The sequence below is a fragment of the Streptomyces inhibens genome (assembly GCF_003389455.1).
In the GTDB taxonomy this organism is placed as follows: Bacteria; Actinomycetota; Actinomycetes; order Streptomycetales; family Streptomycetaceae; genus Streptomyces; species Streptomyces inhibens.
Genome location: NZ_QUAC01000074.1, coordinates 1 through 56143 on the forward strand (window position 1 = coordinate 1; position 56143 = coordinate 56143).

Below are 56143 nucleotides of genomic sequence, written 5' to 3' on the forward strand. Positions count from 1 at the left end.
ACCACCGCAAGGTACCCACAACACCCGCCCACCCCCCGAAGGGGGGTGGGCGGCGGGGAAAAAACAAAAACGGGGGTGGGCGGCGGGGCAGAACAAAACCGCGGTTGGGCGGCGCGACAGAACAGCCGCCTCAACCACGGCAACCACCACACCCCACGGCAACCACCACACCCCACGGCAACCACCACAGCCACCCCGCCCGCCCCGACTGCCACAACCACCCAAACCAACCCCTACAACCCCTACAAGCGCTACAAGCGCTACAACCGCTACAACCGCTACAACCGCTGAATAATCGTCCCCGTAGCCAACGCTCCGCCCGCGCACATCGTGATCAGGGCGAATTCCTTGTCCCTGCGTTCGAGTTCATGCAGGGCCGTGGTGATGAGTCGGGCGCCGGTGGCTCCGACGGGGTGGCCCAGGGCGATGGCGCCGCCGTTGACGTTCACCTTCTCCAGGTCCTGTTCGAAGACCTGCGCCCAGGAGAGGACCACGGAGGCGAAGGCCTCGTTGATCTCGACGAGGTCGATGTCCTTGAGGGACATCCCGGCCTTGCCGAGCACGGCGCGGGTGGCGTCGATCGGCCCGTCCAGGTGGAAGTGCGGATCGGAGCCGACCAGCGCCTGGGCCACGATGCGGGCCCGTGGCTTGAGCTTGAGGGCGCGCGCCATCCGCTTGGAGGCCCACATGACCGCGGCGGCTCCGTCGGAGATCTGGGAGGAGTTGCCTGCCGTGTGGACGGCGGTCGGCATCACGGGTTTGAGGCCGCCCAGCGCCTCCATACTGGTGTCGCGCAGCCCCTCGTCCCGGTCGACCAGCCGCCACATGCCCTGGCCCGCGGCCTGTTCGTCCTCCGTGGTGGGGACCTGGACGGCGAACGTCTCCCGTTTGAAGCGTTCCTCGCCCCAGGCGATGGCCGCCCGCTCCTGCGAGATCAGGCCGAGCGAGTCGACGTTCTCGCGGGTCAGCCCCCGGTTGCGGGCGATGCGTTCGGCCGCTTCGAACTGGTTGGGCAGGTCGACGTTCCACTCGTCGGGCCAGGGCTTGCCGGGGCCGTGCTTGGAGCCGCTGCCGAGCGGCACCCGGGACATCGCCTCGACGCCGCAGCCGATGCCGATGTCGATGACGCCGCCGGCGATCATGTTGGCGACCATGTGGTTGGCCTGCTGGGAGGAGCCGCACTGGCAGTCCACAGTGGTCGCCGCGGTTTCGTACGGGAGGCCCATCGCGAGCCAAGCGTTGCGTACCGGGTTCATGGACTGTTCGCCGGCGTGGGTGACGGTGCCGCCGACGATCTGTTCGATGCAGTCGGGCTGGATGCCCGTACGGGCGAGGAGTTCGCGGTAGGTCTCCCCCAGGAGGTAGGCGGGGTGGAGGTTGGCGAGCGCGCCTCCGCGCTTGCCGATGGGGGTGCGTACGGCTTCGACGATGACGGGTTCCGCGGCCATGACTGACTCGTCCTCTCCTCGCGTCCGCGGGCGTCCCGGCACCCACGGAAGAAGAACTAGTACGCGTTCTAGTTCTACAAACAGTCTTATGAGCCGCTCCCCGGGGCGCAAGGGGCGTGCAACACCCTTGTCCGCAACAGGAGTCGCCGCGACCCTTGCCACTTGTAGAACTCGTTACTACCTTCACCGCGACCCATACCTGATGAACCGTCAGAAGTTCGATGGACCAGGAGTCGCCGATGCCATGCCCAGCGTTGCCCGAAGGGTTCGACTTCACCGACCCCGACGTCTACCAGACCCGCGTTCCGCTCCCCGAGTTCGCGCAGCTGCGGCAGACCGCGCCCGTGTGGTGGAACGCCCAGCCACACGGCATTGCCGGCTTCGACGACGACGGCTACTGGGTCGTCACCCGCCACCAGGACGTCAAGGAGGTGTCCACCAAACCGGACATCTTCTCCGCGAACCTCAACACCTCGATCATCCGCTTCAACGAGTCGATGACCCGCGACCAGATCGACGTACAGAAGCTGATCATGCTGAACATGGACCCGCCGGAGCACACCAGGGTCCGCCAGATAGTGCAGCGGGGATTCACCCCGCGCTCCATCCGCGCCCTGGAGGAGGCGCTGCGCCACCGGGCGGCGCGCATCGTCGCCGAGGCGCGGGAGAAGGGCTCCGGGGACTTCGTCACCGACATCGCCTGTGAGCTCCCCCTCCAGGCGATCGCCGAACTCATCGGCATCCCCCAGGACGACCGGACCCGCATCTTCGACTGGTCGAACAAGATGGTCGCCTACGACGATCCCGAACTGGCCATCACCGAAGAGGTCGGCGCCAACGCGGCCATGGAGCTGATCTCGTACGCGATGAACCTCGCCGCGGCGCGCAAGGAGTGCCCGGCCAAGGACATCGTCAGCCAGCTGGTCGCAGCGGAGCACGAGGGGAATCTCGGCTCCGACGAATTCGGTTTCTTCGTGCTGCTGTTGGCGGTGGCCGGCAACGAGACGACGCGTAATGCCATCACGCACGGTATGCACGCCTTTCTCACCCACCCCGACCAGTGGGAGCTCTACAAGCGCGAGCGCCCGGCGACGGCGGCCGAGGAGATCGTGCGGTGGGCCACACCGGTGGTCTCGTTCCAGCGCACCGCCACCCAGGACACCGAACTGGGCGGCGCGAAGATCAAGAAGGGCCAGCGGGTGGGGATCTTCTACTCCTCCGCCAACAACGACCCGGACGTCTTCGACCGCCCCGAGCTGTTCGACATCACCCGCGACCCCAACCCCCACCTGGGCTTCGGCGGTGGCGGCCCCCACTTCTGCCTCGGCAAGTCCCTGGCGGTCCTGGAGATCAACCTGATCTTCCATGCCATCGCGGACGCCATGCCGGACGTCTCCCTGGCGGGTGACCCGCGCCGGCTCCGCTCGGCCTGGCTCAACGGCGTCAAGGAACTGCGGGTCCACTACGGCTGACCGGCGGTCGAGCCGCCGGGCGGCACGGCGGGCGGACACAAGGGCCCCGGTGGTCGGCAACGGCCACCGGGGCCGCGTTATGTCCGAAAACGGTTCCTCGCTCAACCTTGCCAGCAGGCATTGGCAGACTTACATTCAACTCGCCAGTAACAATTGGCAGTTCGCCACGTTTGCGCACGGCTCAGCCGCGCGCGTGGACCAGAGCCGCACATCCCCCCATCTGCGCCGTGTGTATATGTACGCACGCGCCCCGGGCTCCCCACGCGCATCTTCAGCACCATGCACCCGCCCTCCCCCACATGTTTCGACAGTGCGCTCCACCGCTCTTCGAAGGGGACTCACACCATGAAGGACGCACACGGCAGACCTGTCACGGGACGCATCAGCTGGCGTAAGTTCGCCGTGCTGTCCGTCCCGGCCCTCGCCGGCACCGCGGCCCTGGGCATCGCCCTGGCCAACGGGGCGCTGGCGGCCTCATTCGCCGTCTCGGGACAGCAGTTCAAGGTGTCCGCGGACAGCCTCACGGGCGATGGATTCGCCCAGTACGGCAGCGTCGACACCAACGCCAGGGGCGACTTCCTGCCGGTCGCCGTCACCGCCATCAAGACCGCCCAACTGCACCATCTGTGCCAGTCGGTCGTCACCCACCTGCCGGTCATCGGCGATATCTCGCTCAACCTCAGCGCCGGTACGGGCGGCAGGCCCGTCGAGGCGAGCAATCTCTTCGTGGACGCCACCCAGCTCTCCGGCAATGCGTCCTTCAACAACATCGAGATCGGCCGGGACGCCTCCACCCTCGACAAGGGACCGGCCAGCGCCCAGGGCATGCAGGACCTCTTCGCCCAACAGGCCGACGACGTCAGCATCAGCAAGCTGCGGCAGACCGCCTGGGCCACCAACGCGGGGACGTTCAAGCTCACCGGTCTGAGCATGAAGATCTCCAAGGGCAAGAAGGAATGCTTCTGACCTGGCGGCGCTGGCGGACGGGGCGGCCCTTCTGGGGCGGTCTGGCGGCCGTCGTCGCCGGCGCCGAGATCTGCGCCATCCCACTGGCGCCGCTGAAAATCATGCTGCAACAGGGCATCGCCGGTATCCCGTCGGTACTGATGGGGCTGGTGATGATCGTGATGGGTCTCGCGGCGTGGTTCGCACCCCACTACCGGGGCCTCGCGGGTGTCCTGACCGTCCTGTGTGCGGCCGCCGCGCTGGTGATGTCCAACCTCGGCGGCTTTCTGATCGGCACGGTCATCGGGATCCTCGGCGGCTCGATGATCTTTGCCTGGCAGCCGGTCACCGAACCCTAGCCACCTGCCGACCGGCGCCCGCCCGTACGCCCGTACGCGTACCCCCACGCTTGTGTACGTGTACGGGCCGAGCCTGCCGCCCGCGCCACTCGCCGCACCGCACTGCACTGCACTGCACTGCACACCGCACTGCACCGCACCTCCGGTACCCCCTCGCGAAGGAGAAGCACGATGACGATGACGCACGCCGCCCGGCGGACATCCCGCACGCCCCATAAGCGCGCATTACTCACCACCGGCACGGGAATCGCCGCGGCCCTGGGGCTGTCGCTCGCCGTACCGGGTCACGCGGCGGCGCAGCCCGGCACGGCACCGGCCACCGGAGCACCGTCCGCCGCTGCCTCCACAACCGTGAGCCCCGCAGGTCACAGCTTCACTGCCGCGCTCAGCGGCAAGGCGACCTTCACCGCGGGATCGGTGACCGTCACCTGTACGACCTCGACATCCAGCGGGCAGGTCCCTGCCGCGCCCGACAACCAGAACCCGGCCGGCCCGGTGAGCAGTTCCATCACCCCGGCCACCTACGGCTCGTGTATGACGAGCATGCCCGGCGTCAGCGCGACCGTGACCACGAGCGGCAGCTGGGGTGTGGCCATGCAGAACGGGGACCCGGCGTCCGCCGGACTGACCATCCCCTCGGGCGGGTTCGTCCTCAAGACCAGCGGGCTGGCGTCCTGCACGGTGACCGCGGCCCCGACCTCCGCGGCGACCGTGAACGGCACCTGGACCAATGGCGCACCGTCCACCCTCACCTTCACCAATGCCTCGGTACCGGTGAAGGTGGTGGGCGGTTTCGGCTGCCCGACCAGCGCGACCAGCTCGACGTTCAACGCCCTGTACAAGGTCAGCGACACCACCGACCCCGCCTCCCAGATCACCGTCACCGGCTGAGCGAAGGATGAGCGAAGGACGAACAAGGATGAGCGGAGGTCGAACGGCGACTGAGCGCCGGTGAGCGACGGGTGACGGTCGTTCGGCGAGCGGGCGTCACTCCCTCGGCAGGGAAATTCCCCTCAGTGTGCGGTCAGGACGATCGCCGCCACGGTCACCAGTGCCGCCACCGCTACCGTGCCGCTCAGGAACGCGGTGATCAGCCGGCGGCGAAGGGCCCGGTAGACGCTCTCGTACTCGGTCCGCAGAGTGGCGCTGCGGACCGCGATGCGCTCCAGATAGGCGCGCGAGGCGTCGCACTGGTCCTGGCAGTAGCGCAGTTCCACCTCCCGCCGCTGGGTGTCGGTGAGCCAGGGCAGACCGGCGCAGAAGGCGTTGGCGCGGGTGCGGGCCCGGTCCTTCTCCGCCTCCCAGAGGAGATATCCCTCGATCTCGTTGATGGCCTGGTCCATCGACATCCCTGCGCCCCTCTGCATTCCGCTGTCGGCCCCTGTTACCTCGCCGCTGCGCATTCCTCCACCCCTTCGCGTTCCCTCGCTCACGTACGTGCCCCGATTTCGTGGGTACGGGCGTCCTCGGCGTCCGTCGTGGCTGCGATCTCTCGTGCGATCTCCGGGTGGTGCAGGTCGAACGCCGGGGATTCGGAGCGAATACGCGGCAGGGTGAGGAAGTTGTGCCGCGGCGGCGGGCAGGACGTCGCCCACTCCAGCGAACGGCCGTAGCCCCAGGGGTCGTCGACCTCGACCTTCTCGCCGTACTTCGCCGTCTTCCACACGTTGTAGAGGAACGGCAGTATCGAGAGGCCGAGGAGGAAGGAGAAGATGCTGGAGACGGTGTTCAGGGTGGTGAAGCCGTCGGCGGCCAGATAGTCGGGGATACGACGCAGCATGCCTTGCGCACCGAGCCAGTGCTGGACGAGGAAGGTGCCGTGGAAGCCGATGAACAGCGTCCAGAAGGTAATCTTTCCGAGCCGCTCGTCCAGCATCTTGCCGGTGAACTTCGGCCACCAGAAATGGAAACCGGAGAACATCGCGAAGACGACCGTGCCGAAGACGACGTAGTGGAAGTGCGCCACCACGAAGTACGAGTCGGAGATATGGAAGTCCATCGGCGGCGAGGCCAGGATGACACCGGTCAGACCACCGAAGATGAAGGTGAGCAGGAAGCCGATCGCCCACAGCATCGGCGTCTCGAAGGACAGTGAGCCCTTCCACATCGTGCCGATCCAGTTGAAGAACTTCACACCGGTCGGCACCGCGATCAGGAACGTCATGAAGGAGAAGAACGGCAACAGCACGCCGCCCGTCACATACATGTGGTGCGCCCACACCGTGACCGAGAGACCGGCAATTGAAATCGTCGCCGCAATGAGGCCGATGTAACCGAACATCGGCTTCCGGGAGAAGACCGGAATGACCTCGGAAATGATGCCGAAGAACGGCAGGGCGATGATGTACACCTCGGGATGGCCGAAGAACCAGAAGAGGTGCTGCCAGAGCAACGCACCGCCATTGGCCGCGTCAAATACATGCGCACCGAATTTACGGTCCGCCTCCAGCGCGAACAGCGCCGCCGCCAGCACCGGGAAGGCCAGCAGAACCAGCACACCGGTCAGCAGTACATTCCAGGTGAAGATCGGCATCCGGAACATCGTCATGCCAGGCGCACGCATACAGATGATCGTGGTGATGAAGTTGACCGAACCGAGGATCGTGCCGAAACCGGAGAAGGCCAGACCCATGATCCACATATCGGCACCGATACCGGGGGAATGTGTGGCATCGGAGAGCGGTGCATACGCGAACCAGCCGAAGTCCGCGGCCCCTTGAGGCGTCAGAAAACCACCCACCGCGATCAGTGAGCCGAAGAGATAGAGCCAGTACGCGAGCATGTTCAGCCGGGGAAAGGCGACATCGGGCGCGCCGATCTGCAGCGGCATGATCCAGTTCGCGAATCCGGCGAACAGCGGCGTCGCGAACATCAGCAGCATGATCGTGCCATGCATCGTGAACGCCTGGTTGAACTGCTCGTTCGACAGGATCTGGTGGCCGGGGCGGGCCAGTTCGGCGCGCATCACCAAGGCCATCAGCCCGCCGACGCAGAAGAAGGCGAACGCGGTGACGAGGTAGAGCGTGCCGATGGTCTTGTGGTCGGTGGTCGTCAACCACTTCACGGGAAGCTTCATGCCCCGTAGGTGTCCGGGGCCGTCGTGAACGTCACCGCTCACGGGCGCCGAGGGCCTTCGCGACCGGGTGTGAAGTCTCACCCGGTGGAGGTGTGAAGATCGGGGCCATGCCGGACACCAAGGGTTCATGAGCACGGACGACGCCTTCGCCGAGGCCTATCGCGCGCACTACTGGGCGGTCAGCCGCTTTGTGGCGCGACGGCTGGACGGCCAGGCACACGAGGTCGAGGAAGTGGTGTCGGAGGTCTTCTCCATAGCCTGGAGACGCCGCGCCGAACTCCCCGACGCTCCGCTGCCCTGGCTGTACGCGGTGGCCCGGAACTGTCTGGCCAATACGGTGCGGGGACTCGGCCGCTACCGGCGGCTGCTGCACCGGCTCGGCAACCACGAGGCGGCGCACCAGCAGCAGACCGTGGACAGTCCGGACGCGGAGCGGCCCGGCTCCTGGGTGCACGAGGTGCTGGCCCGCCTCTCCCCCGCCGACCAGGAGGTGCTGCGGCTGACGTCCTGGGAGGAACTGACCATCGAGGAGCTGGCGGTGACCCTCGGGTGTGGTCAGAGCGCCGCGGCCATGCGGCTGCACCGGGCACGCCGCCGCCTACGCGCGGAGATCGACCGTACGCGGATGACCGTGTCCGTACGAGCAGGAGGCGACGGCAATGTCTGACGAACTGGATCTGCTGCGCGCGGCCAATCCGGTACCGGCCGGCGAAGGACCCTGGCAGGACCGCCCGCTGGACGCCCGTGCCGAACGCGGCCTCCATCGCCTGCTGCACAGCAAGCGCACACGGCGGGCCGGACGGCGGCTCGTGCTGCGTGCCGAGGCCGCGGTGCTCGCCCTCGTCGCCGCGCTCGCCTTCACCTTCTCCGGTGGCGGCAGCAGCCCGGCCGCCGCCGCGCCCGTGGCGCTCGTCCTGCACTCCGACGCCCGCTCCGTATCGCTGGCCGCGCTCGCCCGCAGGGCGGAGGCCAGGGCACGGGCGGCCGGCGCCTCGGACGGGCCGCACCGTGGCAGCCATCTGCAGAGCTGGTACCTGAGCATGGAGAGCGGCCCGGACGCCGCGCCGCCCGTCACCGTGCCCGAGGAGCGCATCACCCACTGGAACGCCGACGGCAGCGGCTCGGAACTCGTCGTGGCCACCGACCCGCGGCACCCCGGCCGCCCGGTGATCCACGACAACGACGGCCGCTGGCAGACCGTCAGCGACGGCAAGGTTCTGCACCGCAAGACCTATCCGGCGGGCTCGGAGGCGCAGCACAGCGGTCTGGCCTCCCGTACGAAGCCGGCGACGGACCCCGCGGCGCTGCGCGAACAGCTGGGGTGGCTCTACGGCGGGGCGGACGGCACCAGCACGACGCCCCAACTGCTGATGGCGCTCTCCTCGTTCCGCCAGGAATGGACGCCGGGGCCGAAGGAGACGGCCGCCATCGTACGGATGCTGGCCGATGCGGACGGGCTGCGACAGGAGGGCACGGTGACCGACCGGCTGGGCCGGCGCGGTCAGGCGTATGTCTACGACGGCCCCGACGGCGCCTCCAACGCCACCCGGCAGATGGTGATCCTCGATCCCCGTACCGGCCAACTCCTGGGCCTGGAGGTCACCTTCACCAAGGACCTCCCCGACTTCAAGATCAAGGCGGGGGAGGTGATGTCGTACGAGGCGTGGATGCCGTGAGGAGGACGGCGGGAGGCGGGGCCGGCGCCCGAGTGGCGGGGTGGCCGTTCATGGCCGATCCTTGAGAGAACGCGACGATCCATACCGGCGCGGCGGGGCAGTGTGCCGCCGCGCCGTTTTCGTGCGGCGGCGCAGCGCATTGCCCCGCCGCACCATTTCTTGCGTTCGCGATGACCCTTTGTGCGCGCGGTGATGACGTTGGGTGCGCACGGATGGCGCCGATTGTTGCGTGGTGCGCGTCACAACGCGGCAATGGTTGCAGCCGATCGCCGCGAGATGGATCACAGACCTGAGTCCCGAGCAAAGCTTTGCGAAGGGGAGTTTCCCCTGCAAGGAGCGGGTATACGGGCGACTGCGCGGTCATTCGCGCACTGTCCGTGATGATCCGGTCTGCCCCTATGGTCGACCTTTGCCCCGTCACTCCATGGCGCGGGCTCCGTCCCGTCACTCGATGGCGGGCGATGTCATGTAGTCGTCCAAGAAAGCGCAGGCGAGCGAACACGTGCCGACGCAGTCCCCCGTCGCACCCGGGCCCCGTACCCCTGTCGGCAGTCCTGCCGACGCCGCATCCGATCCGCAGCAGTACCGGAAGGCGGATCCGGAGCGGCAGACCTCGGGCGAGGTGACCGTCGTCGACCCCGCGATGGTCAAGCGCGCGGTGTCGGCGGCCGCGCTCGGCAATGCGATGGAGTGGTTCGACTTCGGCGTCTACAGCTACATCGCGGTCACCCTCGGGCATGTCTTCTTCCCGTCCGGGAATCCGACCGCGCAGTTGCTGTCGACGTTCGGAGCATTTGCCGCGGCATTCCTGGTGCGCCCCATCGGCGGCATGGTCTTCGGACCGCTCGGTGACCGGATCGGCCGGCAGAAGGTCCTCGCGATCACCATGATCATGATGGCCGCGGGCACCTTCGCCATCGGCCTGATCCCGTCCTACGCCTCGATCGGCGTCGGGGCGCCCATCCTGCTGCTCGCCGCCCGCCTGGTACAGGGCTTCTCCACCGGTGGCGAATACGGCGGTGCCTCCACCTTCATCGCCGAGTACGCGCCCGACAAGAAGCGCGGATTCCTCGGCAGCTGGCTGGAGTTCGGCACGCTCGCCGGTTACGTCGGCGGCGCCGGCCTGGTCACGTTGATGACCGCGCTGCTGTCCACCGACGACCTGAACTCCTGGGGCTGGCGCATTCCGTTCCTGATCGCCGGACCGATGGGCATCATCGGCCTCTATCTGCGGATGCGGCTCGAAGAGACCCCGGCCTTCGCCCAGTTGGAGAAGGAGGCACGGACGAAGGAGAAGGCGCGCCGGGAGGCCGAGAAGCGGATCGGCATCCGCGAGATGATCTTCGGTCAGTGGCGGGCGATGCTGCTGTGCATCGGGCTGGTCCTGGTCTTCAACGTCACGGACTACATGCTGCTTTCGTACATGCCGAGCTATCTGACCTCGGAGCTGAAGTACGACGAGACGCACGGGCTGCTGGTCGTGCTCGCGGTGATGGTCCTGATGATGTGCGTCCAGCCGTTCGCCGGCCGGCTCAGCGACCGCTTCGGCCGCCGCCCGATCATCGCGGCGGGCTGCATCGGCTTCCTGGTGCTGTCGGTGCCCGCACTGCTGCTGATCCGGCAGGGGTCGCTGCTCGCCATCGCGCTGGGCATGGCCGCGCTCGGACTGCTGCTGGTCGCCTTCACCTCGACGATGCCGGCCACGCTGCCCGCGCTGTTCCCGACCAAGGTGCGCTACGGCTCCCTGTCGATCGGCTTCAACATCTCCGTGTCGCTCTTCGGCGGTACGACTCCGCTGGTGGTCACCGCCCTCATCGGCGCGACCGGCAACAAGATGATGCCCGCCTACTACATGATGGCGGCGGCCGTGATCGGCGGCATCGCCGTACTGCTGATGTCCGAGACCGCCCGCAAGCCGCTGCCGGGCTCCCCGCCGGCCGTCGAGACCGAGGCGGAGGCGCAGCAGGTCCTGCGTGCGGCGGGTCGCCCGGCCGCGGCCGGGTCGGCGGCGGCCTGACGACCAGCGCCGCTACCTGGGCTCGTACTGAGAAGTACTGAGGAGCCGAGAAGCACGAAGGGCCCGGCCGGACGCCTCCGGCCGGGTCCTCGGCGTTCCTCCGGAAGGCCGGCCGGTGGGGAGCGGCGTCCCGGGAACCGGCCATCCCGTCGTCGCCGTCTGTGTCGCTGCCGATCACGTTGACCGGCGAGCAGTGAACGGGGGACGACGATGGGTGTGGCTACCGGACCGGCTGCCGCGGCGCGGACCGCTGGGCGGCGGCGTGCGTTGGTGGTGGTGCTGATGTTGCTGGCCGTGCAGCTGGTGTCGCTGGCCAGGCCGGCGTACGCCTGTGGCTGCGGTGCGATGGTGCACGACCCGAAGACCATCATGGCGGTGCACCGGGAGACCTCGGTGGTGCGCTGGGACGGGAAGACCGAGCAGATCGTGATGAGCCTGACGGTGGACGGCACCGCCCCCGACGCCGCCTGGATCATGCCCGTACCGCACCGGGCCACGGTGAAGCTGGGCGACCCCGAGCTGTTCGACCGGCTCACCTCGCTGACCGCGCCGGCCGTCGAGCAGCGCCACTACTTCTGGCCCCGGAGCGGCGACTGGCCGTTCAAGCACACCTCGGACGGCGCCGCGGCCCCGCCTCCCGCCGCCGAGCGCCCCGGAGTCGGGGTGGTCGGCCGCGAGCGCCTGGGTCCCTTCGATGTCGCCCGGCTGACCGCCACCGATCCCGCGGCGCTCCGCAACTGGCTGAAGGCGAACGGATTTCAGCTGCCCGCGTCGCTGGCGGCCGAGCTCCGTCCGTATGTGGCACAGCGATGGGAGTACGTGGCGATCCGGCTCGCCCCCGCCGGGGCCGACCACCGTCTGACAGGCACCCTCGATCCACTGCGGCTGTCCTTCGCCAGCGACCGGCTCGTCTACCCCATGCGGCTCTCCCGCCTCGCCAAGACGCCGCAGTCGCTGGGGCTTTACGTCCTCGCAGCGCACCGGATGGAGCCGCGCGGCGCGATCGGCGGGGCCCGGCCCGAGGTCTTCTTCGCGGGCCGGATCCACCCCGAGGGGGCGTTGCGCGACCTCGACGACACCAACGGCGGCAAGGGCACCGGCAGCACCTTCCTGACCGCCATCGATCAGAGCTTCCCGCAGCCCCAACACATCACCGGTGACCACGAATTGCTCCGCGCCCCCGAGGACACCCCCTTCCGGCGCGTCACCTACACGTACTCGCTGCTGGTGGTGGGCGGTGTCCCGGTCTGGGTGCTGACGGTCGGCGGGACGCTGCTGCTCCTGGCGGTGGCGGCCGCGCTGGTGATCGGGCTGCACCGGCGCCGTCCCGTGACGCCGCCGGCCGCGGTGCGGGTGCCACCGCCGCTGACGTAACGGGGCCAACGGGCCAACGGGGCCGGCAGCTTCAGATCCGCGCGCCGGCCCGGCGGAAAGCGCCCGGGGTGACGCCGAAACAGCGGACGAACCAGCGGTGGAAGTGCGCCTGGTCGGCGAAGCCGGCCTCGGTGGCCGCCTCGGCGGTGGGGCGGCCGTCGATGAGCAGCGTGCGGGCGCGCCGCAGTCGCAGCAGCCGCTGGAAGTCGCTGGGTGCCATGCCGTACTCGGCCCGGAACGCCCGGTAGAGCGCAAAACGGCTGCAGCCGGCGGCGTCGGCGAGGTCCTGGGCGGTCAGCGGCCGGTCGTAGGCCGCCGTGAGCAGATCGCGGGCCCGCCGGGCCGCCCGGGTCTGCGCGCCCACGGGCAGTTCGCGCGGCCCGGCGGTCGCGGCGCCCCGGGAGGCGTTGCGGCGCACCATGGCCTCGACGGCCGCGGTGAGCCGCTCCTCCCGTACGAGAGGGTCCGCGGCGCCGACGAGCGCCGGGTGCAGCCGGCGAAGGGCGCGGGCCAGCACCGGATCGTCGACCACCGGGCGGTCGAAGAGCGGCATGACGCCGCGGCCGTCGGTGACATCGTCGAGGACGGCGCGTACGACGTCGGGGCCGATGTGCATGATCCGGTAGGTGAAGCCGAGTTCGACGGCCGACTCCCCGTCGTGCGGGTCGTCCGGATTGAACGCCATCACCATGCCGGCGGCGCTGGTGTGGCCCGCGCCCCGGCAGGTGAAGCGCTGCGCACCGGTCTCGGTCACGGCGAAGGAGTAGGCGTCATGACTGTGCGGGTGGAAGACATGGCGGACGAAGTGCGCATGCATCGCTTCCAGGGGCCGGTCCGGGTCGCGCCAGTACCGCGCCCAGTCCCCGTCCTGCTGCCGGCTCATCGTTCCAGTCTGCCGCGCCGCACCAGCGTTCAAGACCGCGGTCCGTATGGCGGACGAGACTCCCCGCATGACGACGACTTCTTCCGACTCCCCTGCTGCTCACGCTGCTTCATCCGCCAGCTCTGCCACCTCCGCCACCCCCGCCTCCGCCGCCTCACCCCGGCTTTCCGCGCCCTCCGGATCCTCCACATCCTCCGCGCTCCGATTCGACACCAAGATCGCCGTGATCGTCCGGGACGATCTCGCCGTCTGGCAGAAGCTGAATGTCACCGCCTTTCTCGCCGGCGGCATCGCGCACGCCTCCGACGACATCATGGGCAAGCGCTACGAGGACGCCTCCGGGCAGGACTACCTCGCGCTGTTCCGGGAGCCGGTGCTGTGCTTCACCGCCGATGCCGGGTCGCTGGCCCGTACGCACGCCCGTGCGCTCAGCCGCGCCGTACCGACCGCGCTGTACACCGCCGACATGTTCACGACGGGCAACGACGACGACAACCGGGCGGCGGTGCGCGCGGTGGCCGGCGACGCCCTCGATCTGGTGGGACTTGCCGTCTACGGGCCGCGCGGCATCGTCGACAAGATCACCAAGGGGCTGAAACTGCACGGATGACACCCGGGGGCCGGGCCCTGATCTGCGTCCGTTGAGGGCCGTGCGGCACGATGGGCGGTATGAGCATCGTGAAGATCAACGTTCTGACCGTGCCCGCCGAGCAGCGTGAGGTCCTGGAGAAGCGCTTCGCGGCGCGCGCCGGCACCGTGGACTCCTCGGACGGCTTCGAGTGGTTCGAGCTGCTGCGCCCTGTGGAGGGCACCGACCAGTACCTCGTCTACACCCGCTGGCGGGATGAGGCCTCGTTCCAGGCCTGGATGGAGGGCCCGATGAAGGCCGCGCACCAGGGTGGCGGCGCCGAGGGCGGCGAGCGGCCCAAGCCCGCCGCGTCCGGTTCCACCCTGTGGTCCTTCGAAGTGGTGCAGCAGGCGGGGCCGAAGCAGGGCTGATCGCCCCCGGCGGCGTCCTCGTGTCCCGGCGTCAGGGCGTCAGGGCGTCTCGTGGCACGCAAATCCCTTGCGTGCCACGCCGTCCCGGGCGCAACAATGACGCCATGAGTGACGCCGCCACCCTCCGTCTCCCCTGGGCCGTCGCCGCGCAACCGGTCGACTCACCGGAGGCCCGGGCCCTGCTGCGCGAGTACTACACCGAGGTGGCGGACCGCTACTTCGAGCTGTACGAGGGGCGCCGCTCGACACCGGAGGAGATCGACGAGGGGCTGGCGGAGTACCCCAGCGCCGATCTGACGCCGCCCCACGGCGTTCTGCTGGTCGCCCGTCACGGTGATGCCGTGGCGGGCTGCGCCGGAGTGCGGCTGCTGGACGCGCGCACCGCCGAGCTCAAGCAGCTGTTCGTACGTCCCGCCAAGCGCGGCCTGGGCGGCGCGGGCGGGCTCCTCACGGCCACCGAGAGGGTCGCGGTGCAGCTGGGCGCCGAGCGGATCCGGCTGGACACCCGGCTGGACCTGGTGGAGGCCATCGCGCTCTACAGGCGGCACGGTTTCGTCGAGATCGCTCCGTACCACGACGACAACTACGCGGAGATCTTCTTCGAGAAGCGGCTGGACGGGGAACCGTGGGCCGACTAGCGGCCAACCAGGCGTCGGCCGGGCTCACTTCGCGAGGTCGGGCGGCCGCGGTGTGGGCGGATGGGTGCGCGGCAGCGGTGGCCGGGCATCTCCGTTGTGCGGTTCCTCCGCGTCCGAACCGCACAGCTCCGCGGTCAGCTCCTGCACGAGCTCGGTGAGGTCGGTGGGCCGGTCCTTGGTCCACCAGTCGCCCAGCATCTGCGCGAGCGACTGCTGACGGGCCGCCGAGAGCCGGTCGGCGACCTCCCGTCCGCGGTCGGTGAGCAGCAGCAACAGCCCTTCGCGGGTGGCGAGCCCGCGCTCCTCGATCTGGCGGACGCTCTCGGAGATCACGCCGAGCGGCACGGTGCTGCGCTCGGCGAGCAGCCCCGGTTCCACCGAGCCGTAGCGATGGATGCGCAGAATCACCCAGCTGGCGGCCGGTTTGAGGTCCAGGCCGGCCCGTGCGGTGATCTTCTCGTAGATGTGTTTACGGCCCTCCATGCTGCCGAGTTTGGACAGCGCGCGGGCGCACTCGTCGCGGGAGGAGCGCTCGACGGGGTTGGAGGAGAGCACCTCGCTGGTGTCGGGGGCGGTCACGCTGCTGCGCAGCGGCTCCTCCTTGAGGAACCAGGCCAGCGCGAAGGCGACCAGGACGAGCGGGACGGCGTAGAGGAAGACATCGGTGATCGAGACGGCGTAGGCGTTCAGCACACCGGCCGCCTGCCGGGCCGGCAGCTGCGCGACGATCCGCGGATCCTCGGCGATCTTCGACGGGCCGACGCCGGGCGGCAGTTGCACTCCGGCGACCGCGTCCGCGATGCGTGGACGGAGATTGTTGGTGAAGATCGTGCCGAAGATGGAGACGCCGAACGAGGCGCCGATGGAGCGGAAGAAGGTGGCTCCGGACGTGGCGACGCCCAGGTCCTGGTACCCGACGGCGTTCTGCACGATGAGCACCAGTACCTGCATGACCAGGCCGAGCCCGAAGCCGAAGACGAAGAAGTAGGCGCTCATCTCGGCGACGCTGCTGGACGGGTCGAGCTGGTGCAGAAGCAGCAGACCGAGGGCCACTACGGCGGTGCCGGCGATCGGGAAGACCTTGTAGTGGCCGGTGCGGCTGACGATCTGCCCCGAGCCGGTGGAGGCCAGCAGCATGCCGAACACCATCGGCAGCATGTGCACACCGGACAGGGTCGGCGTCACACCCTGTACGACCTGGAGGAACGTCGGCAGGTACGTCATCGAGCCGAACATCGCGAAGCCGACGACGAAGCCGATGACGGCGGTGAGGGTGAAGGTGCGCAGCCGGAACAGGCGCAGCGGAATCACGGGTTCGGCGGCCCGGCGCTCGATGAGGACGAACGCACCGAGCAGTACGACGCCGAGCGCGCCGAAGCCGATGATCTGCCAGGAGCCCCAGGCGAAGGTGACGCCGCCGAGCGAGGTCATCAGGACGAAGCAGGCGGCGACCGCGGCGATCACGACGGTGCCCAGGTAGTCGATCCGGTGCGGGGTGCGGCGGCGCGGGATGTGCAGCACCGCGGCGATGACGGCGAGCGCGATCACGCCGATGGGGAGGTTGATGTAGAACACCCAACGCCAGCTGAGATGGTCCACGAACAGCCCGCCGAGCAGCGGCCCGAGGACGCTCGACCCGCCGAAGACGGCACCGAACAGGCCCTGGTACTTGCCGCGTTCGCGGGGCGGCACGATGTCGCCGACGATCGCCATCGACAGCACGATCAGACCGCCACCGCCCAGCCCCTGGAGGGCGCGGAAGGCGATCAGCTGGCCCATGTCCTGGGCGATGCCGCACAGCACGGAGCCGATCAGGAAGATCACGATGGCGGTCTGGAAGAGCCTCTTGCGGCCGTACTGGTCGCCGAGCTTGCCCCACAGGGGCGTCGCGGCCGTCGAGGCCAGGAGGTAGGCGGTGACCACCCAGGAGAGGTGGTCGAGGCCGCCGAGATCGCTGACGATCGTGGGCAGCGCGGTGGCGACGATGGTCTGGTCGAGCGCCGCGATGAGCAGGCCGAGCAACAGCGCGCCGATCGCGACGAGGACGGTCCGCCGGGACCGGCTCTCGCCGGGGACGGCAGGAGCGCTGGTCTCCTGCGCCATGAGCGTCTCCCTCGGTTCCGGAGTGTCCATTGCGGTGCCGGGCCTTCCCCATAGGGAGGCCCTTCGGATTTATTCCATCCTGGGCGTTTCCACCGGATATGGCCCGCCGAGCGACGATCGGCATCCGCGGTCACACACGGGACACCTGGGGTATGCCGGGCGGATGTCCTTGAGCGCCTGCGCGGACGGGCGGGGCGTCTGGATAATCGCTGCCTGTTCGAGGCCTCCAGGGAGGGGACCACTCGTGACGGCATTACCGACATGCCCGCACTGCTTCGCCCCCGTACGCGGCGACGGCCGGCCGACCTGTCTGTGTGCGGCGGTCGATGCGGACGACTTTGATCCGCTGCGCATACGGCCGTACGTGTCACTGCCCGACGAGGACGGGGGCGGGGGCGGGGACGAAGGCGCCGGGGGCGATGCCGGCGCGGCGGGCGGGGCGGGCGATACCCGCACCGGACGAGGCGATCGGCTGGACGACTTACCCGGGGTGGACGCGGCGGTGCACATCGCCGCCGGTGCGGCCGACGGTCCGTTCTCCGCCGCTGACACGTCGCCCGGCGCCGCCGATCCGCCGATCGCCGCCGATTCGTCGTTCGCCGCCGATCCGTCGTTCGCCACCGATCCGTTGTTCCTCGCCGCCTCCGGTGATGAGCCCCTGATGCCCCGAGTGCGCCGCGGCTCCGGCCCGACCTCCAGGACCGTCAGTTCGGCCGCCGAGGAGCCGGCCGCCCTCGCCTCCGCCCCCGCTCCCCGCCGTAAGCGCTCTCTTCCGGCCGTCCTGGTGGCCGCCGGGGCGGCAGTGGCCGCCGCCGCGGTCCTGATCAGCACCGATGCCCTGTCCGGCGGCAGGCAGGACCGTGCGGCCCCACCCGACCGCGGCACGGCCTCCCCCACCGCCGCCTTCCCCACCAGTGGCGACACCGCCCCCACCCGGACCGGCGCCCCCGCGTCGCCCTCCGCACCCCGCTCACCGTCGTCGGGCGCGACCGGCATCGACGCCCCCAAGGCCACCGTGAAGCTCTACCGGACCGCGGCGCCGCCTCCCCCCGCCCCCACCCAGGCGTCCGGCAGCGTCACGGCCTCCCCCAGCGCCCCCGGCCCCAGCGCGCCACCCACCGGCCCGATCGTGCTGCGCGAGGGATCGAGCGGCCCGGAGGTGGTGGAGCTGCAGGGGCGGCTGCGGCAGTTGGCGCTGTACCCGGGCACGGACGACGGCCGCTACGACGCGGACGTACGGGGCGCCGTGTCGCGCTACCAGCAGGCCTACGGGGTGCAGGGCGACCCGGACGGTGTCTACGGAGCGCAGACCCGAGCTTCTCTGGAGTCGCGCACGCGGGAGCCGTAGTTCACGGGTGGTGAACCACTGGCGTAGACGGGACGACGGGCCGTGGACCAGGTGGATAGAGGGGGCGACGGGCCGTGGATGACGGCTGTGGAAAGCGGGCCGTGGACCCTTCACAGGGCCCTTCACGGGAGCCTTCACCCGGCGCGTTGACCAGGCCCGGTTGTCGAGACCCGGAAGCGTTTTGTATCGTGAGCAAACAAAGTGGTTCCGCCCGCACTCCCTGACCGGCGGGCGGAACCGCCTTGTCCTTCCGCTCGTACGGTCCGCACCGTCCGTTCGCCCGTAGCGCTCAGGAGCCCGCCGATGACGGCCACCACCACGCTCACCGCCCGCGCCCTGCTGCTGGACATGGACAGCACGATCGTCAGCTCCGAGGCCGTCGTCGAGCGCTGCTGGCGCCGCTGGGCGGCCGAGCAGGGGCTGGATGCGGACGAGGCCCTCAAGGTCGTACACGGCCGGCAGGGCTGGGCCACGATGGCCGTGCTGCTCCCGGACCGCCCGATGGAACTCAACCTGGCGGACAACCGCCGGATGCTGGAGCAGGAGACCGCCGACGTGGACGGCGTGGTGCCGGTCCCCGGCGCGCCCGCCTTCATGGCCGCCCTCGCCGATCTGCCGCACGCCCTGGTGACCTCCGCCGACATCCCGCTCTCCGACGCCCGGATGGGCGCGGCCGGGCTGCCGATGCCCGCCGTACGGATCACCGCGGAGAGCGTGAGCGCCAGCAAGCCCGACCCCGAGGGCTTCCTCAAGGGCGCCGCCGAGCTGGGCTTCGCCCCCGAGGACTGCCTGGTCTTCGAGGACTCCGAGGCGGGCATCGAGGCAGGTCGGGCGGCAGGCATGCGGGTGGTCGGCGTGGGCGACCGCGCCGCCGCGTCCGCGCCCACGGCGCAGGTACGCGACCTGACCCAGATCCGCGTCGAGCCGCTGGCGGACGGCACGATCGCCGTACACATCACGGGCTGAGGCAGCCGCCGGGGAGACTCCGGAAGACACCGAGGAGACTCCGGAAGACGCCGAGGAGCCTCCGGGGCAGGCGCGATCACGGCGCACGAAACGCGTTACGGCGCGTCGGCGCCCACCCAAGATCGCTTGACCTCAACCGCGCCTGAGGTTGCAGGATCGCTGCTGCCGGGCCACCGCCCGGCAGCACATCCGCCGCCCCACCCGCGCCCCTTGGAATCATCGTGATCCGCGTCGATGTCACCCTGCCCGTCAATGACCCCGCCGCACCGGATCAGCCGGCGCTGGACCGCGACCAGGTGTGGGCGGGCCTGCTGCGCAAGGCCGAGAACGCGGTGCCGTTCGTCCCCGGCATGGAGGCCTGCACCGTATTGGAGCGGGCCTCCGACGGGCTGGTCCGGGAGGTCGTCGTCAAGGGCGAGGCCATACGGGAGGACGTCACCTTCACCCCCAAGGAGCGGGTCTCCTTCTCCCGCGCCGACGACCGGGCCGCCTGGGTGATCCACAACGTGATCGGCGAGGACGCAGCCGGGGCGCTCACCCTCACCTTCATCGGCGAGATGACGGCGGGGCCGATGGCGGACGACGCCGGTGACCCGGATCCGGAGCGGAGGCGCGAAGCCCGTCCCCTCCGGGCGGCGGCGGTCGGGCGACGGAGGAGCAGCTGCGAAGCAATATGCGGCGCACGGTGAGCAACACCCTGGACGTCATCCGCCGCACGGCGGCCGGCGGGGCTGACGGCGAGGGGCGGACCTGACGGCAGGGGCGGGCCTGACAGCCGGGGGGGGGCAGGCCTGACAGGGGGGCCGAGGGCGGACCTGACGCCGCACCCAAAAGCCGACACCGCCTCACTACACCCGCCCACCCCCCGAAGGGGGGTGGGCGGCGGGGAAAAACCTGGGGGCGTGGGCGGCGGGGAAAAACCTGGGGGCCCAGGGGCGGCAGGGAAAAACCTGGGGGCCCAGGGGCGGCAGGGAGAAACCTCAGCCCCGGGCCGGCAGGGAGAAACCCACGCCCCGGGCCAGCAGGAAGAAACCCACGCCCCCGGACCGCCGGGAAAACCTGCCCCCAAGACTCACCTCACCTCACCCCACAACCGCCTCATACAAGCTGAACCCCGCCAGCAGCGCCATCACCCCCGCCGCGATCTTGGTGATGAGCTTGAGCGGGACATGCTTCATGAGCGTACGGCCGCCCAGGATGCCCAGGCCCGCCACGGCCCACAGGGCCAGGACGGCGCCGACGCCGACCGAGAGGGGGTCGTTGTAACGGGCCGCGAGGTTGGCGGTCATGATCTGGGTCAGATCGCCGAACTCGGCGACCAGGATCATCATGAAGCCCGCCCCGGAGACCTTCCAGAAGCTCTGGTCGGCGGGCTTCTTCACCTCTTCCTCGTCGTCGTGCTTCTTGAACAGCAGCACGGCGGCGCCCGCCAGGAAGAGCACACCGACCACCCCTTGGACGAGGCGGTGCGGGAGCAGGGTGAGCACGCTGCCCGCGGCGATGGCGAGCGCGACGTGCACCAGGAAGGCGGCGGCGACACCGGCGAAGACGTAGGAGGCGCGGTAGCGGGTGCCGAGCATCAGGCCGGCGAGAGCGGTCTTGTCGGGCAGCTCGGCGAGGAAGATGACGCCGAAGACGACAGCGGCGACGGTCAAGCTGAACACGGGGTGGAATACCTCGATCGGTCGGGCCGCACCAAAGGGGCCCGGGAAAGGGGTCGCTTCGGCACGGCAGCGTCAAACACTGCGGCCGAAGGTCTCGCTGGCGCGGTATGGATACGTACCGCGCTCCGGGCGCCGGCTCGCCACGTCGTCACAGCGCGTGGAACGCGCTCCACCAAGGGCGGTGGTCGGGCGACGGGAGGGCATTATGTCGACGGTCCGGCAGAGAGCTACTCCCCTTCTGCTGTTTTCAAGGGTACGCGGTGCAGCAATCCGCGCGCGACCAGTTCCAGCACCATCGCGCACGCCACCGCCTGCACCGCCAACAGGGCCACCAGGACGAACAGCTGTACCGCACCGGCCTGTACGGGCGAGGCGCCGCCGAGGAGCATGCCGACGAACGCCCCGGGGAGTGTGACCAACCCCACCGTCCGGGTCTGATCGAGCCCCGGCAGCAGCGCATCCGACGCGGCCGGGCGGGCGACCTCCATCCGGGCGTCGCGGTCCAGCAGCCCGAGCGCGAGCCCCGCCTCGAACTCCCCGCGCCGGGTCTCCAGCTCGTCCAGCGCCCGCCGCCCGCCCAGGACCGTGGCGGTCAGCGCGCCGCCGATGAGAATGCCGCTGACGGGAATCAGGCTGAGGCCGCGCGGCGGCACCAGTCCGGTCGCGAGCAGCAGGCCGACGACCGGGACGACCCCGGCGGCGATGGGTGCGGCGGCCCACCACCAGGTGCGGTTCTGGGTGATCCGGCGGCCCGCGGTCCGTACCGCCACCGTGAACATCAGCGCGAGGAAGCACAGCAGCCAGGGGACCTCGTGGACCACCCAGCCGATGAGGTAGGAGACGGCGGCGAGTTGGGCGGCCGCGCGCAGTCCGGCGACGGCGATGGCCCGGGCATGGCCGAGGTGCGCCAGTGCGGCGACGGTCACGGCGACGACCAGCAGGACGGCGAGGACGACCCCGAGGGTGACGTTGACCGGCAGCAGCACGCGATCACTGTAGGGGGACCACAGGGGGCGCATGCGCGGGAGCGACTCAACCGGAGTGCCGTTATTCACTTATGGCACTCCGTCAGCCCTTGAACTGACGTGGGCATGTCGCCACCCTGTTACCTGGTGCCCATCCCATGGCAACCCCACATCGTCACCATGGGCGCGCACCGCACGGCAACTTCCCCCCACTCCAAGGGAGTTTCGATGGCAAAGGTCTACGCGCGTCGAGTTTCCATCGCCGCGGGTTCGGCCGCGGCCCTGGTCTGCACGCTGATGCTGAGCGGCCAGACCGCCCAGGCAGCGCCGCCCAGCCCGCCCAGCGCGGCCACCGCACGGACGTACCTCACCGAGATCAAGGAGCAGCCCGAGGGCCCGCAGGACGGCTACAGCCGCGACAAGTTCCCGCACTGGATCGACCAGGGGAACAACTGCAACACCCGCGAGGTGGTGCTCAAGCGTGACGGCACCAACGTGCAGCAGGACGGCAGCTGTGCGGCGGTCAGCGGCACCTGGGTCTCCGCGTACGACGGCGCGACCTGGACCCAGGCCTCCGACCTGGACATCGACCATGTCGTACCGCTGTCGGAGGCGTGGAAGTCGGGCGCCGCGCAGTGGACCACCGCGAAGCGTCAGGAGCTCGCCAACGACCTGACGCACTCCCAGCTGATAGCTGTCACCGACAACGTCAACCAGGCCAAGGGCGACAAGGACCCGGCGAAGTGGCTGCCGTCGAAGGCGTCGTACCACTGCGAGTACGCCCGGATGTGGGTGTGGGTGAAGCACGAGTACGGCATGACCGCGGACTCCGCGGAGAAGGCCGCCCTGAAGAAGATCCTGGACGGCTGCTGACCGCACCCGCGCCCCTCAGGTGAACCGATCCTGCGCGCCCGTCGACCGGAAACCACCGGCCGGCGGGCGCGCCGCCGTCCCGGCCACCCGCCGCGCCGCCTCTGCTCCTATCCTCTGACCACGACAAGGGGAGGACACCGATGGCCGGACTGCGCTTGGGACCGCTGCTGCGGTATGTCGACGCGGACAGCGCGACGGTGTGGGTGGAGACCGACCGGCCGTGCGAGGTACGGATCCGCTGCGAGGGCGGGGCGGGCGGCGCCGAGCGCACCTGGCAGGTGGCCGGGCACCACTACGCGCTGGTCCCGGTGACCGGTCTGACGCCCGGCAGCGCGACGCCCTACCAGGTGCTGCTGGACGAGCAGCAGGTCTGGCCGCTGCCCGACAGTCACTTCCCACAGAGCACGATCCGCACCCTCCCGGCCTCCGGGGAGGAGCCGCTGCGCCTCGCCTTCGGCTCCTGCCGCTGGTCCGCGACGCCCTCGAAGGCCGCCCACGACCCGGTCGGCCCGGACGCGCTGGACACCCTCGCCGCCACTCTGGCCGCCGATCCGGACCGCGAACGTCCGGACGTACTGCTGCTGTTGGGCGACCAGGTCTACGCCGACCAGACCTCCGAGGCGACCGCCCGGGCGCTGGCCGCCCGCCGCGACCTCACCGAGCCCCCGTGGAAGCAGGTCGCCGACTACGAGGAATACACCCACCTCTACTACGAGTCCTGGACCGACCCGGAGGTCCGGTGGCTGCTGTCCACGGTCCCCAGCTGCATGATCTTCGACGACCACGATGTGATCGACGACTGGAACACCTCGGCGGCCTGGCTGGCCCGGATGCGGGCCACCACCTGGTGGCGCGAGCGGATACTGGGCGGCCTGATGTCGTACTGGGTGCATCAGCATCTGGGCAATCTCTCGCCCGCCGAGCTGGCCGTCGACGAGCTGTACGCCCAGGTGCGGGCGGTGCCCGACGGCACGGACCTGGTGCGGGAGTTCGCGGCCGACGCGAACGCCGATCCGGCGTGTGCGCGCTGGAGCTACCGCCGCGACTTCGGCCGGGTGCGCCTGGTCATGATCGACACCCGCGCCACCCGTGTCCTGGACGAGGGCAACCGCGCGATGCTCGACAAGAGCGAGGGTGAATGGCTGCGGCAGGCGGTGCTGGAGGGGCGCGGCAGCTACGACCACCTGCTGCTCGGCAGTTCGCTGCCGTGGCTGCTGCCGCATCTCATCCATGCGGCGGAGGGCTGGAACGCCGCGCTGTGCGGCGGCGAACGCGGCCCCCGCTGGGCCCGTAGAAGCGAGTTCCTGCGCCAGCGCGCCGATTTGGAGCACTGGGCGGCCTTCCCCGATTCGTTCACCGCGCTCACCGAGCTGATCGCCGAGGCCGGCTCCGGCGCAAACGCCCCGGCCACGGTCTGTGTGCTGTCCGGGGACGTGCACCATGCCTACGTGGCGGAGCCGCACTGGCGCGGCGCCGGCCAGGAGCCCACGAGCCGGGTGCTGCAGCTGACCTGCTCCCCCGTCCACAACAGCATCCCCGGCTCGCTGCAGGCCGGTTTCCGCTTCGGCTGGAGCCGGTCCGGCCGGTGGCTGGGCAAGCTGCTGGCCCGGCACGGGCGGCTGACCCGGCCGCCCGTGAAGTGGCGGCGCACGGGCGGCCCTTGGTTCGGCAATCAGCTGATGACGCTGACGCTGGTGGGCCGTACGGCGCGGATCGCCCTGGATCAGGCCCGCCGGGAGAAGCAGGGAGACGTCCGGCTCGTCACGGTCTGGCGGGATGCGGCGGCCGGTGCGCGGGTTGCCGGGGAAACCGCTGATGCGGACGTTTCCGCCCCCGGAACCGACCGGCCGAAGAGCGGATGATGCGGGCGATTCCGCATCCGTAACCGCGCGGCCGGCCACCGGCGTACAGGCGGCCGACCTGCGGATCCGGCGGATTTCTTTGCCTACCCGGGTGCTGCACCACGGGGGCCTGCGGTGATGATGGGGCGCACATTTGCTCGTCGCCCGCACTCTCGGGCGGCCCGCGCCCGCGCGCCGGCCGTCCGCCGCCCCAGGGAGAGCCCCTCTTGGCAGCCGACCACATCGCCGACCGCCACCCCCGGCCCGCCATCGCCATCGTCGGCGCGGGGCCGCGCGGGACGAGTGTGCTGGAGCGGATCTGCGCCTCGGCCGCCGAACTGGCCCCGGGCGCCCGGCTGACCGTCCATGTCATCGATCCCGCCCCGCCCGGCGCCGGCCAGGTGTGGCGCACCGCCCAGCCGCCCGAGCTGCTGATGAACACCGTGGCGTCGCAGGTCACGCTGTTCACCGACGACAGCGTGGAGTGCGCGGGCCCGATACGCACCGGGCCGAGCCTGTACGCCTGGCAGGGGTGCGAGGTCGGACCGGACGACTATCCGGGGCGCGCGCTGTACGGCCGCTATCTGGAGTGGGTGTTCCGCCACACGGTGCGCACCGCCCCCGAGGACGTGACCGTCGTGGCGCACACGGCCCGCGCGGTGCGGCTGACCGAGGCCCCCGGCGGCACCCAGTCGCTCACCCTGGACGACGGCCGGACGTTGCACGGCCTGGGGGCGGTGGTCCTCGCGCAGGGCCATCTGCCGACCGCTTTGAACCGCGAGCAGCGGCGCTCGGCCGACTACGCCGCCGGGCACGGGCTGTGCTATCTGCCGCCCGCCAACCCCGCCGATCTCTCCGCCTCTTTGGAGGCGCTGGCACCCGGGCGGCCGGTGCTGCTGCGCGGTCTCGGCCTCAACTTCTTCGATCACATGGCGCTGCTGACAACGGCCCGCGGCGGCCGGTTCGTACCGGGCGGGGACGGCGCGCTGACGTATCTGCCGTCCGGCCGCGAACCCCGGCTGTTCGCCGGGTCCCGGCGCGGCATCCCGTACCACGCGCGCGGCGACAACGCGAAGGGCGCGCACGGCCGTCATCTGCCGCTGCTGCTCACGCCGGACGTGATCGCCGGCTTCCGCAAGCGCGCCGACTCCGGCGAACTCCCCGACTTCCTGGCGGAGGTCTGGCCCCTGGTCGCCAAGGAGGTGGAGACGGTCTATTACGAGGCGCTGCTGGTGCGGCGGGGGGAGGGCGGCGACCGGTTCCGCGACCGCTTCCTGGGCAGCGCGCACCGCAGCCCCGAAGAGGCCGCCGCCCTGGACGCCTTCGGTATCGCGCCCGCCGAGCGCTGGGACTGGGACCGGGTCTCCCGGCCGCACGCGGAGCGGTCGTTCGCCGACCGGGCCGCGTTCCGCGAGTGGCTGCTGGACCATCTGCGCACGGACGTCGCCCACGCCCGGCAGGGCAATGTGTCCGGTCCGGTCAAGGCGGCCCTCGATGTGCTGCGGGATCTGCGCAACGAGCTGCGGCAGATCGTCGACCACGGCGGACTGGCCGGCGCGTCCCGCCGCGACCATCTGGACCGCTGGTACACCCCGCTCAACGCCTTTCTGTCCATCGGGCCGCCGCGGCGCCGGATAGCGGAGATGGCGGCGCTGATCGAGGCGGGGGTGCTGGAGGTGGTCGGCCCCCGTATGACGGTCCGGCTCGGCGCCGATGACGGCCGCGGGCCCGGTTTCACGGCGTACTCGCCGGACGTTCCGGGGTCCGAGGTGACGGCGACGGCGCTGATCGAGGCGCGGCTGCCGGAGCCGGATCTACGGCGTACCGCGGACGAGCTGCTGTCGCGGCTGCTGGCCGACGGCGGCTGCCGGCCGCACCTCGCGGACGGCTACGAGACCGGCGGGCTCGATGTGTCGCCCAGTCCGTACCACCTTGTGGAGGCGGACGGCAGGCACCATCCGCGGCGTTTCGCGGTGGGGGTTCCTACGGAGGGCGTGCACTGGGTGACGGCGGCGGGGGCGCGGCCCGGGGTGGGGTCGGTCACGCTGGCCGACACCGATGCGGTGGCGCGGGCGGCGCTGCGGGCCGCGGTCGAGGAGGCCGTCGAGGGCGCGGGCGCGGCTGGTTCGGACCAAAGGTCCCATTTGACCAACGATTGAACTTGCAAGTACTGGTTAGGCGCCCCTAACCTGTGCCTCCACGGTTACCTCTTCGTCCCCAGAAGCCGTAGGAGTCCCCCACATGTCCGCACCGTTGAACTCGTTCACCCAGAGAGCCACCCCGCACGTGCTCGCGCTCTTCCGCGTCGTCGTCGGGCTGCTCTTCGCCTGCCACGGGGCGTCCTCGCTCTTCGGCGTCCTCGGTGGCGCGATGGGCCAGGGCGGCACCGTCCCCACCGGCGCCTGGCCCGGCTGGTTCGCCGCCGTGATCCAGCTGGCCGGCGGCATCCTCGTGATGCTCGGCCTGGGCACCCGCGCCGCGGCGTTCATCAGCTCCGGCTCGATGGCCTACGCGTACTTCTCCGCCCACCAGGGCACGGCGCTGTGGCCGATACAGAACGGCGGCGAGGCGTCCGCGATGTTCTGCTGGGCCTTCCTGCTGATCTTCTTCATCGGCCCCGGCGCCTGGGCGCTCGACCGCGTCTTCTTCGGCGAGCGCGAGCGGACGGCGACCCCAGCCGCCCAGCAGGAGCCTTCCGCCGCCTGATCCGCGGACGGCGGGACCTCGTCCCGGTGCTTTCCACACGGCCCGTACGGCATCTCCGCCGTACGGGCCGTGCCGCGTCCACGGGCGCGGTGACACTTCCAACACAGTCCACCCCACGCCTCCCGGCCACAGAAGCCAGGCGTACGCTGTATGGCTGTAGAGCCGCCCCTGCCGCACCGAGCGACGTCGCGGCGGGGTTCGGACCGGGAGTAGGACGTTGTTGGAAAGCCTGGGGTCCCTCAGCGGCACCCCTTGGGTCTATGTGATCGTCAGCCTCTCGATCGTTCTCGATGTGTTCGTACCGATCCTGCCCAGCGGGGTCCTGGTGATCGCCGCGGCCACCACGGCCGCCGGTACCAGCACCGCGGTCGGCGGCGTCGATGTCGCCTCGTCCGTCCACGGTGGCGCCCCTCTGGCCCAGATGTTCTCCCTGGTGCTCTGCGCGGCCACCGCCTCGGTGCTCGGCGACATGGTCGCCTACCGGCTCGCCTGGCGCGGCGGCGACCGCTTCGACCGGACCATCGGCCGCTCCCGTCGGCTGACGGCGGCGCAGAAAAGGCTCGGCACGGCGCTGACGCGAGGCGGTGGCGGCATCGTCGTTCTGGCCCGCTTCGCACCCGCCGGGCGGTCCGTGGTCAGCCTGGGCGCCGGCGTCGCACACCGTACGGTCCGCGAGTTCCTCCCCTGGTCCGCCCTGGCCGGCCTTGCCTGGGCCGCCTACAGCGTGAGCCTCGGCTACTTCGGCGGCCACTGGCTCGGCATGTCCTGGGTGAGCCCCGCGCTCTCCGTCGTCGCCCTCTTCGCCGCCGGATCGGCCGCGGCCTTCCTGATGCGCCGTCCGGACCGCGGCACCGCGCACTGACCGCACGGCGGAAAACTCCTGGCCGGTTGTCAGACCCCGGTGCGACGATGAAGAACATGAGCGGTACGAACGACACCGACGCCTCGAACGACCCGCACAACGACGCCGCGAACAACGCCTCGAACGACGCCTCGAACGACGCCGGCGGCAACACCCCGGCAGCCCCTGCCGTCAGCATCCGCAGCTGGCATCCGCGCCCCGAGACCACCGACGACATACCGGCCGTCCGCCGGGTCAACCTCGGCGCCTTCGGGACGGCCGAAGAGGCGGATCTCGTCGATGCCCTGCGCCGCGACCCGTCCGCCTGGCTGCCCGGACTCTCCTACGTCGCCGACGCGCCGGACGGCACCCCGGCCGCTCATGCCCTGCTGACGCGCTGTCATATCGACGATGCCCCGGCCGTCGCGCTCGCCCCGTGCGCGGTGCTGCCCGAGTACCAGAAGCACGGTGCGGGCGGTGCGGTGATCCGGGCGCTCCTGGAGGCCGCCCGGGCGGCCGGCGAGCGGACCGCGATCGTGCTCGGCCATCCCCTGTATTACCCACGCTTCGGGTTCGCACCGGCCGCCGGCCGGTTCGGCATCCTGCCTCCGCAGCCCTGGCCCGACGAGGCCTTCATGGCGCTGTCCCTGGACGGCTCCATACCCCCGCGCGGCACGGTGCGCTACGCGGGGGCGTTCGGCATCGACTGACCTCGGCCCGGCGCCGCCCCTCCGCGGCGCCACCGAGCCGGGCCGTCCTGCTCCCGCCCCGGTGCGGACCAGGTGCGATCCCGATACGGAGTAAAGTCGACCGTCACACCACTCCCGTCCCACCGCCCCCTGCGAGCGCCCGCCGCTCCCCCGGCGCCGGACCGGCGCCGCATCAGGGCGGCCCCATGGGAGGGGTCCGAACCACACACGCGAGGCACATTTCGGTGAACGCACCACCGGTCGTCGAATGGACCGAGGCCGACCGGCCCCGTTCCGCCCGTTGGCGCTCCGAAAACGGCTCCCCGCCGCCCCGTCGTATCGTCATCGCCGACGACCGGACGAAGGCCGACGAGGCGTACAAACTCGCCTGCGAGGGCACCGCGCTGCTGTGGCGCGGCGATTTCCACAACGCCCGCCAGCTGCTGACCGCGCTGGCCCGCCGCATCGACCGCCGCCCCCGCAAGGCGCCGCCCGCCGATGTCACCCAGGCGTTCCATCTGCACCGCGCCGCGCAGAACCAGCGCGCCCGCATCCTGGGCATGCTGTTGATCCCCCTCGACGCGACCTACGCGGTCCCGCTGCACCGCGCCCCTGACGTCCGCGAGGCCTGCACCAGGGCGTACGGCCCCGGGGAGCCCACCCCCGGGACGGCATCCGGCGCCACCGAGGGCTCGGACCTCGCCGCCTCGGACCCGACGCTGTCCCCGGACCCCACCGCCCCCTCGGACCCCACCGCCCCCTCGGACCCCACGGCCTCCCTCGTCTCCCTGCGTGAGCTCCTCGGCCTCATCGGCGCCAACGAATGGCGCAGGAAGGGCGTGGAGATCCCGGCGCTCGGCGGCGACCGGATCCATCCGCACTACGGCGTCTTCTCGCCGGCCCGCGGCGAATATGTCGACCTGGTCGCCGAGGCACCGCTGCCCTCCCAGGAGCTGGCGTTCGACATCGGCACCGGTACCGGCGTACTGGCCTCGGTGCTCGCCCGGCGCGGCGTCCGCAGGGTCGTGGCCACCGACCAGGACCCTCGCGCGCTGGCCTGCGCCCGGGAGAACACCGAACGGCTGGGCGTCGCCGGGCAGGTGGAGGTGGTCGAGGCCGATCTGTTCCCGGCCGGCCGCGCCCCACTGGTCGTCTGCAACCCCCCGTGGGTGCCCGCCAAACCGACCTCCCCCGTGGAACACGCGGTCTACGACCCGGGCAACCGCATGCTGCACGGCTTCCTGGACGGCCTCGCGGACCATCTGACCACGGACGGCGAGGGCTGGCTGATCCTCTCCGACCTGGCGGAACACCTCGGCCTGCGCCCGCACGCCGAACTCCTCGATGCGTTCGCCAAGGCCGGCCTCACGGTCCTGGACCGACTCGACATCACCCCGCGCCATCCGCGCGCCCGTGACACCTCCGACCCGCTCCATGTGGCCCGCGCGGCCGAGGTCACGTCCCTGTGGCGCCTGGGCGCCGCACGCGATGGTGAGCCCGACCCGCACCAGGACGCGTCCCGCTCCGACTGAAAGCCCTGAAGCCGCGACCTCAAGGCGTGCCTTTTGTCCGAAGGCGTGCCTTTGGGGCGCCGGCGCGTCTTTGGGTCGCCGGCGTGTCATTGGGTCGCCGGCCCGGGCTGATCCGAACGGCACGCCCTAAGGCCGCAGCCCCGCACACGCATTGCGTACGTAACGCCGCCAGTCCCCGGCGTTGTTACGGATCACCGCCGCCAGCCCGCACACGATCATCACCACATCGCCGACCTCGACGTCCGGGCGCACCGTGCCCTCCTCCTTGGCGCGGGCGAGCAGTTGACCCGCGACCGTCTCGGCCCGGGCCCGCCCCTCCCCGGTCGGCTCGGTGGAGCCGAACGCCGCCTCGATCGACGCCGACAGCCCGCGCTCGGCGCTGAGCACCTCGCCGATGTGCTCGATATAGGCGGCCAGCCCGTCGGCGGCCGCCGCACTCGGCAGACAACGGGTACGGCCGAACTCCACGATCTCCGCCTGGCGTTGCTCGCCCACGGCGGCTATCAGGGCGGCCCGGCTGGGGAAGTGCCGGTAGACCGTCCCGATGCCCACCCCCGCCGCGCGGGCGACCTCGGGCATCTGCGCCTCGTCGCCGCGCGCACGGAACACCTCCCGCGCGGCGTCCAGCACACGGGTGCGGTTGCGCTCGGCGTCGGCGCGCGGCCTGCGGTGAGGGGTGGGGGAGGTCGAAGAGGGTGCCACATCGCCGATGCTACTGCTACGCTCATTAAACGGAATCGGATTCCGATTCCACATATCGCGCGCACAGACGTGCAGCGGATCCGGCGTGCATCCACGGCGGATCCGCACAAGATCCGGAGGACCCCGGAGAGAGGACCGGCGATCACCATGTCCAAGGAGCGCTTCCACGTCCTGCAGCCCGGCGAACGGCGACCGGGACGCGTCCCCCTGCCGCCCGGCTTCGCCGTCAAGGCCCGTACCACCGACACCGAGGGCCGGCTCGCCATCCTGGAGAACCAGCTCGATGTCGACATCCCGCCGCACATCCACCACGAGGCCGATGAATTCGTCTACGTCCTCGAAGGCGAGATGGAGGTCGACTTCGACGGCGCGACCTACCGCCTCACCCCCGGCATGTGCACCCTGCTGCCGCACGGCGTCCCGCACGCCCTGCGCAACGCCTCGCAGCCGCCCGCCCGCTGTCTGCAGATCTCCTCGCCGGGCGGCTGGGAGCAGTTCGTGGAGGACATGTTCGAGGCCGGACCGGTCGTCATGAAGGGCGGCCACCCCGACCTCGGCCGTCTCAACGAGATCGGCGCGAAATACGGCATGGAGTACCACGACTGAGCCGCGGGGGCCCCGGGCCGTACCGGGCAACCCGCCGATCGGGCACGATGGACGCACCATGGATCCCCGGCACCTCCTCTCCCGCGCCCGTCGGCTCGCCGCCTCCGCGACTCCCGCCCGGCGCCGGCTGCTCGGCATCACCGGACCGCCCGGCGCCGGCAAGTCCACCCTCGCCGCCCACCTCGTGGCCGAGCTGGCCGGACAGGCGGCGCTCGTCCCGATGGACGGTTTCCATCTCGCCGAGGCGGAGTTGCACCGCCTCGGCCGTACGGACCGCAAGGGCGCGCCGGACACCTTCGACCCCGCCGGATACGCGGCGTTGCTGGCGCGCCTGCGCTCCCCGGAGCCGGACACCGCCGTTTACGCCCCGGCCTTCGACCGCCGTATCGAGGAACCGGTCGCCGGCAGCATCCCCGTGGCACCGCATGTCCCGCTCATCGTCACCGAGGGCAATTACCTCCTCCTCGGCTCCCCTCCCTGGTCGCGGATCCGCACCCTGCTCGACGAGGTCTGGTACGTGGAGCTGGACGCCGCGGAGCGGATCCGGCGGCTGGTCGACCGCCATGAGCGCTTCGGGCGCCCGCGCGCCGACGCCGAGCGGTTCGTGCACGCCTCGGACGAGGCCAACGCCCGTGTCGTGGCGGCCACTCGCGACCGCGCCGACCTCGTCATCACCTTTACGCCCGAAGAAGCCCCGCCTCCACCGGGCGAATAGCCCCCTCCCCTGCTCCGTCGCCCCTACCTGCCGGCGAGCAGACCGGCCACCGACAGCGCACCCCACCCCACGGACACCGCCGCCGCCTTCAGCTTCCGGTCCCGGCCCGGCAGCGTCGCACCGAGCAGTACGGCGTCCCCGAAGTCCGCCGCGATCCGTACATACGCGGCGGTGCGCAGCGCCGGCCCCCGGGGAGCCAGCGCCATCGCCAGCCCGCTCGCCGCGTCCCGCCAGGCCAGCGGGCGCAGCGAGGTCCGGGTCGCCCGCGCGATCCGCCCCTCGTCATCGACCAGCCCCGAGGGCCGCGCCAGCAGATCGGGCACCGCCGTCACCGCCACCCCGTACACAGCAGTGGCCACCCCGACCGCACGCAACAGACCCACTTTCATCCGCCGTCCCGCCTTTCTCGCCGATCAATCGCGCGGGTCTCGGCATGCCCGCCGCCTCATCAACTCCTTTCCGTCATCGCACCCTTCCCAAACGACATCACCGATGTCATCATGACATTATGAGTGTCGTTGAGGTGGAGGGTGACGGGGGACCGACGCCGCCCGAAGACTTGCTGTACGGCGTCATCCGACGCCTGTGGCCGCTGCACCGCACGGTCGTGCGCGCGGTGGAGCGTGAGCTGACGGGCACGGGCATGACCGCCGGTGAACACGCACTGCTGGACGCCCTGCGCACCGAAGGCCCCCGGACCGTGCCGCAGTTGGCGCGCTCGATGGGGCTCGACCGACAGCCGGTGCAGCGCTGGGTGAACCACGCCGCGGAGCTGGGCCTGGTCGTGACGGCACCGAATCCCGCACACCGCCGCTCGTCCCTGATCCAGCTCACCACCGAAGGCACGGAGGTGATACGCGGGATCCAGGAGTTCGAGGCGACGGAGCTGCGGCAGCGGCTGGCCGATCTGCCCGCCGAGGACATCCGCACCGCACTGCATGTACTCGACCGGATCGGCGAGGAATTCCGGCACCTGGCGAACGGCTCACGCGTTCCACGGGAGGAAGCCGACAGTCAGGGCAGTCAGGGCAGTCAGGGCAGTTACGACAGTCGCGGCATTAGCGGCAGTAAGCAGTAAGCAGTAACGGCAACTCAGCCGATGACAACCCACCCACCCCACCGCATCTGGCACGCAAAGGACGGCCCGGAGAATGACCCGACCAATCACCGCCTGGTCCGAGATCGACAACGGGATCGTGCCGGTCGACGACGGCGAGCTGTTCTACGAGACGGCCGGCGCGGGCCCCGCGGTGGTGCTGCTGCACGGCGGCATGCTCGACCAGCACATGTGGGACGAGCAGTTCGCCTGGCTGGTGAACTCCGGCCTGCGCGCGATCCGCTACGACTCCCGCGGCCATGGCCTGTCCTCCACCGTGACCGGGGACTACGCCAACCATGACGACCTGTGCGCGTTGCTCGACGCGCTCGATGTCCCCAGCGCCGTCCTCGTCGGCCTCTCCCACGGTGCGCGGGTCGCGCTGGACGCCGCCATGGCCCACCCGGACCGGGTGACGGCCCTTGCGCTCGCCTCCCCCGGGGTCAGCGGCCGCGCCTTCACCGATCCCTTCGTCCTGGCACACATCAGGGAGCAGGTGGCAGCCATCGGCGCACCGGACGGCGCGGAGCGGTATGTCGAGCACTTCCTGCGGATGTGGGTGGACGGGCCGCATCGCGAACCGTCCGCCGTGCACCCGGGATTCCGCGAGCGGATGCGCGCATCGGCCGAGGCCAATGTGGAGGTGCACGCCGATGGAGTGGGCGCCGGTATGCCTCTGGAAGTCGGCGCCGCCGACCGCCTGGGCGAGATCCGGGTGCCGACGGTCGTGTTCGACGGCGACCTCGACAGTACGGACATCTCCGCCAACGCCCATGCGATAGCGCTGACCGTGCCCCGCGCCCGAAGAGTCCGAATACCGGGCGCGGGCCATATGGTCAACCTGGAGAACACCACCCTCTTTGACCATGAACTGCACGCCTTTCTCTCCTCCTTGGACTACTGACTTCGCGGCACCACCGACCACCCTCACCTGCGGGAACGCCCCCACAAACGCCACCTCTCCCCGACGGCCGCTAGAGTGGCCGGGCCGTGGTGTTCGGGAAGACCGGTGACGGACCTTGTGGTCCCAGGCCGGAGCGGCCCTCGCCACTGTGATCGGGGAGTTTCCAGCCCTTTCCGTATGCGCCCGGTGCGTGTACGGCGCCACTGACCGCACCCCGCGGCCGGGAAGGCGGGGACGGACACGTGTACCCGTAAGCCAGGAGACCGGCCACGGCATCTCACGAACTGATCCACGAGGTGCTGGAGCGTGACCGCCGGATGGCCCTGTCCACCGATACCCCGAACACCCCTGCCCCCGCCGCATTCCGCTGGCGCCGGCAGGACACCATCCGTACCGCGGGCCTGATGGCCGTCATAGCCGGCCTGCACGTCGTCGCCTTCGGCGTGCTCTTCCTGCTCGTGGTCCCGAACCACTACTCCGTCGGAAACCAGGTCTTCGGCGTGGGCCTCGGCATCACCGCGTACACCCTCGGTATGCGGCATGCCTTCGACGCCGATCACATCGCCGCGATCGACAACACCACCCGCAAGCTGATGGCCGACGGCAAACGGCCGGTCTCGGTGGGCTTCTGGTTCGCCCTCGGCCACTCCAGCGTGGTCGTCGTGATGGCCGCCCTGGTAGCGGGCGGCGCCCAGCTCGCCGGCACCCTGCTCAACGACCAGTCCCGTACCCACCAAATCCTGGGCACCATCGGCACCACGGTCTCCGGAACGTTCCTCTACCTCATCGCCGCCCTCAACCTCATCGCACTGGCCGGGATCTGGCGGGTCTTCCGCGGGATGCGCGACGGCCGCTACGACGAGACCGAGCTGGAACAGCGCCTCGATTCACGCGGCTTCATGAACCGCTTCCTGGGACGGTTCACCCGCTCGATCTCCCGCCCCGGCCAGATGTTCCCGCTCGGCTTCCTCTTCGGACTCGGCTTCGACACCGCCACCGAAGTAACCCTGATGGTGATGGCCGGCAGCGGCGCCGCGGCCGGCCTTCCCTGGTACGCCGTGCTGTGTCTGCCGCTGCTGTTCGCCGCAGGCATGAGCCTGTTCGACACCCTCGACGGCACCTTCATGAACTTCGCCTACCAGTGGGCGTTCTCCAACCCCGTGCGCAAGGTCTACTACAACCTCACCATCACCGGACTGTCGATCGCCGTCGCCTTCTTCATCGGCACCATCGAGCTGGTGACCGTACTGCACGACAAACTCGCCCTCAACGACCCACTGACCGGCTGGATTTCCGCCCTCGACCTGGACAATGTCGGCTTCATCATCGTCGGCCTGTTCGTGGTGGTGTGGGCCGCGGCGCTGGCGTACTGGCGCCTGGCCGGCGTCGAAAAGCGCTGGGCACAGCGGGCCGAGCGGACGGACTCGGCAGACCGGCCGACGTCAGCCTCCTCAACCATCTGAGCCCTCTGGCGTCCGGGGCACCCCGCGCCCCTGGAGCCCCGTACGTACACCGTCGGGGCCCCGGGGCCAGGGGGCCAGGGATCCCGGCCGGCCTGGCCAGGAACTTCCCGTCACCTGCCCAACGCGGCCGCCGCCTCCGTCACCTGCCCAAGCCGGGCACCACGCCTCTCACGTGGCCGAACCGGCCGCCGCCCCCGTCACCAGATCCGGCCCCCAGCGCTTCAGAGCCGCCGCGAGATCGAGCGGGCCCAGCCGGTTCACCTGGTCCGGGCCCGGCCAGTCCTTCCGCGGGACCCGCCACATCACCTCGAACTCATTGCCGTCCGGGTCCTTGCCGTACAGGGACTTGGCGACAAGGTGGTCGCTGGCGCCCGCCAAGGAGCCGCGCCCGGTGAGCTCCGCCTCGGTCGCGGCGAGTTCGCCGAGTGTGCCGACCTCCCAGGCCAGGTGGTAGAGCCCGACCCGCCCGGCCTCCGGCCCCGGCGCGTCGGGGCCCACCGCGAACAGCCCCAGATCGTGATCGTTGAGCGAGCCGGGCGCGCTGAGGAAAGCGGCCCGTCCCGGTATCTCGACATCCACCGTGAGCCCCAGGGCCTCGGTGTAAAAGGCGACGGACCGCGCCACATCCCGGACATACAGCACCGCATGATTGAGCCGACGTACGGCCATAAGACTGTTCCCCGATCTCCCGCCGCGACACCGCCCGGGCGCCACGGCACTCGTCGTCCTGCCTCTGCTCTGCTTCGCTCTACTTCTGCTCTACTTCGCCCACCTCGGCCTGCCCAGTAGGTCTCCGGCCGGAGTTCGAGCGGCCGGAGACCCGGCAGTGGCGCACTTCTCGCCCTCAGGCCGAGGCGCTCACCTCCCGGGGCGCTCCCCGGGGTTCACTTCCGGACGAGCAGCACCCCTCCGGCGATCACTACACCCAGCAGCAACGCCGCCACGCCGTAGGCCAGTCGGTGCGCACGCAGACCGGGCAGCGCGCGGTCGATGGCGTAGCGACCGGGGCCGGTCAGCGCCAGGGCGGCCGCGCCGGCGGTCAGCAGCAGCTCGTACTCCACGCCCTTGGGCGCGAAGAAGCCGCCGCCCCACTTCACGGCGAGTGCGTTGATCATCGTGCCGACCACCGCCGCGCCGGCAAGCGGCGTGAGCAGACCGACCACGAGCCCGAGCCCACCGAGCGTCTCGCTGAGACCGGCGACGACGGCCATGGCCCGGCCCGACGGATAGCCACTCATCGTGAAGAACTGCCCGGTCGCGTCCAGCCCCGGACCGCCGAACCAGCCGAACAGCTTCTGGGCGCCGTGCGCCGCCATGGTCAGCCCGAGCGCGAGCCGCAGCAGGAGCAGCCCGGTGTCGTAGCCGTGCAGAGAGGGTGCGTGGCGCGTCGATGCGCCGACGCGGGAGGACTCGAGAGTGCTGAGCGGGAACGTCATACGGAGCGCTCTTTCCCATGTCGGGGACCGGCAGCGCCCCCTTCGAGGACCGCCCACCAGACCACTGAACGAATTACTTGAAACTTCAAGTCACTCTCCGACGATACACAGCACCCCCACGACGGACAACAGCGCGCGGGGCGGGCCCGAGGCCTCCACCTCGAACCCGCCCCGCACAATCCCCGCCCAGCACCGCCCGGAAGCGACGGCCGGCTCAGACGTCGAACTCGGCGATCAGCCCGCGTACACGCCGCTCGATCTCGTCACGGATGGGGCGGACCGCGCCCACCCCTTGCCCGGCCGGATCGTCGAGCTTCCAGTCGAGGTACTTCTTGCCGGGGAAGACCGGGCACGTATCGCCGCAGCCCATCGTGATCACCACATCCGATGCCCGTACGGCGTCGACCGTGAGCACCTTCGGCGACTCGGCGGAGATATCGATACCGACCTCCGCCATCGCCTCGACCACGGCCGGGTTCACGGTCTCGGCCGGAGCGGATCCGGCAGAACGCACCTCGACCCGGCCGCCCGCAAGGTGGGTGAGGTAGGCGGCGGCCATCTGCGAACGGCCGGCGTTGTGGACACAGACAAACAGCACCGACGGCCTGGCGATGTCAGACATGGGCGGAACCTTCCGGGGAGGCAGCAGCTTCGACAGCTGAGGCGGTGGCCGTGACGGGGAAGAAACGCCGCGCGGCCAGGGCCACATGGACCAGCCCGATCAACACCGGGACCTCGACAAGGGGACCGACGACCCCGGCCAGCGCCTGCCCGGAGGACGCCCCGAACGTCGCGATGGCGACCGCTATGGCGAGTTCGAAGTTATTGCCCGCGGCCGTGAACGCCAGTGTCGTCGCACGGGGATACGCCAGCCCCACGGCCCTGCCGAGCGCCATGGACCCGGCCCACATGACCGCGAAGTACACCAGCAGCGGCAGCGCGATCCGCGCCACGTCCCACGGCTGCGCGGTGATCGCCTCGCCCTGGAGGGCGAAGAGCACCACGATCGTGAACAGCAGCCCATACAGCGCGAACGGCCCGATACGAGGAATCAGTCGCGCCTCGTACCACCTACGCCCCTTGACCTTCTCGCCCACCCGCCGCGTCAGAAACCCTGCCAGCAGCGGAATCCCGAGGAAGATCAGAACGGACCGGGCAATCTCCCCTACGGACACCTCAAGGCCGGCCGTCTCCAGCCCGAGCCACCCGGGCAGCACCTGGAGGTAGAACCAGCCGAGCGCGGAGAACGCGATCACCTGGAACACCGAGTTGAGGGCGACGAGGACGGCGGCGGCTTCACGGTCGCCACAGGCCAGGTCGTTCCAGATGATGACCATGGCGATACAGCGGGCCAGGCCGACGATGATCAGGCCGGTCCGGTACTCCGGCAGATCCGGCAGGAAGATCCAGGCAAGGGCGAACATGATCGCCGGGCCGACGATCCAGTTCAGGACCAGCGACGGGACCAGCAGGCGTCGGTCGCGACCGACGGTGCCGAGCCGGTCGTAACGGACCTTCGCCAGCACCGGATACATCATCACCAGCAGCCCGAGCGCAATCGGCAGCGAGACACCGGCGACCGTGACCTCGGCCAACGCGCCACCCAGACCGGGGACGAGCCGGCCGAGGCCGAGCCCGGCAACCATCGCAAGAAGAATCCACACCGCGAGAAACCGGTCGAGAAACGACAGCCGGGTCGCCACAATCCCTGCCGTCGCCGTCCCGATCTCCGCGCTCACGAAACGACCTCGACCGCATCGGCGGGCCGGGCAAGCATCCCGGCGAGCTTGTTCATCATCTCCGGCAGCAACCAGTAATACACCCAGGTCCCGCGACGTTCGCAGTCGATGAGACCGGCCTGCCGCAGGAGCTTGAGGTGATGGGAGATGGTCGGCTGCGACAGCTCGAAGGCAGCGGTGAGGTCACACACGCAGACCTCACCCCCGGCCCGCGACGCGATCATCGACAACAACCGCAGCCGCACCGGATCCCCCAGAGCCTTGAACACCTTCGCCAGCTCAACGGCCCGCTCCTCACCCAGCGGCGCACCGAGCAGCCCCGGACAGCAGGCATCAGCCCCGTCCTGCCCGACCACCACAAACTCTCGCTTCGACATGCCCCCATATTGAAGTTCTTCGATCCAAGACGCAAGCTTGCATCAAAGAACCTCAATACACCCCGCTCAGCGCCCTGGCGGAGCCTCCCCCTCCCGAAGGCCAAGCGGCTCTTGCTCCCGCCAGCCGGATGCCGTCCTCTACAGCTCGACGCTCTCGCCAGGGCGGAGCCGCCGGATGTCGGCTCCTGCTCGCTCGGCCTCCATGGCCAGGACGTCGTCCAGGACACTCAGGCCCCACTCGTTGATGAGCCCGTCATGAATGGCATAAGCACGGCGCGGCGCCATCCGACGCACGTAGCCGATCATGTCGGGCACCGTCAGCCACGGCGCCTGGCCGGGCAGCAGGAGCGTCGGCACGTCGACTTCAGTCAGTGCGTCGCCCGGGTGGAAGACCTCTCCGTCGATCAGGAACCCGACGTTGTCGACCGGCGACACATCCGGGTGACTGACGTGATGCTTGTCGCCCGCCGCCGACACCTCGAAGCCCGCGACGGAGAAGCTGTCACCGTCGCGGACCACGTTCACGCGCTCGCCCAACCCGCTCAGGTGCCGTCTGACGCATGCTGCGGACTATGCGGCGGCGTGGCGGGTGCTTCCGAAATGGCAAGAGGGAAAATACTTCGCTAGCGGCGATACCGACCCATACCTAGAGGTTTCCATTTCCCGAGACCCGGATGGCGAGGAAACCCTGAATGATTCGGAGCAGGAACCGTACGGTATGACCACGATTAGCCTATCGACTGAACGCACAGTCGACCAGCTGCAGAAAGCAGCAAGGAAATAGCGGCCCCACAACCACTCTTCCCCTCCGCGGGCGCATGCAGGCCGCCGTCGTCATGCCGTGAGCACCGCCTTAGGAGTTCGATTGGACGCCTTCAGCGCGGCTTCCGGGCGCTCGCACTGAGGCTGAGTAGGCCTGCTGCTGACCGCTGTCGTCCACCGTCGTTGATGTCAGCGATGGATGTCAGAGCCCTATGAGCGGCTGAGGCGCATACTGCTCCGGAGGCCTTGGGGATCACATATGTTTCTGCGGTCACATGGCATAGCCAGCCCTTGGGTGACTACCTGTCCACAGAGTCCACACATGACGTAGCAGCTTGTCGCACCTACACGAGCCCTACCCGCCGTTCGGCTACCGGTCCTGCAGACGCAATCCATTCACCCAAATGAACCAACATAACGGTGCATCCGTCGAACAATACCCAACAATGAGCTGGTAAGGATGAAGTTCTGAGGAGGTGTAGTCGATGCTGGGCGACCCCGATCTCAAAATGAACCATCCGGGTTCGAAGACAGCAGGAGACGACAGTTCTGACACCTGGCGCAACAGCAAGGAGTTTAAGGAGTGGTGGGGCTCTAAGGGGGTGGCTGTCAAGTGGCTTCTAGCCTACGCCGGGGCAGCCTTTTGGTTGGCAGTTGTTCTTGTGCCTCTCGCAATTCAGACAAGGCAGAACACCTGGGGAAGGTCCATTTTGCGGGCCGCTCAGGTCGGACTCACCCTCGGAGCTGTGATAATTACGATAATTGTCGCATTCGGGCACACTGCCGCCAGGCGTGCATTCTATGAAAGAACAAAAGGAGAAAAGTCGAAAGCGACAGAGGGTGCGGTCGAGCGCTTGCGAGATCATGCCCGAATCAAGCTTTCTGACCTATTCGTAATCAATCGCCGCCAGCTCGATGAGTATCACACCATCAGCGTTCATGAGCAACGCATGGCCTTTCGCAATGCCCAGATAGCGGCAACGATTGGATTTTGTGTGCTGATCATAGGGATAGCCCTTTCCTTTAGGCACCAAGATCCGTCCGCTCGTTACACGACGGCCGGCCTGGCGGGGCTTGGTTCCCTGTTGAGCGGCTTCATATCGGGTGTCTTCTTTAAGTCCTACGCTGACACAACAAAGGAACTTCGACATTACTATGGAGAGCCATTCCGGACAGGTCAAATACTCATGGCCGAGAGATTGGCTGATATAGGTAAAGACGAGGCAAGCCCTGAGGAGGTGAAGAGGCTCAGAGAGATGATTGTGAATAAGTTGGTGGATCAATTTCCGATAGCTCTATCACCTTTCGATCAAAAGGAATTTGGGCAGGCTGGCAAGGTGGAATCTCCATCTCCCGATGGTGGCGGAGCTGACTCTATGAAGTAGCGACGCATGTGGCTAGGTGAAGTCTCAATGGGCTTGTCAGCGTGAGAGATCGGAGCCTGGGCAGGTCAGCGCGCACATGGCACCTGTGGCTGACTGTTCGTGTTGTTGACTCATGCAGGGCAGAGAGCCAAGGTCGGCGGAGCGGCTTTGGGCGGGAACTGCCGTGGGGCGAGAGATCGGGGGCCCGTAAGCTTCCCGCGACTCGGGCAGTACCTTGACCTGCCCGCAACGTCCCGATGTGGGCCCTCGATCTTCGAGGCTTGCCCCGTGGTGGCTGCTTAAAGCCGTGGAGCCGACCGCCCCAGTCACCTGCTGGCCGTTTCCTCCTCAGCCAAGATGGCTCGCTTTAGCCGCGCGACCGGCGTAGCCGGGGACGGAGCGGGGCGGAGACAGGAGCGAGCCGCCTTGAGTAAGTGAAGACAGGTTTCGACAGCAGCCCACGGGTCACAGCACGGTGACCTCCTCGTTGCGAACTACCGGCAGGAGGGTTGAAGTCGTGTGCTGAGCTGCTCGGTGGGTCACTAGAGGGTTACGGCAGTGGCTATTGGTTGCTGCGGTTGCGGTACTTCGCTGCTGTACCGCAGCCGGCACCGACCAGAGTCGCCAGGGCTACAGCGTTTGCATAGGCGTTGGCCACCTGGGCGACCGGGCTCCAGGTGATCACCAAGATCAGAATTACTGCGACGACCCAAGGCCGGGAGCCAAGGTTTGACACACCGCCCAAGGCACAGGGAACACTCATGATTGAGCCTCCATAGGTTCGTGCCCACCATGCCGCGCCTCGCCTGGAAGCCGGTGCCGCATGGTGGGCTTCTTGCTGTTCAGGCAATGGTGGCCCATGCACAATTTGCCTTGGATGGCATTCGGATAGGGTTGGGGCCTCTCCATGCAACGCCTTTGCGTGACAGTTTTCGAGAGTTGCGGCAACAGGTTAACCGGCCATGGCATCAGGGCCTCGACCTGCACTCATGTCCCTCTGTGCAGGCGGGAAGAACACCTTTATCAACCCACCTGCCTGCTACGACGCTCCTTGCAGCTAATAGCAGGAATTCATAGAAACTTGCGTCTGCATGCAACAAAGGATGGCTGAAAATGGTTTGCCATCGCCTTGACGTCATTTTCTTCTACTGACGTCCCGCATATCGTGAAACGAGCTGGCCCCGTGTTCAGGTGAAGGACTCACTGCGCGAACAGCCTCGTTTGCCACGACGAAGGGTGACCTAGCGGAGCGCCCATGACGAGCTGAGCCACAACGCGGCAGCAGATAGCTCCCCCTCAGCCGCGTACCAGGGCCCGTTCCGCGCACGCGCTCGCATCCGTAACGGTGGCGGTACGGCGGCTTACCCATGCCGTCCTGCATGCCCGGAGCGCTCGGTCCCGCCGTCCACACTCCTCCCGTAGCCGACTCTTGTCGACGGAACCAATACTGATGGGCTGGTCGGCAGCGCGTCCGTCACGTAAACCGCTCACCGTTTCCGCCGACCCGCGAGCCTGCATTTCAGCCGTGGAGCCGACCGTCCCCACCCCGGCCTGGCCTTTCGCCCCTTGTGGGCGCGGGCGGCGACGGCGCGCGGCCCGGTGACGAAGGCAAGGAGGGCGACGCGACGGCGACGGCCGGCGCCGCCGCGCTTGCGCGGCACCTCTGATCTGTGATCTGACTGCTTGCAGTTCCAGGAGGCCGGGAACGTCAACGCCCCTGCGTCAACGTGTGGTGTGCTCTCAAGCTGCTGCCTTCCGCCGGGCCGGCAGAGCGAGCCTTGAACTCGTAGAGAAAGTTGTTACTCAAGCTCCAGATGGGATGTGCCAGAGCGGGGCTTGGTACTGCTCTGGGCGGCTGCTGAGCAGTAGTGCTCTGAGGTCCTGGCGCTGTTGGCCGCTGAGGCCGAAGGCTTCGGTGAGGCGACGGAACGTTGTGTGGGTGATTCCGCGGGACCGGGCGTGGGTCTCGAACTCGTCGAGCTGGTGGAGTATGGCTTCCGGATCGAGCTTCTGGACAGGCCGGCTGCCGAGCCAACTGGCCTTGTTGCGTTCGTAGTCGATCTCGGAGAAGCCGCAGATCTCGCGGCTGTGCTGCTCAACCTGGTGCAGGTTCTCCGTTGCGAGGATGGCTCGGGCGAGCTGGTTGCGGTTGAGGGCTTCGTCGAGGTCGGCCTCGTACACGAGTGGGCCTTCGTCGGTGAGTGGGACCGGTAGGCCGGCGTCCCGTACTTCGCACAGACCGCGGGCGCCTCGTGCCGTGGCCGCCAGCATCGCTGTTGCCTCGGAAGGGTGCCACTCCAGTACTGAGCTGACGGGCGTGACGTGCTCGGCGGTTAGCCTCAGGGCAACAGGTCCCATGCGGTCGTGTAGGGCGTCGGCGGGGATTTCGCCGTCGAGGCCGGGGCCCGCGACCAGGAGCCGTACGGGGAAGTTGAGTTCGCAGCATGCTGCGAGGGTGAGGGCGTCGGCGAGTGGGCTGCGGAGAGTGGGCTCGTCGCCCTGGGCGAGGATGTCGCCGCCCACGTCCAGGAGGTCGACGGAGTCCGGCTCCAAGTAATGGACGATTTCTTCGAGTTGGCGAACCATACCCTCGGCGCCGTGGTGCGGATCGATGAGCGCGAAGGTCTGCGGGAGCTCTGCGGCCAGCCTGGGAAGCGTCGAGCCCGCGGGAGCAATCGGTGTTGCGTCGGCGGGAACCGTCTGGACGCTTCGGGTGAGGGGGCGGAGGCCGGTGAAGTTGGCTGGCCCTCTTGGGCCCGGAACTGGGTCGATCAGGAGACAGTCCCACGCGTAGGTGAGGACCACCGCCGGGGTCTCGCCGCCGTAGAGGGCGGCGTCCAGCATCGCCGCGGCGACAGCGTCGCCGCCTCCTCCTGCTGCCACGATCAAGCGCGTCACGTGCGTCAGCGTACGGGCTGCCGCACTAGCCACTCACTCTAGAGGTAGTAGCCACTTAGGGAAGGGGGACGGATGCCGAAGATCGAGGAGACCCAGCCCAAGTACCTTCAGATCGCGCACCACATTCGCGATCAGATCCTGCGGGGCGACTTGCGGCCTGGTGACGAGGTCCCGTCGGAACGTCAACTGGCGGCGGATTGGGGCGTATCGCGACCGACGGCCGCGCACTCGCTGGAGGCCCTGCGGCATCAGGGGCTGGTCGAGAAGCGGCAGGGGTCGGGCACTTACGTGCGGGGCCTGGCGGTCAACCGCCGTGCTCGTGAGCTGTACGGGCGAGCCAAGCAGACCGGAAAGATCTACACGCCGGGCGAGTACGCGGTGATCACATCGGCGGGCTGGTTGGACGCGCCAGACCATGTGGCGGAGTCGCTGAACCTGGCGGCCGGCGCCCGTGCGGTGCACCGTCGGCGGGTCACCAAGAACGACTCCGGTCCCATCACGCTCGCCACCTCCTGGTTCGGCCCCGACGTGGGCGAGCGCGCGCCGAAGCTCCGGGATCCCGACCGGATCCAGGAGGGAACGCTGATGTACGTCGAGAACATGACCGGACGTCAGGGAAGCTATGCCGAGGACCGGATGTGCGCTCGCATCGCGACTGAGGATGAGGCTGCCGACCTGGAACTGGAGCCAGGGTCAGCAGTACTGATCGTCCATCACGTCGTCTATGACCTGCAGGATCGCCCTCTGGAGTTCGCCGAAGCGACGCATCCGCCCAGCCGTTGGGCGTTCGAGCAGGGGTACCCGATCGGGTAGAAAGCCTTGATTCTCTGACCGAAGCGCTTGCGGCTCCAAGTGGCTAATGCCGCTATCCAGTGAGTGGCTAAGGCCATTTACTGGGAAGGGAGCACGGGCGTGAGTCAGACGCGTGCGAAGTTACGACACGTCGCCACGGCCGCGTGTTGTGGATGCCGAGGCCGAAGTTGGAAGCGGGTCGGCTCCCGCTCGGCCTTGGCGGCCTCCGCGGCTGATGCTCGCGCCCGCGCTACGTCCAAGCGGCGCTGTCTGGACTGTGACGGCACCGGTAGGGAGTAGGGCGGGATGAGCGACGTCGCTGGAGGCCCCGAAGGGTCGGGGGCTGAGCCCGTGTACATCGGAGCCATGACTTTGTACCCGGTGCCTGAGTCTGTGCCACGGGCTCGGCGCTGGTTCAGGAAGTTCGCAGATCCGCATGAGCTCGTCTGCTCGGTGGATGATTGCGTATTGATGATCTCCGAGCTGGTCACCAACGCTGTTCTCTATGGGGAGGCAGAGGAATCCTGGCGGGTGCGCGTCGAATGGTGGCGTGTAGGCGAAGCGCTGCGGGTGGACGTGCACAACCCCGGCTTTCCCGCGCAAGTTCGCATGCGGCAGGGTGCCGCTGATGAAGCGCACGGACGGGGCCTGCGTCTTGTCGATGCGCTGGCGGACTCGTGGAGTGCCGACCCCAGTTACTTCGGTGGAACAGTGGTGTCGTTCTGGGTCGATGAGGCTTGGGAGCCTTGATGGGCATGGGCTCTGTGTTGCTCACGGGGGCGTGGGTATGCCTTGTCTACTCCTTTGGGTAGTCTGGTTGACAGGTTGACTTGGCTGATGCGAGTAGGCGGCGGGCTATGGCGTACGAAGTGGCTGCACCGAAGTACGTGCGGCTTGCGCAGACGCTCCAGGGTCGTATCGAAGACGGTGCGTACCCGCCCGGGACTCTCGTGCCGAGCGAAAATCAGTTGGTCCAAGCCTTCGGCATGTCTCGCCCGACCGTCGTTCGCGCGCTCGAACTCCTCAAACGGGACGGCTGGCTGGAGTCCCGGCAGGGCTACGGCACGATCGTTCGCGGTCGCCCTGAAGCGGTCGAGCAGAAGGATCAGCGGGGGCGTGACGCGCTGGAGCGGGACGAGTCGGCTTCATCCCGTCGCCTCGTCCAGGTCGAGCAGGTGCGCATCCCTCCGCGGGTGGCCTCGATTCTCGGTGTGCCCAAGCGAGCCAAGGTGCTCGTCCGGCGGCTGCTGGTCGAGGATGAGGGTGAGCCGGTGGAGCTGGCTTCCTCGTACTTCCCGGCCGGCCTGGTCGACGGTACGGACCTTGCCGACGCGGCTCCGTTGACCGAGGGGCTGCGGGCACATGTCGAGTCTCGTAAGCGCGTGCGCTTCGACCATGTCGCCGAGCGCGTCTCGGCTCGTCTGCCAAGCAAGGAAGAGGCTGAACTGCTGGCACTTCCGAAGGGCGAGCCGGTACTGAGCGTGCTGGTCGTCGCCTGCGACGTCTCGGGGCAGGCCCTCCAGGTCACGGATGTGCTGCTGCCTGGCGACGGGCAGGAGCTCGAAGACACGTACCGGCTGGGCTAGCCGGCCCTCTTGGCCCTAACGTCTTCGGCTGTCAGGGCCTTACCACCGACTGCCCATTCACCGCTGGGTGTCTCGGTGATCACGACATGCGTCACCGGTCGCAGTGCCTCACCTTCGATGGCGATCAACGCCTCGGAGACATCTTCGACCATCTTCTGCTTCTCTTCGGGGGTGAATACTCCTGCGATCACCTTGATGTCGATGAATGGCATCGGATGCCTCCCACGTGATGGTGAGATCGAGCCGTCATGCCGCATTGGATAGCAGGGCCGAATGCGGGGTGGGCTTCGCGTCCCCTTCGGGGAGAAGGGTGCCAGCGAGCCGCGCTTATTCTCGTGGCCTGCCCGAACAGTGCTCGTAGGCGGCGCCCGGTCCTCGTCCGGCTGGCCCGGTTCACCGTCGAGCGGCGACGCTGATTGTCAACCGCTGCTGTCAGCCTTCCGGTGCCGCGGCATGTTTCTACCAGTGTCGCAGATCGACTCCGGTGACGTGCGGCAGCGCGGTTCCGCAGTAGCCTTGTCGGCCGGCCTTGGCGGCCGTTGGCCAGCCTCGGACGACCCTGAGACGGCCCACATCCGCAACCGGTTGTAGACGCCTCTCCAGTTGCCGAACTTCTCCGGCAGATGCACCCACTGCGTTCCCACCGACGCCCGCCACCCCGCCCGGGTCACTTGACAAGTCAACCTGACTTCCCTGTGAACTTGCTAAGTCAACCTGTCGGGTCCGCTGGCGGGTCCTCAAAGAAGGGGAAATCTGTGCGTGTAATCCGCGTCGAGGCCTCGTCCGCCACGATCCTGATGACCGAGGCCCCGGAGCCCAAGGTCAAGGACCGTCAGACGGGCGAGATCGCGAAGGATGCCGTCAGTGGCGAAGCGCTGATGAAGATCGGCGTCGTCTACATCGATGAGGGAGAGTCGTCGCTGATCGCGGTGACCGTCCCCGAGAGCGGGGTTACCGACAGCCTGGTCGTCGGTGCACCTGTCTCCCTGCCGGGCCTCATCGCGCGGCCCTGGGAGAGCGTCTTCAACGGCCAGGCCCGTCACGGCATCGCCTACCGGGCCGCTGCGATCGCGCCCGGCGCGTACTCGGCTGGGCAGGAGAGCTGATCTCCGTGCCCGACGTCATGACGCTGATGGAGCTGGGCGGGCCGCTCGCTGTAATAGGTGGAGCGGCCTACGCCCGGAAGGCACACCCGGCGGCCTGCTGGTCAACCGTGGGGCTTCCGCTGTCGGTTGTCCGATTGATGGCCTCGTACGGCTCCACCATGGACACCTGCGGGCTGACCGTCGAGCCGTCCCGGCTGCGGGCCCTGGCCGTGCGAGCGACCACTCGTCGGGAGGCTCGTCCGGTGCCCCCGAGGCGGAGCATGCCGTGCCTGTCGTGAGCCTCAAACCGGGCGTCGTGGAACTGCGGTTGGTCGGCTTCGACGTGCTGCGCAAGGTGAAGATGCCTCGCCGGACCGCCAGGCGCCAGCCGAGATTCGCGAGGCGTACGCGAAGGCCCACTAAGGCCTACTGCAGGAGGCAGGCGGCGGCCGGTTCCCGCCGGACGGCTGCGGCCCAAGCGGCGAGCAGCTGCTCGTACTCGGCCTGCTCCTCCGGCCAGAGTGGCCGCCCCCTACGCGCGGCCATGAAGTCGCGTATGGCGCTGTTCGTCTCAGCCGCAGTGGGGCAAGGAGATAAGGTCGAAGGCACTGGACGATGCTACGGCGCGGCACTGACAATGCGATCCCATCAGTAAGGTGTCCGCATGATTCGCGCTGTGGTGTTCGATGTCGGTGAGTGCCTGGTCGACGAGACGCGGGAGTACGGAACCTGGGCTGACTGGCTCGGCGTCCCCAGGCATACCTTCGCGGCGATGTTCGGCGCGGTGATCGCGCAGGGGCGGGACTACCGCGAAGTGTTCCAGGAGTTCCAGCCCGGCTTCGACCTGTACGAGCAGCGCGAGGCGCGCGCCGCTGCGGGCCAGCCGGAGCACTTCGACGAGTCGGACCTGTACCCGGACGTCCGGCCCGCCCTCGCCACGCTGCGCGACGCCGGCCAGTGGCTCGGCATCGCCGGGAACCAGACCGTCCGCGCGGGCGGCATCCTGCGGTCGCTGTTCACCGACGACGTGGACCTGATCGGCACCTCGGACGACTGGGGCGCCAGCAAGCCAGACCCGCTCTTCTTCGAACGTGTTGCCGACGTCGTCCCCTTCGAGAACGACCAGATTCTGTACGTCGGGGACCGCGTCGACAACGACCTGCGCCCGGCAGTGTCCGCGGGCATGCACACGGCTCTCGTCCACCGGGGCCCGTGGGCCACGATCCAGTGGAACACGGTGGAGGCGCGCGAACTGCCTACATTCCGCATCGAGTCGCTGGCGGAGCTGCCAGAGGCGATCACGAAGTTCAACGAGCGAGAGCGCTGACCGTCGTTGCCCATCCGTACAGCCGCTCGTCGAGGTCTCGCACGCACTGCTCGTGCTGGTGCGGGGCGAGTGCTCGGCGTACTTCCCGGATCCGGTCCATACCCGTCGCGTACCAGGTGATCTCCAGCTGGTCGAGGGCGAGGCAGGCGTACCGGCATGCCTCCTCCGGCTGACCGGCAGCGGTCTCAACTGCAGCGAGATCCCCATAGATGACGGTGCGCTGTTTGTCTTCTGTAGCCGGCATCTCGTCCAGGACGCCGAGCAGCGTCGTGCGCGCCTGCGGCAGGTGGCCGGCCTTGAGCTGAGTGTTGCCCTTGAACGCGGCCAGACGAACGGGGCTGAACCAGTCCATCCACGTCGGCGTGGGGTGTTCGGCCCCAGCCGCGACGGTGTCCTCGGCGTGCCTGATGAGGTGCAGCGCGGTGCGCGTGTTCCCGCACCTGGTCTCACACTCGGCCTCGACGGCGTCGAGCCACGCCCAGAACTCGGCTGAGGCGGAGCCGCGGCGGGCGTAAGTACGGGCAGCCACCATGCGCTCCACCGCGGCGTCACGGTCGCCCGCCCAACCGGGGATGAAGGCCGTGTGGGCAAGGATCGCGGCCCCGATCAGGGAGTCGTCCGCCTCGCCTGCGGCCTGCAGAGCGCGAAGCAGGGTGCCGGCGGCGCCTTCAGGTTCTCGCAGGTCGAAGAACTCGATTCGCCCCGCGAGCAGCCACGTTTCTGCCAGGGCCGCCGCGACGGTGCGGCGTGTCTGGCCGGCGGTCTCGGTGAGCAGCGCGCAGCCGAGGTCGGCGTGGGCGAGTACGGCCGGGTGAAGGGTGGCGGGGGCCACGGACCAATACAGGTGTCGGTGGGAGCGGGTGACGGATTCGTAGTCGGTCGCAACCGATGCGGGCTGCATGGGCGCGGTGGACTGCGAGGGGACGGCGGACAGGTGGCCGCTCGTAGTCCTGTGGGCGACGGCGCCGTGGCGTCGCTGTGCGGTCGGGTGGTCGCGGCCGGGTGGAGGGGTGAAGCCGAGGGCTTCCATGTCCTGGCCGGTGAGGTCCGTAAGTCGCTGCTGGAGATCTGGGTGGGGCCATGGCGGGTTGTTGGATTCCCATCGACGGACTTGGCGTACGTCTACACCGACCGCCTCGGCGAAGGCCTTTTGGGACTGCTAACCAGCTGCCATACGAGCCGACTTGAGCCGGGTGTTTCCTGCAGGCCGCTGCACGCTACACCTCCATTGTGGGGTTCTGGCACAGTGTCACCCAGAGTCCTCACCCTGGCCAGTCGTCCCCCATACGGCGGCATGAAAGTCCTCTTTGCTACGGATGAAAGACCTCTAGAAGTCCTCGTCATGGGCGGGCAACAGGACGATTCTCGACGCACGTTGACCGGAGCGACGGCGCGACAGGAGATGCTCTATGCCCACTGTCCGAGGTCCCTCTCAGATCCTTGACTGCGTGCCACATGCGGCCGGCATCAACTGGGATGCGGTCCGAGTAGAGCACTCGGTTGGCCACCCCGCGGCGAGGATCCTTGGGCCGCGGTGCGGCGCTGTGGTCAATGACCCGCGCGAGCGGGCGCTGTACTGGTTCGTGCCGGCTGGTGCTGTGAACGGATGGAGCCACGCCGGTACCCGGGCGCTTTCGCGCGGGGATGTCGTGGTGATTCCGGCGCCCCGACGCATCTGTGGCCCCGGCCCGCATTGGCAGGTGTGCCCGGGAGTCAGTGACTGGATTACGGCGCCTGAGGCGCTGGTGGCAGCGTTGGAAGACTCCCGCGCGCGGATGGTGATGCAGTCATGACGACCAATCACACCGAGCGGCAGGCTGGCGGTACGGTCACTGCGGCAGATGAGCCGGACGCGATCGATGTTGCCTCCATCGAGGAGACCATCGCGCGGGCACAGGTGCTGCGCGGTCAGGCGCCCGACACCAGCGAACTCGGCGACCTGGAAGAGCTGTTGCGCGGACATATCGCGCTCCTCCTCCCCGAGGCCCGCCAATCGGCGCGGGGCCTCTGGCACGGCAGCATCGAGGCGCACCGGCTCACAGCGCGACTCGACGGCATCGAGCGGCAGACCCGGCTAGGTCTCGGGTCTGGCGCACTGTCGGCTCACGTCCAGATTCATCAGCTCGCCCGTGACTGCCAGTGGCTGCTGGCTCAGCACGCGGCGGAGGCCCGCCGATGACGGAGCATGCGCCGCTGGCGTTCGTCTACGACCGGTGCGCCAGCCGCGCACACATCGATGTGGACATGCGGCTGACGGGCTGCCACTCCTACGCTGATGGCATGGGCTGGGTCCTGGCCGGCGGCGGCCCGTGGCTTGACCGCGGCCCTGACGCGCTCACCCACCACCGGCCGCAACTGGCCGCGATGCTCGACCGGATGCGGGCCGAGGCCGCGCGCCGCGAAGTGCTGTGCCTGATCCATAGCTGGGGCCGGCTCGCGACCGACCACACGCACCGGCTCGTGCTCCAGCAGCGCATCATCGAGGCCGGCGGCTGGACGAGCACGACGTTCGGCGAGTCCGACCGCGACAGTGCCCGTGCCGTGCTGGTGGGGAGGCAGTCGTGACGCCCGCCAGCGGCGAATTGCCACGTACTGGACGTGCCTCGCCGCGCTCGTATGCGTCCTCGCTGTCGGCATCCTCGGGGGCGGTCAGCCCCGGCATGTGGTCTGCCCTGAACCTGTGCGGCCCGAGGCGATGACGTGTGTGATCCCGCCCGCACAGCGCGCACACCACGGTTACGCGGCGACCACGCGCCACGCCTGCACCGGGAGCGACTCGTGACCGAATCGACGCGCTGCGCCTGCGGCTCGAACCTCGACCTGCGAGACGTCCAGATCGACTCCGCGACCGGGCCGTGCATCACGGTCACGTGCTGCGGCGCCTGTGCCCCCGGTCCGGTCGGGCCCCCGATCCCGGACGGAGTCGCACGCGTTCTCGCGCGGCGCGCTGGCGTCCGTTCCCCTGGCGAGCCGCGACGGCTCCGCCCCTGAGACCCCGAGGCGCTGACGCCCCCCGTGAGAGGCGCCGCGGGAAAGCCGGCCGCCGCTCCCCTGACAGCGGCGGCCGGCACATGCACGACACCCCACGAAACACCCGCCGCGCATCCCGCGCGGCACGCCCACAAGGAACAGCGCATGGTCCTCATGGACAACGAAGGCCGCCCGTTTCCCGGCCCACAGGACGGAGACGCCTACCTCAACCGTGACGGCACGGTCGACCTTCACGAGACCGCCCTCGGCCGCATCGACCAGGTCTGCGAAGCCCTGGCGAAGGAAGCCAACGAGCAGTAGCGCCTCGGCCCGGCCGCTCGACTCACCCAAGGAGTATCCATGTCCTTACTGGCCCCGCGATCGCCCCGGCGTCCGGTTCCGCAGTTCGCATGGCTGGAGATCAGCAGCTTTTGCAACCTGGAATGTCGCCAGTGCTACGCCGATTCGTCCCCCCGGGGCGACCACGGCACCATGACCGAAGGCGATTGGGTCCGCGTCATGGATGAGCTGACCGCCCTCGGCGTCCGGGATGTTCAGTTCATCGGCGGCGAGCCCACCTTGCACCCGAGCCTTCCGCGGCTGATCCGTCACGCTCGGACGCGACAGATGCGGGTCGAGGTGTTCAGCAACCTCACGCACATCACCGACGACGTATGGGAAGCGCTCCGACTCCCGCACGTGCGGTTGGCGTTCAGCTACTACTCGGACGACGCCCAAGACCACGACGACGTGACCCAGAAACGCGGCTCCCACGCCCGCACCCGGGCCAACGTCGAGAAGGCCAAGTCTCTGGGCATCCCCATGCGCGGCAGCGTGATCAAGGTGTTGCAAGGCCAGCGTGCGGACGAATCACGACGAGAGTTGCTGGATATCGGTCTGCGGGATGTGCGAACGGACACGATCAGGCCGTTCGGCCGGGGGGTCAACGGCGCCGCGCCGGACATCAAGAAGCTGTGCGGCCGGTGCAGGCGGGACAAGATAGCCATCTCGCCCAACGGTGACGTGTGGCCCTGTGTATTCGCACGCTGGATGACCGTGGGCAATGTCCACGAACAGAGCCTTCAGGACATCTACCACGGGGTGCCCATGCAGGGAGCCCGCGCGGAACTGGCCGCCGCCCACCCGGACAAGGCCCCGGCCGCCAACAGCAGTCCGAGCTGCCTGCCCGACTGCAACCCCTCGTTCGACACCTGCTCGCCGCAACTGGCGTGCGCACCGGATGCGGCTTGCAACCCGACCGAGGGGGGAGACGAACGCCTGCGGGAGCCGATCATGTCGCCGCATCGGTCGGTGCGCTACGGAAACCCCAGGATCGCCGGCACCGACTGTTGACCGTCCGGGCCCGGACGGGCGAACTCGTCATGGATCTGGCGAGAGACAGGAGGTCCACGAGTAGCGTGGCAGCGCTCACTGCCCCCGCGCCTACGGAGAAGACCATGAGCGCCGCCCCTGATCTCTACCTGTCCCGCCGCGACGCATACGCCGATTTCCTCAGCGCGACCGACGAGGAATCATCGGTCTGCTGGCGAAAGGCCGACGGCCAGTACGCCGATCCCGGGGCGGCCACGGCGGCGCAGGACGCGGCCTATGCCGTGACTCGCGATGCCTACAACAGGATCCTCGTAGAGCCAGTGGGGCCACACAAAGAGGCGCTGGCACTCGTCGAGCAGATCCGGCTACTGGGACGTGCGAGCAAAGACGATCAGGACTGGGTGTCGTTGAAGAAGGCGCGGGAGGTCTTCGTGGACGCCGCTCGGGTGTGCCTCAAGGAGACGCTGGAAGGCTGAGCACGGCCGGCCCCGAGCGCCGCGCTCGGTCCGCTTCACCTATCGCCCCGCCCCCGATATGGGAGGCGGGGCGAGATGCGTTGCGGCCCTCGGCCATGTCCTGACTGGCAAAGACTTGGCCACATGATCCATTGGGGATGTGGACTCTTAGCGGACTTTGATCAATGAAAGCGGCCCCCGACGATCACTCGTCGGGGGCCTCTGACCTCACGTTTTACCTAGGTGGGCACAGACGGATTTGAACCGCCGACATCTGCTTTGTAAGAGCAGCGCTCTACCGCTGAGCTATGCGCCCTGGCCGAGCCGACAGACTACCTTGCCATCGGGGCTGATCTGCAAACCAGTGCTCGAAGTGCGAACTTACCGGCCGGTGTGTTCGTTTCCGGTGAGTGGGAGAATGACATTCGGCCCTGGGGCGATCCGATCGGGAGAGGGAAGTGACGGCGACATACACGCAGCCGCATGAGCAGCGAGAACGCCGTCGCGCCCGTAGGGGCCCGGTCCGGGATGTGGTGGGGCTCATGTTGTTGCCGTTGCCGCTGTTGGTGGCGATGGCACCGATGTCGTTCGCGGGTGGCGGGACGCGTCGCTGGTTCGGGCGCGGGGAGAGTCAGCGGGCCGATGCGCAGGCCGCGAAGGATGCCGCGGCGGCGGCGTTCTACGAGCTGGACACCGCGCAGCGGGACCTGCGGATCTCCATAGAGACGATCACCGCCGTCGACAATTCGCCGCAGGCGCGCAAGGCCGCGGCGGATTACGAGGGCTTCGGGCGGCGGATCGACGAGGTGAGCCAGGGATACATCACCGCCGTCGACTCCCACGATCTGGACCGTGACGATCTCGACGGCGCAGCGGTGGCGCGGGCGCGGGCCGATCTGACGCGGGCCAAGGAGGAGCTGGACCGGGTCAAGGGTGAGCTCGACCGGTTCGCGCAGGGGCTGGGGCCGCTGCTGCAGTCGGCCGACACGCAGCTGGCGCAACTGGCGCCGGCCGTGGAGCGGGCGCGGCAGGCGCTGCTGGCGGCGAGCAACGCACTGGATACGGTCCGTGCGCAGGGGCTTCGAGCCGATGATCTTGCGACCCGGCTGGCCGCGCTCGGACCGGAGCTGACCAAGCTCAATCAGGGCGCCGGGCAGCATGGCGTACAGGAGACGATCCGGCGCGCCGACGAGGTGCTGCGCAGGGCCGAGGGCGTACGGACCGAGGCCGAGCGGCTGCCGGCGAAGGCGGCGGAGATCGACAAGCGGCTGGTGTCGTTGCGGACCCGGGCGCAGGCGATCACGACGCGCGCCGGGAAGGTCGATCCGGTCCTCAGCGAGCTGCGGCGGCGCTACAGCGCGGCGTGCTGGCAGGACCTCCAGCAGGTACCGGAGCAGGCCGCGCAGGCCGTCCAGCAGGCCGAGGTCAAGTTGCGGGAGGCGCAGCAGGCCCGTGACGAGCAGCGGTGGGCGGATGCCACGAGCCGGCTGGCGACCGTACGGGCGCTGCTGGACACCACCGACGAGGCGGTGTCGGCGGCCGGTGACCGGCTGCAGCGGCTCGATGCGGTGTCGTTCGACCGGGAGAAGGAGGTCGAGCGGACGCGCTTCGCCGTCCGGGACGCGCAGCGGCTGGCGATGGCCGGGCGCAGCACGCCCGATCCGCGGCATGCCCGCCCCCTGGATGATGCGGTGGCGCGGCTGGACCGTGCGGTCGCGGGCCTGGAGGGGCGGCATCCGGACTGGTGGCACTTCCTGACGGAGACCGAGGCGGTACGGGAGACGGTGGCCCGGGTGGTGCAGGAGATCCGGGAGGCTCGGGGCGGCGGGGCGGGTAACGGGGGCTGAGGGGCGACGAAGGCTGAGCGGCGGGAAGCTCGGGGCGGGCAGGCGAGCGCCGGCGGTCGGCTGAGGTTCGGGGCCTTGGTGGCGCGCGTGTGGGGGCTGGAGGCCGGACCAGGCGGTGGCTGGACGCCGGACCGGATCACGGTCGGCCCCGGACGCGCCCCCTCCGTGGCCTGCCGACCGGCCGCGACGGGCTGACCGGGCGCGATGCCGTGAAGTATCGGGCGCGACGGCATGAAGCACCGGGCGCAATGGCGTGAAGTGCCGCGTGGGCG

General features: G+C 69.2%; 55 protein-coding genes, 1 tRNA gene, 3 pseudogenes and 1 riboswitch. Of the genes and pseudogenes, 40 read left to right on the forward strand and 19 right to left on the reverse strand.

Annotation, left to right across the window (positions count from 1 at the left end):
* The coding region (locus DY245_RS45200) for a hypothetical protein (protein WP_425329364.1) at positions 1-291 on the forward strand (291 nt) is incomplete at its 5' end.
* Here the strand turns inward: DY245_RS45200 and DY245_RS10170 are convergent.
* Complete coding sequence (locus tag DY245_RS10170; RefSeq protein WP_128505791.1) at positions 279-1448, reverse strand: steroid 3-ketoacyl-CoA thiolase; 1170 nt, start codon at positions 1446-1448, stop codon at positions 279-281. The genes DY245_RS45200 and DY245_RS10170 overlap by 13 nt on opposite strands.
* Before the next feature lie 239 nt (positions 1449-1687).
* Between DY245_RS10170 and DY245_RS10175 the strand changes: the two genes are divergently transcribed.
* From DY245_RS10175 to DY245_RS10190, 4 genes are all read left to right on the forward strand, one after another.
* On the forward strand, positions 1688-2920 hold the full coding sequence (locus tag DY245_RS10175) for a cytochrome P450 (RefSeq protein ID WP_128505793.1): 1233 nt from the start codon (positions 1688-1690) through the stop codon (positions 2918-2920).
* Between the two features lie 345 nt (positions 2921-3265).
* Positions 3266-3886: a DUF6230 family protein gene (locus tag DY245_RS10180; protein WP_128505795.1), complete on the forward strand. Its 621-nt coding sequence runs from the start codon at positions 3266-3268 to the stop codon at positions 3884-3886.
* Complete coding sequence (locus tag DY245_RS10185; protein ID WP_128505797.1) at positions 3877-4224, forward strand: DUF6114 domain-containing protein; 348 nt, start codon at positions 3877-3879, stop codon at positions 4222-4224. The genes DY245_RS10180 and DY245_RS10185 overlap by 10 nt, the downstream gene beginning before the upstream one ends.
* A 171-nt stretch (positions 4225-4395) precedes the next feature.
* Positions 4396-5115, forward strand: a complete 720-nt coding sequence (locus tag DY245_RS10190; protein ID WP_128505799.1) for a hypothetical protein — start codon at positions 4396-4398, stop codon at positions 5113-5115.
* Positions 5116-5237: 122 nt separating this feature from the next.
* Here the strand turns inward: DY245_RS10190 and DY245_RS10195 are convergent, their stop codons facing one another.
* Positions 5238-5573 carry a hypothetical protein gene (locus DY245_RS10195; RefSeq protein ID WP_128505801.1) on the reverse strand — a complete coding sequence of 112 codons (336 nt, stop codon included), beginning with the start codon at positions 5571-5573 and terminating at the stop codon, positions 5238-5240.
* 149 nt (positions 5574-5722) lie between these two features.
* Positions 5723-7342, reverse strand: a pseudogene (ctaD, locus tag DY245_RS10200) (aa3-type cytochrome oxidase subunit I); the annotation flags it as partial.
* Positions 7343-7427: 85 nt separating this feature from the next.
* Between ctaD and DY245_RS10205 the strand changes: the two are divergent.
* From DY245_RS10205 to DY245_RS10220, 4 genes are all read left to right on the forward strand, one after another.
* Positions 7428-7967, forward strand: a complete 540-nt coding sequence (locus tag DY245_RS10205; RefSeq protein WP_128505805.1) for an RNA polymerase sigma factor — start codon at positions 7428-7430, stop codon at positions 7965-7967.
* On the forward strand, positions 7960-8976 hold the full coding sequence (locus tag DY245_RS10210) for a CU044_5270 family protein (RefSeq protein WP_128505807.1): 1017 nt from the start codon (positions 7960-7962) through the stop codon (positions 8974-8976). The genes DY245_RS10205 and DY245_RS10210 overlap by 8 nt, the downstream gene beginning before the upstream one ends.
* A 502-nt stretch (positions 8977-9478) precedes the next feature.
* Positions 9479-10993: a glycine betaine/L-proline transporter ProP gene (gene proP, locus DY245_RS10215; protein ID WP_128505809.1), complete on the forward strand. Its 1515-nt coding sequence runs from the start codon at positions 9479-9481 to the stop codon at positions 10991-10993.
* A 210-nt stretch (positions 10994-11203) separates the two neighbouring features.
* On the forward strand, positions 11204-12367 hold the full coding sequence (locus DY245_RS10220) for a DUF2330 domain-containing protein (protein ID WP_244942962.1): 1164 nt from the start codon (positions 11204-11206) through the stop codon (positions 12365-12367).
* Positions 12368-12398: 31 nt separating this feature from the next.
* Here the strand turns inward: DY245_RS10220 and DY245_RS10225 are convergent, their stop codons facing one another.
* Positions 12399-13250 carry an AraC family transcriptional regulator gene (locus DY245_RS10225; RefSeq protein WP_128505812.1) on the reverse strand — a complete coding sequence of 284 codons (852 nt, stop codon included), beginning with the start codon at positions 13248-13250 and terminating at the stop codon, positions 12399-12401.
* A gap of 67 nt (positions 13251-13317) precedes the next feature.
* Between DY245_RS10225 and DY245_RS10230 the strand changes: the two genes are divergently transcribed.
* The 3 genes from DY245_RS10230 (at position 13318) to DY245_RS10240 (ending at position 14887) form a co-directional block, all read left to right on the forward strand.
* A complete protein-coding gene (locus tag DY245_RS10230; RefSeq protein ID WP_244942963.1) occupies positions 13318-13860 on the forward strand; it encodes a DUF2000 family protein in 543 nt (180 codons plus the stop codon).
* Positions 13861-13919: 59 nt separating this feature from the next.
* A complete protein-coding gene (locus DY245_RS10235) occupies positions 13920-14249 on the forward strand; it encodes an antibiotic biosynthesis monooxygenase family protein (protein WP_128505814.1) in 330 nt (109 codons plus the stop codon).
* Positions 14250-14353: 104 nt separating this feature from the next.
* On the forward strand, positions 14354-14887 hold the full coding sequence (locus tag DY245_RS10240) for a GNAT family N-acetyltransferase (RefSeq protein WP_128505816.1): 534 nt from the start codon (positions 14354-14356) through the stop codon (positions 14885-14887).
* Between the two features lie 24 nt (positions 14888-14911).
* Here the strand turns inward: DY245_RS10240 and DY245_RS10245 are convergent, their stop codons facing one another.
* A complete protein-coding gene (locus DY245_RS10245) occupies positions 14912-16990 on the reverse strand; it encodes an MFS transporter (RefSeq protein ID WP_128505818.1) in 2079 nt (692 codons plus the stop codon).
* A 244-nt stretch (positions 16991-17234) separates the two neighbouring features.
* Here DY245_RS10245 and DY245_RS10250 point away from each other — a divergent pair, with 244 nt between their 5' ends.
* From DY245_RS10250 to DY245_RS10260, 3 genes are all read left to right on the forward strand, one after another.
* Complete coding sequence (locus tag DY245_RS10250; protein ID WP_244942964.1) at positions 17235-18338, forward strand: peptidoglycan-binding domain-containing protein; 1104 nt, start codon at positions 17235-17237, stop codon at positions 18336-18338.
* Positions 18339-18641: 303 nt separating this feature from the next.
* Positions 18642-19304 (forward strand): HAD-IA family hydrolase, encoded by a 663-nt coding sequence (locus DY245_RS10255; RefSeq protein WP_128505821.1) that lies wholly within the window; start codon positions 18642-18644, stop codon positions 19302-19304.
* Positions 19305-19525: 221 nt separating this feature from the next.
* Positions 19526-19993: an SRPBCC family protein gene (locus DY245_RS10260; protein ID WP_181923604.1), complete on the forward strand. Its 468-nt coding sequence runs from the start codon at positions 19526-19528 to the stop codon at positions 19991-19993.
* A 393-nt stretch (positions 19994-20386) separates the two neighbouring features.
* Here the strand turns inward: DY245_RS10260 and DY245_RS10270 are convergent, their stop codons facing one another.
* Positions 20387-20968 carry a TMEM165/GDT1 family protein gene (locus DY245_RS10270; protein ID WP_128505825.1) on the reverse strand — a complete coding sequence of 194 codons (582 nt, stop codon included), beginning with the start codon at positions 20966-20968 and terminating at the stop codon, positions 20387-20389.
* A 227-nt stretch (positions 20969-21195) separates the two neighbouring features.
* Entirely contained in the window at positions 21196-21954 is a 759-nt protein-coding gene (locus tag DY245_RS10275) for an ABC transporter permease (protein ID WP_128505828.1), read from the reverse strand.
* Between the two features lie 207 nt (positions 21955-22161).
* On the opposite strand from DY245_RS10275, the gene DY245_RS10280 reads away from it, so the two are divergent.
* The 7 genes from DY245_RS10280 to DY245_RS10310 all read left to right on the forward strand — a co-directional run bounded on the left by DY245_RS10280 (position 22162) and on the right by DY245_RS10310 (position 30415).
* Positions 22162-22806 carry an HNH endonuclease family protein gene (locus DY245_RS10280; RefSeq protein ID WP_128505830.1) on the forward strand — a complete coding sequence of 215 codons (645 nt, stop codon included), beginning with the start codon at positions 22162-22164 and terminating at the stop codon, positions 22804-22806.
* Positions 22807-22946: 140 nt separating this feature from the next.
* The gene (locus DY245_RS10285; protein ID WP_128505832.1) at positions 22947-24668 is read left to right on the forward strand and encodes an alkaline phosphatase D family protein; all 1722 of its coding nucleotides are present in this window, start codon (positions 22947-22949) and stop codon (positions 24666-24668) included.
* A gap of 206 nt (positions 24669-24874) precedes the next feature.
* On the forward strand, positions 24875-26806 hold the full coding sequence (locus tag DY245_RS10290; RefSeq protein WP_128505834.1) for an FAD/NAD(P)-binding protein: 1932 nt from the start codon (positions 24875-24877) through the stop codon (positions 26804-26806).
* Between the two features lie 82 nt (positions 26807-26888).
* A complete protein-coding gene (locus DY245_RS10295) occupies positions 26889-27353 on the forward strand; it encodes a DoxX family protein (protein WP_128505836.1) in 465 nt (154 codons plus the stop codon).
* A 217-nt stretch (positions 27354-27570) separates the two neighbouring features.
* A complete protein-coding gene (locus DY245_RS10300) occupies positions 27571-28215 on the forward strand; it encodes a DedA family protein (RefSeq protein ID WP_128505838.1) in 645 nt (214 codons plus the stop codon).
* A gap of 56 nt (positions 28216-28271) precedes the next feature.
* Positions 28272-28904 carry a GNAT family N-acetyltransferase gene (locus DY245_RS10305; protein WP_128505840.1) on the forward strand — a complete coding sequence of 211 codons (633 nt, stop codon included), beginning with the start codon at positions 28272-28274 and terminating at the stop codon, positions 28902-28904.
* Positions 28905-29128: 224 nt separating this feature from the next.
* A complete protein-coding gene (locus DY245_RS10310; RefSeq protein ID WP_128505842.1) occupies positions 29129-30415 on the forward strand; it encodes a methyltransferase in 1287 nt (428 codons plus the stop codon).
* Between the two features lie 126 nt (positions 30416-30541).
* On the opposite strand, the gene DY245_RS10315 is transcribed toward DY245_RS10310, so the two are convergent.
* Complete coding sequence (locus DY245_RS10315; RefSeq protein ID WP_128505844.1) at positions 30542-31117, reverse strand: TetR/AcrR family transcriptional regulator; 576 nt, start codon at positions 31115-31117, stop codon at positions 30542-30544.
* A gap of 147 nt (positions 31118-31264) precedes the next feature.
* Here DY245_RS10315 and DY245_RS10320 point away from each other — a divergent pair, with 147 nt between their 5' ends.
* Together DY245_RS10320 and DY245_RS10325 are read left to right on the forward strand one after the other, a co-directional pair.
* Entirely contained in the window at positions 31265-31723 is a 459-nt protein-coding gene (locus tag DY245_RS10320; protein ID WP_128505846.1) for a cupin domain-containing protein, read from the forward strand.
* A gap of 58 nt (positions 31724-31781) precedes the next feature.
* Positions 31782-32438, forward strand: coding sequence for a nucleoside/nucleotide kinase family protein (locus tag DY245_RS10325; protein ID WP_128505848.1), 657 nt, complete (start codon positions 31782-31784; stop codon positions 32436-32438).
* A gap of 23 nt (positions 32439-32461) precedes the next feature.
* Here DY245_RS10325 and DY245_RS10330 read toward each other — a convergent pair whose 3' ends face one another.
* Positions 32462-32827 (reverse strand): hypothetical protein, encoded by a 366-nt coding sequence (locus DY245_RS10330; protein WP_128505850.1) that lies wholly within the window; start codon positions 32825-32827, stop codon positions 32462-32464.
* A gap of 119 nt (positions 32828-32946) precedes the next feature.
* Between DY245_RS10330 and DY245_RS10335 the strand changes: the two genes are divergently transcribed.
* The 3 genes from DY245_RS10335 (at position 32947) to nicT (ending at position 35901) form a co-directional block, all read left to right on the forward strand.
* The gene (locus tag DY245_RS10335; RefSeq protein WP_128505852.1) at positions 32947-33516 is read left to right on the forward strand and encodes a MarR family winged helix-turn-helix transcriptional regulator; all 570 of its coding nucleotides are present in this window, start codon (positions 32947-32949) and stop codon (positions 33514-33516) included.
* A 73-nt stretch (positions 33517-33589) separates the two neighbouring features.
* Positions 33590-34438 carry an alpha/beta fold hydrolase gene (locus DY245_RS10340; protein ID WP_128505854.1) on the forward strand — a complete coding sequence of 283 codons (849 nt, stop codon included), beginning with the start codon at positions 33590-33592 and terminating at the stop codon, positions 34436-34438.
* Positions 34439-34508: 70 nt separating this feature from the next.
* A riboswitch (cobalamin riboswitch) is annotated at positions 34509-34724 on the forward strand.
* A 31-nt stretch (positions 34725-34755) separates the two neighbouring features.
* Positions 34756-35901 (forward strand): Nickel transporter NicT, encoded by a 1146-nt coding sequence (gene nicT, locus DY245_RS10345; protein ID WP_128505949.1) that lies wholly within the window; start codon positions 34756-34758, stop codon positions 35899-35901.
* A gap of 168 nt (positions 35902-36069) precedes the next feature.
* Here nicT and DY245_RS10350 read toward each other — a convergent pair whose 3' ends face one another.
* The 6 genes from DY245_RS10350 to DY245_RS10375 all read right to left on the reverse strand — a co-directional run bounded on the left by DY245_RS10350 (position 36070) and on the right by DY245_RS10375 (position 39990).
* On the reverse strand, positions 36070-36570 hold the full coding sequence (locus tag DY245_RS10350) for a VOC family protein (protein WP_128505856.1): 501 nt from the start codon (positions 36568-36570) through the stop codon (positions 36070-36072).
* 215 nt (positions 36571-36785) lie between these two features.
* Positions 36786-37337, reverse strand: a complete 552-nt coding sequence (locus DY245_RS10355; RefSeq protein WP_128505858.1) for a DoxX family protein — start codon at positions 37335-37337, stop codon at positions 36786-36788.
* 214 nt (positions 37338-37551) lie between these two features.
* A complete protein-coding gene (locus tag DY245_RS10360; RefSeq protein WP_128505860.1) occupies positions 37552-37959 on the reverse strand; it encodes an arsenate reductase ArsC in 408 nt (135 codons plus the stop codon).
* Positions 37952-39076, reverse strand: a complete 1125-nt coding sequence (gene arsB / locus DY245_RS10365; RefSeq protein ID WP_128505862.1) for an ACR3 family arsenite efflux transporter — start codon at positions 39074-39076, stop codon at positions 37952-37954. The genes DY245_RS10360 and arsB overlap by 8 nt, the downstream gene beginning before the upstream one ends.
* Complete coding sequence (locus tag DY245_RS10370) at positions 39073-39453, reverse strand: ArsR/SmtB family transcription factor (RefSeq protein ID WP_128505864.1); 381 nt, start codon at positions 39451-39453, stop codon at positions 39073-39075. Before DY245_RS10370 ends, arsB begins: the two co-directional genes overlap by 4 nt.
* Positions 39454-39591: 138 nt before the next feature.
* Positions 39592-39990: an MBL fold metallo-hydrolase gene (locus DY245_RS10375; RefSeq protein WP_220377878.1), complete on the reverse strand. Its 399-nt coding sequence runs from the start codon at positions 39988-39990 to the stop codon at positions 39592-39594.
* Between the two features lie 710 nt (positions 39991-40700).
* On the opposite strand from DY245_RS10375, the gene DY245_RS10380 reads away from it, so the two are divergent.
* A complete protein-coding gene (locus tag DY245_RS10380; protein ID WP_128505866.1) occupies positions 40701-41600 on the forward strand; it encodes a TRADD-N-associated membrane domain-containing protein in 900 nt (299 codons plus the stop codon).
* A 1782-nt stretch (positions 41601-43382) separates the two neighbouring features.
* Here the strand turns inward: DY245_RS10380 and DY245_RS10385 are convergent.
* Entirely contained in the window at positions 43383-44423 is a 1041-nt protein-coding gene (locus DY245_RS10385; protein WP_244942969.1) for a DUF1152 domain-containing protein, read from the reverse strand.
* Between the two features lie 126 nt (positions 44424-44549).
* Between DY245_RS10385 and DY245_RS10390 the strand changes: the two genes are divergently transcribed.
* From DY245_RS10390 to DY245_RS10400, 3 genes are all read left to right on the forward strand, one after another.
* Positions 44550-45290, forward strand: coding sequence for a GntR family transcriptional regulator (locus DY245_RS10390; protein WP_128505868.1), 741 nt, complete (start codon positions 44550-44552; stop codon positions 45288-45290).
* Between the two features lie 285 nt (positions 45291-45575).
* Positions 45576-46019 (forward strand): ATP-binding protein, encoded by a 444-nt coding sequence (locus DY245_RS10395; RefSeq protein ID WP_128505870.1) that lies wholly within the window; start codon positions 45576-45578, stop codon positions 46017-46019.
* A 107-nt stretch (positions 46020-46126) separates the two neighbouring features.
* The gene (locus DY245_RS10400; RefSeq protein WP_128505872.1) at positions 46127-46855 is read left to right on the forward strand and encodes a GntR family transcriptional regulator; all 729 of its coding nucleotides are present in this window, start codon (positions 46127-46129) and stop codon (positions 46853-46855) included.
* Here DY245_RS10400 and DY245_RS10405 read toward each other — a convergent pair.
* The gene (locus DY245_RS10405; protein WP_128505874.1) at positions 46852-47067 is read right to left on the reverse strand and encodes a tautomerase family protein; all 216 of its coding nucleotides are present in this window, start codon (positions 47065-47067) and stop codon (positions 46852-46854) included. The two genes, DY245_RS10400 and DY245_RS10405, sit on opposite strands and share 4 nt — an antisense overlap.
* Positions 47068-47610: 543 nt before the next feature.
* On the opposite strand from DY245_RS10405, the gene DY245_RS10415 reads away from it, so the two are divergent.
* From DY245_RS10415 to DY245_RS10425, 3 genes and pseudogenes are all read left to right on the forward strand, one after another.
* A complete protein-coding gene (locus DY245_RS10415) occupies positions 47611-47961 on the forward strand; it encodes an SCO3933 family regulatory protein (protein WP_128505879.1) in 351 nt (116 codons plus the stop codon).
* A 17-nt stretch (positions 47962-47978) separates the two neighbouring features.
* Positions 47979-48313: pseudogene (locus DY245_RS46115) on the forward strand (FtsK/SpoIIIE domain-containing protein); the annotation flags it as partial.
* Positions 48314-48604: 291 nt separating this feature from the next.
* Complete coding sequence (locus DY245_RS10425) at positions 48605-49267, forward strand: HAD family hydrolase (protein WP_128505881.1); 663 nt, start codon at positions 48605-48607, stop codon at positions 49265-49267.
* On the opposite strand, the pseudogene DY245_RS10430 reads toward DY245_RS10425, so the two are convergent.
* Positions 49248-50441 (reverse strand): annotated as a pseudogene (locus DY245_RS10430) (NsdA family TPR-like regulatory protein). The gene DY245_RS10425 and the pseudogene DY245_RS10430 overlap by 20 nt on opposite strands.
* 615 nt (positions 50442-51056) lie before the next feature.
* Between DY245_RS10430 and DY245_RS10440 the strand changes: the two are divergent.
* From DY245_RS10440 to DY245_RS10455, 5 genes are all read left to right on the forward strand, one after another.
* Entirely contained in the window at positions 51057-51446 is a 390-nt protein-coding gene (locus DY245_RS10440) for a DUF6415 family natural product biosynthesis protein (protein WP_128505886.1), read from the forward strand.
* Positions 51443-51832, forward strand: a complete 390-nt coding sequence (locus tag DY245_RS10445; RefSeq protein ID WP_128505888.1) for a hypothetical protein — start codon at positions 51443-51445, stop codon at positions 51830-51832. Before DY245_RS10440 ends, DY245_RS10445 begins: the two co-directional genes overlap by 4 nt.
* A 570-nt stretch (positions 51833-52402) precedes the next feature.
* The gene (locus DY245_RS44255) at positions 52403-52558 is read left to right on the forward strand and encodes a hypothetical protein (protein WP_181923605.1); all 156 of its coding nucleotides are present in this window, start codon (positions 52403-52405) and stop codon (positions 52556-52558) included.
* A 39-nt stretch (positions 52559-52597) separates the two neighbouring features.
* A complete protein-coding gene (locus DY245_RS10450) occupies positions 52598-53590 on the forward strand; it encodes a radical SAM/SPASM domain-containing protein (protein ID WP_128505890.1) in 993 nt (330 codons plus the stop codon).
* A gap of 104 nt (positions 53591-53694) precedes the next feature.
* Positions 53695-54045 (forward strand): hypothetical protein, encoded by a 351-nt coding sequence (locus tag DY245_RS10455; RefSeq protein ID WP_128505892.1) that lies wholly within the window; start codon positions 53695-53697, stop codon positions 54043-54045.
* Between the two features lie 223 nt (positions 54046-54268).
* Here DY245_RS10455 and DY245_RS10460 read toward each other — a convergent pair.
* A tRNA-Val gene (locus DY245_RS10460) sits at positions 54269-54340 on the reverse strand.
* Positions 54341-54482: 142 nt separating this feature from the next.
* Here DY245_RS10460 and DY245_RS10465 point away from each other — a divergent pair.
* On the forward strand, positions 54483-55871 hold the full coding sequence (locus DY245_RS10465; RefSeq protein WP_128505894.1) for a hypothetical protein: 1389 nt from the start codon (positions 54483-54485) through the stop codon (positions 55869-55871).
* Positions 55872-56143: the final 272 nt, after the last annotated feature.

Excerpts from the sequence above, each read along its gene's own strand:
- DY245_RS10170 (WP_128505791.1), bottom strand. The coding sequence starts at position 1,448 with ATGGCCGCGGAACCCGTCATCGTCGAAGCCGTACGCACCCCCATCGGC.
- DY245_RS10175 (WP_128505793.1), top strand. The coding sequence starts at position 1,688 with ATGCCATGCCCAGCGTTGCCCGAAGGGTTCGACTTCACCGACCCCGAC.
- DY245_RS10180 (WP_128505795.1), top strand. The coding sequence starts at position 3,266 with ATGAAGGACGCACACGGCAGACCTGTCACGGGACGCATCAGCTGGCGT.
- DY245_RS10185 (WP_128505797.1), top strand. The coding sequence starts at position 3,877 with ATGCTTCTGACCTGGCGGCGCTGGCGGACGGGGCGGCCCTTCTGGGGC.
- DY245_RS10190 (WP_128505799.1), top strand. The coding sequence starts at position 4,396 with ATGACGATGACGCACGCCGCCCGGCGGACATCCCGCACGCCCCATAAG.
- DY245_RS10195 (WP_128505801.1), bottom strand. The coding sequence starts at position 5,573 with ATGTCGATGGACCAGGCCATCAACGAGATCGAGGGATATCTCCTCTGG.
- DY245_RS10205 (WP_128505805.1), top strand. The coding sequence starts at position 7,428 with ATGAGCACGGACGACGCCTTCGCCGAGGCCTATCGCGCGCACTACTGG.
- DY245_RS10210 (WP_128505807.1), top strand. The coding sequence starts at position 7,960 with ATGTCTGACGAACTGGATCTGCTGCGCGCGGCCAATCCGGTACCGGCC.
- DY245_RS10220 (WP_244942962.1), top strand. The coding sequence starts at position 11,204 with ATGGGTGTGGCTACCGGACCGGCTGCCGCGGCGCGGACCGCTGGGCGG.
- DY245_RS10225 (WP_128505812.1), bottom strand. The coding sequence starts at position 13,250 with ATGAGCCGGCAGCAGGACGGGGACTGGGCGCGGTACTGGCGCGACCCG.
- DY245_RS10230 (WP_244942963.1), top strand. The coding sequence starts at position 13,318 with ATGACGACGACTTCTTCCGACTCCCCTGCTGCTCACGCTGCTTCATCC.
- DY245_RS10235 (WP_128505814.1), top strand. The coding sequence starts at position 13,920 with ATGAGCATCGTGAAGATCAACGTTCTGACCGTGCCCGCCGAGCAGCGT.
- DY245_RS10240 (WP_128505816.1), top strand. The coding sequence starts at position 14,354 with ATGAGTGACGCCGCCACCCTCCGTCTCCCCTGGGCCGTCGCCGCGCAA.
- DY245_RS10245 (WP_128505818.1), bottom strand. The coding sequence starts at position 16,990 with ATGGCGCAGGAGACCAGCGCTCCTGCCGTCCCCGGCGAGAGCCGGTCC.
- DY245_RS10255 (WP_128505821.1), top strand. The coding sequence starts at position 18,642 with ATGACGGCCACCACCACGCTCACCGCCCGCGCCCTGCTGCTGGACATG.
- DY245_RS10280 (WP_128505830.1), top strand. The coding sequence starts at position 22,162 with ATGGCAAAGGTCTACGCGCGTCGAGTTTCCATCGCCGCGGGTTCGGCC.
- DY245_RS10285 (WP_128505832.1), top strand. The coding sequence starts at position 22,947 with ATGGCCGGACTGCGCTTGGGACCGCTGCTGCGGTATGTCGACGCGGAC.
- DY245_RS10295 (WP_128505836.1), top strand. The coding sequence starts at position 26,889 with ATGTCCGCACCGTTGAACTCGTTCACCCAGAGAGCCACCCCGCACGTG.
- DY245_RS10305 (WP_128505840.1), top strand. The coding sequence starts at position 28,272 with ATGAGCGGTACGAACGACACCGACGCCTCGAACGACCCGCACAACGAC.
- DY245_RS10320 (WP_128505846.1), top strand. The coding sequence starts at position 31,265 with ATGTCCAAGGAGCGCTTCCACGTCCTGCAGCCCGGCGAACGGCGACCG.
- DY245_RS10325 (WP_128505848.1), top strand. The coding sequence starts at position 31,782 with ATGGATCCCCGGCACCTCCTCTCCCGCGCCCGTCGGCTCGCCGCCTCC.
- DY245_RS10330 (WP_128505850.1), bottom strand. The coding sequence starts at position 32,827 with ATGAAAGTGGGTCTGTTGCGTGCGGTCGGGGTGGCCACTGCTGTGTAC.
- DY245_RS10335 (WP_128505852.1), top strand. The coding sequence starts at position 32,947 with ATGAGTGTCGTTGAGGTGGAGGGTGACGGGGGACCGACGCCGCCCGAA.
- DY245_RS10340 (WP_128505854.1), top strand. The coding sequence starts at position 33,590 with ATGACCCGACCAATCACCGCCTGGTCCGAGATCGACAACGGGATCGTG.
- nicT (WP_128505949.1), top strand. The coding sequence starts at position 34,756 with ATGGCCCTGTCCACCGATACCCCGAACACCCCTGCCCCCGCCGCATTC.
- DY245_RS10350 (WP_128505856.1), bottom strand. The coding sequence starts at position 36,570 with ATGGCCGTACGTCGGCTCAATCATGCGGTGCTGTATGTCCGGGATGTG.
- DY245_RS10355 (WP_128505858.1), bottom strand. The coding sequence starts at position 37,337 with ATGACGTTCCCGCTCAGCACTCTCGAGTCCTCCCGCGTCGGCGCATCG.
- DY245_RS10360 (WP_128505860.1), bottom strand. The coding sequence starts at position 37,959 with ATGTCTGACATCGCCAGGCCGTCGGTGCTGTTTGTCTGTGTCCACAAC.
- DY245_RS10370 (WP_128505864.1), bottom strand. The coding sequence starts at position 39,453 with ATGTCGAAGCGAGAGTTTGTGGTGGTCGGGCAGGACGGGGCTGATGCC.
- DY245_RS10380 (WP_128505866.1), top strand. The coding sequence starts at position 40,701 with ATGCTGGGCGACCCCGATCTCAAAATGAACCATCCGGGTTCGAAGACA.
- DY245_RS10385 (WP_244942969.1), bottom strand. The coding sequence starts at position 44,423 with ATGCTGGACGCCGCCCTCTACGGCGGCGAGACCCCGGCGGTGGTCCTC.
- DY245_RS10390 (WP_128505868.1), top strand. The coding sequence starts at position 44,550 with ATGCCGAAGATCGAGGAGACCCAGCCCAAGTACCTTCAGATCGCGCAC.
- DY245_RS10395 (WP_128505870.1), top strand. The coding sequence starts at position 45,576 with ATGAGCGACGTCGCTGGAGGCCCCGAAGGGTCGGGGGCTGAGCCCGTG.
- DY245_RS10400 (WP_128505872.1), top strand. The coding sequence starts at position 46,127 with ATGGCGTACGAAGTGGCTGCACCGAAGTACGTGCGGCTTGCGCAGACG.
- DY245_RS10405 (WP_128505874.1), bottom strand. The coding sequence starts at position 47,067 with ATGCCATTCATCGACATCAAGGTGATCGCAGGAGTATTCACCCCCGAA.
- DY245_RS10425 (WP_128505881.1), top strand. The coding sequence starts at position 48,605 with ATGATTCGCGCTGTGGTGTTCGATGTCGGTGAGTGCCTGGTCGACGAG.
- DY245_RS10440 (WP_128505886.1), top strand. The coding sequence starts at position 51,057 with ATGACGACCAATCACACCGAGCGGCAGGCTGGCGGTACGGTCACTGCG.
- DY245_RS10445 (WP_128505888.1), top strand. The coding sequence starts at position 51,443 with ATGACGGAGCATGCGCCGCTGGCGTTCGTCTACGACCGGTGCGCCAGC.
- DY245_RS44255 (WP_181923605.1), top strand. The coding sequence starts at position 52,403 with ATGGTCCTCATGGACAACGAAGGCCGCCCGTTTCCCGGCCCACAGGAC.
- DY245_RS10450 (WP_128505890.1), top strand. The coding sequence starts at position 52,598 with ATGTCCTTACTGGCCCCGCGATCGCCCCGGCGTCCGGTTCCGCAGTTC.
- DY245_RS10455 (WP_128505892.1), top strand. The coding sequence starts at position 53,695 with ATGAGCGCCGCCCCTGATCTCTACCTGTCCCGCCGCGACGCATACGCC.